The sequence below is a fragment of the Streptomyces sp. NPDC008001 genome, assembly GCF_042958085.1.
Lineage (GTDB): Bacteria > Actinomycetota > Actinomycetes > Streptomycetales > Streptomycetaceae > Streptomyces.
Genome location: NZ_JBIBIZ010000007.1, coordinates 310407 through 367455 on the forward strand (window position 1 = coordinate 310407; position 57049 = coordinate 367455).

Consider the following 57049-nt stretch of genomic DNA (forward strand, 5'->3'; position numbering starts at 1 on the left):
AGGCATGCGAGTGGGGCGCATACGGCGCCGGTGCAAGCAGCTCATCCAGGAGCTCGCGCTGCCCGCGTCGACCGACCTGCAGGGCCTGTGCGACATCGTCGCGCGCCGTGTCGGCCGGCCGATCCGCCTGGTCCCCATGAGCCTCGACGGCGTCGTCTCCGGCATGACCGCCACCACCGACGACGCCTACTGGGTCATCTACGAGCAGAAGACGTCCCCCTGGCACCAGGTCCACATCGTGCTCCACGAGATCGGCCACCTGCTGCTCGGCCACGACCAGGACCCGGCCGTCACCGAGGACGCCCTCAAGGTGTGGACCCCCTCGGTCGACGTGGCCACCGCCATGCGCCGCATGGGCCTCACCATGGGTCTCGCCCGTCACCACTGCTACGACAACCTCACCGAGCGCGAGACCGAGATCCTCGGCACCCTCCTCATGGAGAAGGTCGTGCCCCCGCCGCCCGGCCAGGACGCCCGCCTGGAGGGTGCGGCCGCCGAGCTGGCCGCCTCCCTCGGGCCCGCCCTGCAGCACGTCCGCCGCCGGATCAGGGAGCACGGCGAGGGCACTGAAAGCAGCCTGAACGGCGAGAGCGGCGATATCGGCGGAGGCGACGTTGTTTGACGCCCTCTACCTCACCTTCAGCGCGATCACCTGGGCCATCGTCGGATACAAGGCCCGCGCGTGGTTCCGCGACCGCGGCAACGTCGACCTGGGTCTCACCGCGCTGATGACCTCCGGCGTGCCCGTCGTCTTCCTGTTCTCGGCGCCCAGCGTCTACCGCGCCTTCGACCGGCTGACCGGCGTCGCCAACCTGGCCATGGTCTTCCTCTACTCGGCCGTGGTCCTGTTCGCCACCGGCGCCACGATCCTGCTGCTGCGCTGGACCAGCCACGGCGACGCGGCGGCCCGCGCCCGGGCCGCCGTGCGCTCCCGCCTCGCCGTCGCCGTCGTGACCGCCGCCTGGGCCGCGGCCGTCGTCTGCTTCGCCGTCGGCCGGCCCGACGCCGTCGAGCACCCCCGCGACTTCAGCACCGCCTACGCCGACGCCCCCGGCGTCGTCGCCTTCCTGGTGCTGTATCTGGCCATCTTCGGCACGAGCCTCGCCGGGCTCGGCGCCCTCTGCCCGCGCTACGCCGCCCAGCTCGGCCCGTCCTGGCTCGCCAAGGGCCTGCGGACCCTGGCCGCGGGCTGCTGGCTCGGCCTGTTCTACTGCGTGTGCAAGCTCGCCGGCTTCGCCCTGACCTGGGCCGGCCACGACGTCTACTGGCTGTCCAACGGCGTCGCCCCGCTGAGCGCCTCGGTGGCCGCCCTGCTGGTCCTGCTCGGCTTCTCGCTGCCCGCCGCGGGACCCCGCGTCGCCGCGTGGCGCAGGCTCCGCCGGCTCCAGCCGCTCTGGCAGGCCGTCACCGAGCACGCCCCCGAGGTCACCCTCACCGGGCACGGTCTGACGGGCCGCTGGCCCTTCGCCGACCTGGAGTGGCGGGCCAACCGGCAGATGGCGGAGATCCGTGACATCCAGCGCGGCATCCGCCGCCACGTCGAGCCCGCCGCCCTGGACATCGCCCGCAGCAAGGCGGCCGGCGCCTCGTTCGACGAGCGCCGCCTCGCCGCGGTCGTGGAGGCCGCGGCCCTCCGCCGCGGCCTGCAGAACCAGATCACCGGGCACGTGCCCGTCCCGCACGCCGACAGCGTCGTCATCACCGTCAGCGCCGATCCGGCGGAAGAACACGAGCACCTGGCGCTCGTCGCGGACGTCTACCACGACCCGGTGGTGGAGGCCGTCCTCGGCGAACTACGGGAAATCAGCGCGGCACGCCGTCCCTGACGGCGTGCGGCCCATGGACGAGGCGGCCCTGGACGGGGGTCAAGGCCGCCTGCGCCACAGGCCGGCGCCGGGTCCGTCACCACGACGGACCCGGCGCGGCCCGTGTCGTCCCGGCGGCCGGCGCAACATCCCGGAAGACCCGAGACCCGAGACCCGAGACCCGAGACCCGAGACCCGAGAGCCAACGGACAGGCCTAGAGTCGGATCCCATGCAGAACACCGCCCCGCCCGGCGCCCTCGCGCCCGCCGACGTCACCGCGCTCACCACCGACCCGTACGGCACCTACGCCCGGTTGCGCGAGGCCGGCCCGGTCCACCGCTTCACCGGCCCCGACGGGCGGCCGGCCTGGCTGGTGACCCGTTACGAGGACGTGCGCCGGGCCCTCGCCGATCCGCGGCTCTCGCTGGACAAGCGCAATGCCGCTCCGGGCAACTACGCCGGCTTCTCGCTGCCTCCGGCCCTCGACAAGAACCTGCTCAACATGGATCCCCCGGACCACACCCGGATCCGCCGGCTCGTCGTCAAGGCCTTCACCCCCGGCCGCGTGGACAAGCTCCGCGCGCCCGTCCGCCGGATCGCCGGCGAACTCCTCGACGCGGTCGAGGCCGAGGGCCGTACGGACCTGCTCGCGTCCTACGCGGGGCCGCTGCCCATCATCGTCATCTGCGACCTGCTCGGTGTGCCGCAGGACCAGCGGACGGACTTCCGGGCCTGGACGGACGCGCTCATCACCCCGGACCCGTCCCGGCCGCACCTGATGAAGGAAGCCATCGGCAACATGATGCGCTTCCTCACCGGCCTCGTCGCGAGCAAGCGCGCCGCCCCCGGCGACGACCTGCTCTCCGACCTGATCGCCGTCCGCGACAGCGGCGACGGCGACGGCGCCGACCGGCTCTCCGAGGACGAGCTCACCTCGCTCGCCTTCCTCATCCTCTTCGCGGGCTACGAGAACACCGTCCACCTGATCGCCAACGCCGTCCTGGCGCTGCTGGACCACCCCGCCTTGACGGACTTCTTGCGCACGAATCCGGCCGGACTCGGAGCGGCCGTGGAGGAGTTCATGCGCTGGGACGGGCCCGCGCCGCTCGCGATCCGGAGGTTTCCGCTGGAGAACGTGGAGATCGGCGGCGTGACCGTACCGGCCGGGGAAACCGTCCTGCTGTCCCTCGCCGCGGCCAATCGTGACCCTCATCACTTTTCCGAGCCGGACCGGCTGGATCCGCACCGTGATCGTTCCGGCCATCTTGCGCTGGGTCACGGGATCCATCACTGCCTCGGCGCGCCGCTGGCCAGGATGGAGACGGAAACGGCGCTGGCAGCGCTGCTGGAGCGGTTCCCGGGGCTCGCGCTCGACGTGGCGCGGGAGGAACTGGCGTGGCGCCCTTCGGTGCGAGCACGTGGCCTGATTTCGCTCCCTGTTCGCTGGTAGTCAGCAAAGCCGAACAGGTTTTTGGTGCATAACCCATCCTTGATGAGGTAGAACTGTCCTCGAGCCCGCCCGGTGTGCATCCCCCGTCGCACCGGGCGGGCCTTCGACTCCCCGAGGGCCGGGCCCGGGCGCATCAGCCCGCGGCGGCAGGGAACTTCAGCAGGGCCACCGCGGCCAGCATCTGTATGCTCACCGCCGCCACGGCCTTGTGCGTGGGCAGGTGGTGCTGACCGCGGATCAGCAGGGTGGCGAAGGCGTAGCCGAAGGCCGAGGTGATCCAGGCCGCCGCCCGTACGGGGAAGGAGTCCCCGGGCAGGCACGCGTCGAGCGCGAGCCGCGGCAGGTCCGTCGCCCAGAACAGCACGACGAACAGCGTGACCGTCGGGCCGAACTTGCCGTTGCCGCCGAGCCGGCGCGCGATCGCCTGGGTGACGATGCCCAGCAGCAGGCTGGCGAGGAGGAGCACCACGTCGGCTATCGCCATGGCCTCCAGGGCCAGCGCGGGGCCCACCCGCCACCCCTCCCAGAAGGAGTCCCGGCCCATCGTCCCCAGTGCCCCGCAGAGCACGCAGAGGAACGCCGCCGCCCCCCACACGCTCCGGTCCCGCGCCTCGTCCAGGATCTCGACCGGGCGGAACCACAACCCGAAGAAGAGGCGGTGCCAGTACAGCCTGCGCCGGCGGGCGGCAGGGGTGCGCGGGGCGGGAGGTGAGTGCGGGGAGGCAGAAACAGGCATGAATGCAAGTATCACCGCTCGGCGGGGACTCCTGTGCCGGGGTCCGCGTCGGGGTCCGCGTCCGGGTTCCCGCCGCCACCGGTGCGCCCCTCGGCGTCGGGGCGGGGATCGGGCACGGAGCGCACCACCGCCTCCGGATCCGCCTCCGGTTCCGGATCCACGGCCGGATCCGTGTCCGGGTCCGCGCCGTGCAGGTACTCCTCGCTGATCTCCCGCGGTCCGAACGGCCACACCTTTTCGTAGCGCGCCCAGAGCACGAAGGCCACGCAGCCCGCCCCGACCCAGGCCAGGGACCATTCGATGGGGTGCCGGCCGGGTGAATTGCGGTCCGCGTAGCCGTAGATGACGAGCCAGCCCACCAGCGCCACCAGGCTCGGCAGCGGGTAGAGCCACATCCGGTACGGGCGCCGCAGCGCGGGCTGGCGCCGCCGCAGCACCGTGACGGCCGCGATCTGCCCCAGTGCCTGGACGAGCACCACGACCGTCAGCAGCAGCTGGATCAGCGTCGCCAGATCCGTGTGACGCCCTATCAGGAAGCCCACGCAGCCGATCCCGCCCATGGACAGCAGGCCCAGCACGGGGAAGCGGTGGCGTGCGTGCAGGATGCCGAAGGGCCGGAAGAAGACCTTCTCCCGGGCCGCGTTGTACGGGATCCGGGAGGCTCCGAGCAGACCCGTGAAGACCGAGGCGACGGCCGTGACGAGGATGAGCACGGTCACGGCGTCCGCCGCCCCCTTGCCCCAGGTCGTCTCCATCACGGCCGAGGCGATGGAGGAGGACGCGGGGTTGTCCGGGTCGAGCATGTCCTTCCAGTCGACCACGCCCAGGGTGCCGATCTGCAGCAGCAGATAGATGGCCATGATGCCGAGGATGGAGTAGATGATGGAACGGGGGATGTTGCGCCCGGGGTTCTTGATCTCGGCGCCCATGTACGCGGTGGTGTTGTAGCCGCCGTAGTCGTAGATGCCGATGGTCAGGCCCGCGGCGAACCCGATCCAGAAGTGACTCGAAGTCAGCTCGAAGGCGTCCGACGGGTAGGTGAAGGCCAGATCCGCGCTGAAGTGGGTGTAGGCGGCGACGATGACGAGGACGACGGAGAGGATCATCACGCACCAGAGCACGGTGGTGATCCGGGCCATGTTCTCCACCCGGCCCCACAGCAGCACGACGACGAGGGCGATCAGCACCAGGCCGGTGAGGTCGCCCTGGGTCTGCGTCATGCCCGGCCAGAGGTACGTCAGGTACTGCACGAAGCCGATGACGCCCGTCGACAGGGCCAGCGGGAAGTAGAGCATCATCGTCCAGACGAACAGGAACGGCATCAGCTTCCCGGTCCGGTACTGGAAGGCCTGGCGCAGGTACACGTAGCTGCCGCCCGCCCCCGGCAGCGAGGCGCCGAGCTCCGCCCAGATCAGCCCGTCGGCCAGGGCCAGCACGGCGCCCGCGACGAAGCCGATGACGGCGTGCGGGCCGCCGAAGGCCGCGACCATCAGGGGGATGGTGACGAAGGGGCCTATGCCGCACATCTGGCTCATGTTGATGGCGGTGGCCTGGAACAGCCCGATACGGCGTACGAAGCCGACCCGGTCGTCCGGCTGTCTTCCGGTGTCTGCCCTGCCTGCCGTGTCTGCCATGGCGGTCAGCCCCTTCTCGTGCCGGATGGGGTCCGGCTGACCTGATTATGCGTTCAGTGCACTGGTAGCACCGGCGTGTCGGCTCCGTCCACCGTTCCGACACGCCGGTGACGGGGGCCGGACCGGCGGAGTAGGTTCCGCCCGTGACGGAAGTGGCACGAGGTGCCAGAAGCAAGGGGAGGGGCTGGGGATGCAGGCAGGACGAGTGGCGGTCGTGGGCGGGTCCATCGCGGGGTGCGCGGCTGCGCTCGCCGCGGCGCGCGCGGGCGCCCGCGAGGTGGTGGTGTACGAGCGGGCGGCCGCGGGGCTGGAGGACCGGGGCGTCGGCCTGGCCGTCCACGAACGGCGGCACGCCGAGCTGGTGGCGGCCGGGCACCTCGACCCGGCCGTCCCCTGGGTGCGGCTGGCCTCGCGCCCCTGGATCGTCCGGGAGGGCGCGGACAGGGCCGGACGGAGGATCGGGACGCTGCCGTTCGGGTTCCGTTCGTACAACTGGGGGTCGCTCTGGCAGGGGTTGCGGGCGCGGATACCCTCCTCCGTCGCCTACGAGCGCGGGACGGCGGTCGAAGAGGTGCTGCCCGGGCCGGACGGGGCCGTGCTGCGCTTCGCCGGCGGCCGCGAGGAGCGGTTCGACCTCGTGGTCGGCGCCGACGGGTACCGCTCCGTCGTCCGGGCCGCAACCCGGGACGCGACGGTGCCCGGTTACGCCGGATACCTGGCGTGGCGCGGCGTGCTCCCGGAGGAGGAACTGCCCGGCCCGCCCGGCGCGTGGGCGCGCGACGAGGCGGCCACCGTCGCCTTCCCCGGCGGCCACATGATCGTCTACCGCATCCCGGGGCCGGGCGGCACCGGCACCGGCGCCAACTGGGTCTTCTACGCCGTGCCCGCCGACCCGGCCCACGGCCTGTCCCTGAAGGACGCGGCCGGCCTGCCGCCGGGCGAGGTGCCCGACGCGCTGACGGACCAGCACCGGGCCGTCGTCGACGCGCACTTCCCGCCGTACTGGCAGGAGGTCGTCCGGCGCACGCCCAAGGACGCCACCTACGTCCAGCCCGTCTACGACCTGTGCGTGCCGCACTACGGGGAAGGCCGGCTCGTGCTCGTCGGCGACGCGGCCGCCGTCGCCCGGCCGCACTCCGGGAGCGGGGCGGTCAAGGCGCTGCAGGACGCCGCGGTGCTGGAGCGCTGCCTGGCCTCCGCCGGGAGCTGGGCGGAGGCCGTGGCGGCCTACGACGCCGCGCGGTCGCCCGCCGGCCGCGCGGTGGTGGACCTCGGCCGCCGGCTCGGCCGGGCGCAGGTGCGGGCCACGCCCGTGTGGGCGGGCATGGACCAGGCCGCCCTGGAGGCCTGGTGGCAGGAGGCGTCCGAGGGCGAGGGCAGCTTCGGCGGCCGCGCGCTGGACGGCCCGCGGGAGGCCTGACCCCGGCCCGGCCGGGACGGCGCACCGTTCCCCAGGTCGTGCTCCCCCACCCCGCCCCCGGCAGCTGCAAACTCCTCGCAGCTGCGGAACCTTCGCGTCAAGGCCCCCCGAGCGTTACAGTGACCCGGCCGTGGTGTTCGGGAAGACCGGTGAAGGACCGTCGAGGTCCCAGTCCGGAGCGGCCCTCGCCACTGTGATCGGGGAGTGACCGTCCCGTTCCGCGCGCCGCCCCACGGCGCGCGGAGCCACTGGCCGCAGCCGGCTGCCGGGAAGGCGGGGACGGGCGCGAACGGACCCGTAAGCCAGGAGACCGGCCACGGCATCTCGCAAATGGTCCACGAGGTGCTGGAGCGTTCAACCCAAGATGTCCCGACCCACCGATTCTCCCGGCGGCCCCGCGGCCGCCTTCCACTGGCGCCGCCAGGACACCGTGCGGACCGCCGGCCTGCTGGCCGTCGTCGCCGCCCTGCACGTCGTCGCGTTCGGCGTGCTCTACCTGCTCGTCGCCCCCGGCCACTACACCGTCGGCTCCCAGGTCTACGGCGCCGGCCTCGGCGTCACCGCCTACACCCTCGGCATGCGGCACGCCTTCGACGCCGACCACATCGCCGCCATCGACAACACCACCCGCAAGCTGATGGCCGACGGCAAGCGCCCGGTGTCGGTCGGCTTCTGGTTCGCGCTCGGCCACTCCGGCGTCGTGGTCCTCCTGACGCTGCTGGTGGCGGGCGGCACCCGGCTCGCCGGGAAGCTGATGGACGAGGGGTCCACCACCCACCGGACGCTCGGCCTGGTCGGCACCACGGTCTCCGGCGGCTTCCTCTACCTCATCGCCGCGCTCAACCTCGTCGCCCTCGCCGGCATCATGCGCGTCTTCCGCGCGATGCGCGAGGGCCGCTACGACGAGGCCGAGCTGGAGCAGCACCTGGACTCGCGGGGCTTCATGAACCGCATCCTCGGCCGCTTCACCCGCTCCATCACCCGCCCCGGGCAGATGTTCCCGCTCGGCTTCCTCTTCGGCCTCGGCTTCGACACGGCCACCGAGGTCACGCTGATGGTGATGGCGGGGAGCGGCGCCGCCGCCGGCCTGCCCTGGTACGCGATCATGTGCCTGCCGCTGCTGTTCGCCGCCGGGATGAGCCTCTTCGACACCCTGGACGGCACGTTCATGAACTTCGCCTACCAGTGGGCGTTCTCCAACCCCGTCCGCAAGGTCTACTACAACCTCACCATCACGGGCCTGTCCATCGCCGTCGCCTTCTTCATCGGCACCGTCGAACTCGTCGGCGTCCTGCACGAGAAGCTCGGCATGGAGGACGCGGTGACCGGCTGGATCTCCGGCCTGAACCTCGACAACGCCGGCTTCGTCATCGTCGGCCTGTTCGTGGTGGTGTGGGCGGCGGCCCTCGGCTACTGGCGCTTCGGGAAGGTGGAGCAGCGCTGGGCCGCCCGCACGGCGGCCACGGCCGAGAGCTGACCCCGGGTCAGGCTGCGTGCGCGGCGGCCTCCTCCGCCGCCTCCCGCGCCGCCGGCACGAGCTGCGCCTGCCCGGCGAGGATCACCAGGGTGCCGGCGGCGAGTCCCGCGACGCCGCACGACGCGGCCCACGCGGGCCCCGCCTCCTCCAGCACCGTGCCGGTGACGGCCGACCCCAGCGCCACGCCCGCGGTCATGAGCGTCACCAGCCAGGCGAACGCCTCGGTGACCGTGCCGGCCGGGGCGAGGTCGCCCACCAGCACGAACACGACGGTGAGGACGGGCGCGAGGAACAGCCCGGTGAAGAGCATCAGACCGGCCATGTACGGCGGGGCGGGCAGCAGGCACAACAGCCCGTACCCGGCCGTCAGACCGAGCATCATCAGCAGCGTCCGGCGCGGCGGCGCCACCCGCCAGTGCCGCACGGCCCCGTAGCCCAGTCCTCCGGCGAGCGCGCCGAGGGCGTTGAGCGCGAGCAGCGCCGGGGCGCCGCCGGGCATCCGGTGCTCCTCCGCGTAGGAGACGACGAGGACGTTGAGCGTGCCGATGGCGACGCCCGCGCCCGTGAGCCCCGTGAGCAGCACGACCAGGCCGCGGCTGCGCAGCGGCCCGAGCCGGCCGGCGGCACGGGCGGGCGCCTGCCAGACCCGCGCGGGCGGGGCGGTGGCGACCACGAGCACCCCGGCGACGCCCAGGAGCGCGCCGGCCCACAGCGCCGCCGAGGGCGAGGCGACCGCCACGCCGCCCGCGACCACCAGCGGCCCGCCGACGAAGACCAGCTCCTGGGAGGCGGAGTCCAGGGCGTACGCCGACTCCAGCTTCCCCGGCGCGACGAGGTCCGGCCACAGGGCCCGCAGGCACGGCTCCAGCGGGGGCGTCGCCGCACCCGCGAGGACGACGCCCGTCAGGACGGCCGCGGTGCTGCCGGGCGCGACGGCGACGACGGCGAAGCCCACGGCCGCCACGAGCGCCGTCGGCAGCAGGACACGCGGCTGTCCCACCCGGTCCACGAGCCGGCCCAGCAGCGGCCCGCCGGCGGCGGAGGCGATGGCGAACGCCCCGACGGCCACGCCGACGAAGCCGTACGACGCGCCCGCCTGACGGAGCGCCAGCGGGACCGCCACGGACGCCATCGCGCTCGGCAGCCGCCCGACGAGCGTGCCCAGGAGGAGCCGGACCACGTGGGGGCCGCGCAGCAGGTCCGCGTAGCTCATGACGCGGCCCCGCCGTCCGCCGCTTCCCCCGGCCGCGAGGCCCTGTCCGGTGAGGCCGGTGCATCCGGTGTGCCCGGTGATGACGTGCTCGTGGGTGAGATCACAAGACGCATGGTTATACGTAACACTGACGCCGTCAAGGGATTTCCGGCAGGCCCGGAGCGAGGCTCCCCGGGCCGGAGCCGAGCCCCCCGGTTACGGGAAGGGGCGGGCGGGGGAAATAGAATCGCCCTCTTCAGTCGCACCCGTTCCGACCCCCATCGCCGCACGCACCCCGACGCCCCGGAGCCCCCATGCACGACCCCTACGTCCGGGTGCGCGGTGCCCGCGAGCACAACCTCCGGGCCGTCGACGTCGACATCCCCCGCGACGCCCTCGTCGTCTTCGCCGGCGTCTCCGGCTCCGGCAAGAGCAGCCTCGCCTTCGGCACCGTCTACGCCGAGGCCCAGCGCCGCTACTTCGAATCCGTCGCCCCGTACGCGCGCCGGCTGATCCACCAGGTCGGCGCGCCCAAGGTCGAGGAGATCACCGGGCTGCCCCCGGCCGTCGCCCTGGAGCAGCGCCGCTCCGCCCCCACCTCGCGCTCCTCCGTCGGCACGGTCACCACGCTGTCGAACTCCCTGCGCATGCTGTTCTCCCGCGCCGGCGACTACCCCGAAGGAGCCGGACGCCTCGATTCCGACGCGTTCTCGCCCAACACCGCCGCCGGCGCCTGCCCGGAGTGCCACGGCCTCGGCCGCGTGCACCGGGTCACCGAGGAGTCCCTCGTCCCCGACCCCTCCCTGTCGATCCGCGAGGGCGCGATCGCCGCCTGGCCCGGCGCCTGGCAGGGCAAGAACCTGCGGGACATCCTCGGCGCCCTCGGCCACGACGTCGACCGGCCCTGGCGCGAGCTCCCGCAGGAGGACCGCGACTGGATCCTCTTCACCGACGAGCAGCCGGTCGTCACCGTCCACCCCGTCCGCGACGCCGACCGCATCCAACGCCCCTACCAGGGCACCTACATGAGCGCCCGCCGCTACGTCCTGCACACCGCCGCCGACTCCAAGAGCGCCGCGCTGCGCGCCCGCGCCGAGCAGCACCTGGTCAGCGCCGCCTGCCCGGCCTGCCACGGCCGGCGGCTGCGCCCCGAGGCGCTCGCCGTGACCTTCGCCGGGCAGGACATCGCCGCCCTGGCCGCCCTGCCGCTGTCCGCGCTCGCGGACACGCTCCGGCCCGCCTGCGCGGGCGACGGCGCCGCGGCGACCCTCGCCCGTGACCTCGTCGCCCGCATCGAGGTCCTCACCGAACTGGGCCTCGGATACCTCGCCACCGACCGGCCCGTCCCGACCCTGTCCGCGGGCGAGCTCCAGCGGCTGCGGCTCGCGACGCAGCTGCGCTCGGGCCTCTTCGGCGTCGTCTACGTCCTCGACGAGCCCTCCGCGGGCCTGCACCCCGCCGACAGTGCCGCGCTCCTGACCGTCCTCGACCGGCTCAAGGCCGCGGGCAACTCCCTCTTCCTGGTCGAGCACCACATGGACGTGGTGCGCCGCGCCGACTGGATCGTCGAGGTCGGCCCGGGAGCCGGGGAGCACGGCGGGCAGGTCCTCTACAGCGGGCCGGTCGCGGGCCTCGCGGACGTCGGGGAATCCGCGACCCGCCGCTTCGTCTTCGCCGAGGAGGCCCCGGCGCCCCGCACGCCCCGCGAGCCCACCGGTGCCGTGCGCCTGCGCGGCGTCACCCGGCACAACCTGCGCGGCCTCGACGCCGAGTTCCCGCTCGGCGTGTTCACCGCCGTCACCGGCGTCTCCGGCTCCGGCAAGTCCACGCTCGTCGGCCAGGCCCTCGCCGGCACCGTCGCGGCCCGCCTGGAGGGACGCGACGGGGACTTCGCGGCCGAGGGCCTGGCCGCCGTCGACCGGCTGGTGCGCGTCGACCAGAAGCCGATCGGCCGCACGCCGCGCTCCAACCTCGCCACGTACACCGGCCTCTTCGACGCCGTGCGCAAGGTCTTCGCCGCGACGGACGGCGCCCGCGAACGCGGATACAGCGCCGGCCGGTTCTCCTTCAACGTCCCCGCCGGCCGCTGCGAGGCCTGCCAGGGCGAGGGCTTCGTGGCCGTCGAACTGCTCTTCCTGCCCGGCTCGTACGCCCCGTGCGAGGCGTGCGGAGGCGCGCGCTACAACCCCGAGACCCTGGAGATCACCTACCGGGGCGCGAACATCGCCGAAGTCCTCGGCATGACCGTCGACGCCGCCGCGGACTTCCTCGCCGACGTGCCCGCCGCGCGCCGCGGCCTGCGCACCCTGCAGGACGTCGGCCTCGGCTACCTGCGCCTGGGCCAGCCCGCCACGGAGCTCTCCGGCGGCGAGGCGCAGCGCATCAAGCTCGCCACCGAGCTCCAGCGCACCCACCGCGGCCACACCCTCTACGTCCTGGACGAGCCCACCACCGGGCTGCACCCGGCCGACACCGAACTGCTCATGCGCCAGCTGCACGGCCTGGTCGACGCCGGCAACACGGTCGTCGTCGTGGAGCACGACATGGCGGTCGCCGCGGGCGCGGACCACGTGCTGGACCTCGGGCCCGGCGGCGGCGACGCGGGAGGCCGCGTGGTGGCGGCGGGGACACCGGAGGAAGTGGCGCGCGCGGCAGGGAGTGTGACGGCACGCTACCTCGCGGAGGCGCTGGCCGGGGGTGGGGCCGGGGTCGGGGGCTGAGCTCGGCGCCGCGTGCGGGTCCCGGCCGCGGCGAACGCCTCCGGCCGCACGGCGCCGCCGGCGGAGGCCCGGTCCCGGCGCCGCCGCCGGTGCGTCGACGCACCCTGGACGCACCGCCCCCTTCCCCCGTTACGCTCGTCGCATGACCCACGCCCTGGTCATCGGCGGCGGCATCGCCGGTCCCGTCACCGCGATGGCGCTGCGGCACGCCGGCCTCGACGCGACCGTCCACGAGGCGCATCCGACCGGTGCGGACCATCTCGGGGCGTTCCTCGTCCTGTTCGCCAACGGCCTGGCGGCGCTGCGCGCCGTCGGCGCCGACGAGCCCGTCCTCGCGTGCTCCTTCCCCGCGGACACCGTGGAGTTCCTCGGCCCCGGCGGCGCCCGGCTCGGCGCCCGCCCCCTCACCGGCGCGGGCGACAACGGCCTGAGTCCCCGTACGCTGCAGCGGTCCGCCCTCTACCGGGCGCTGCGCGACGAGGCCGTCCGGCGGGGCGTCCGCGTCGTCTACGGCAAGCGCCTCGTGGACGCCACGACCGGCCCGGACGGCGTCGTGGCGCACTTCGCGGACGGCACCCGCGCCGAGGGGGACGTCCTGATCGGCGCCGACGGCATCCACTCCCGCACCCGCACCCTCCTCGACCCCGCCGCACCCCCGCCCCGCCACACCGGCCAGCTCACGGTCTGCGGCCGCACCAGCGGCGCCGGTCACGCCGTCCCGGAGCGCACGTACCGGATGGTCTACGGGCAGCGCGCCTTCTTCGGCTGCACGGCGGCCCCCGACGGCACCGCGTACTGGTTCGCCAACATCCCCGCGCCCGAGCAGCCCCGCCCGGCGCTCGCCGCGATCAGCCCCGCCGGCTGGCGCGAGCGCGTCCTCGCGGCCTTCGCCGGCGACCGCACGCCCGTGACCGGCCTCGTGGCCGCGACCGGCGACGCGGTCGTCGGCGTGAACGCCTACGACATTCCCACCCTTCCCGTCTGGCACAGCGACCGCACGGTCCTCGTGGGCGACGCCGTCCACGCCACCGCGCCCAACGCCGCCCAGGGGGCCTCGATGGCCATCGAGGACGGCGTCGTCCTCGCCCGCTGCCTGCGCGACCTGCCCCGGCCGGAGGATGCCTTCGCCGCGTACGAACGCCTGCGGCGCGAGCGCGTGGAGCGGGTGGTGGAGCTCAGCGCCGCGATGGCGGGGCGCATCGCCACCCCACCCGAGCAGTCCCGGACGGCCGCGAGCTCCGGCGGGGCGGACGACTGGCTGACGTCCTACCGCGTCGACTGGGACGCACCCGCCGGCTGACCGGGCCGGTCGAGGCGGGTCCGGCACCGCCGGATTGCGCCGTCAAGGCTGATCACTGCTGCGGCGGAAGAATTGCACTGCGCGCGGGCCACGTCCATCCCACCGGCTGACCGCGCCCCGGTACGCCGTCGCCGGGCGGCCGAGGCGAGCCCGGCACCGCCGGATTGCGCCGTCAAGGCTGATCGCCGCCGCGGCGGGAGAGTGGTGCCCTCCCCGGCCCGCCGGGGCCGGGGAGGGCGCTTCTGCCGTGCCGGCCCTGCCCTCCGGCTCGCTGCGGCGGTCCGGCCGCTCGTGGCGCGGCACCCCCTCGTGCCACGCGTCCCGCTTGCCGTGCTCCCGCACTGCGGCAGACTGGAGCCATGCCCGAGCTGCCGGAGGTCGAGGCCCTCGCCGGGTTCCTCGACGAGCACCTCACCGGCCGTACGGTCGAGCGCGTGCTGCCCGTGGCCGTGAGCGTCCTCAAGACCTACGACCCGCCGCTCACCGCCCTGGAGGGCCGGGAGGTCACCGGCGTGCGCCGGTACGGCAAGTTCCTCGCCCTCGCCACCGGCGACGGCCCGCAGCTCGTCTTCCACCTGGCCCGCGCCGGCTGGCTGCGCTGGCAGGAGACCCTGCCCGGCGCGCCGCCCCGCCCCGGCAAGGGCCCGCTCGCGCTGCGCGTCCGGCTCGCCGGGGGCGGCGGCTTCGACCTCACCGAGGCGGGCACGCAGAAGCGGCTCGCCGCCTACTGCGTGCGCGACGTCTCCGAGGTGCCCGGCATCGCCCGGCTCGGCCCCGACCCCCTCGCCCCGGACTTCACCCTCGGCGCCTTCGCCGCCCTGCTGCGCGACGAGCGGCGGCAGCTCAAGGGCGTCCTGCGCGACCAGAGCGTCGTCGCCGGCATCGGCAACGCCTACTCGGACGAGATCCTGCACGCGGCGCGCATGTCCCCCTTCAAGCTCGCCGCGAGCCTGACGGACGCCGAGACCGCCGCCCTCTACGAGGCCCTGGGCACGACCCTGCGCGAGGCCGTCGAGCGGGCCCGCGGCCACGCCGCGGCCGAGCTGAAGACGGAGAAGAAGAGCGGCCTGCGGGTGCACGGCCGCACGGGGCAGCCGTGTCCCGTCTGCGGCGACACCGTCCGCGAGGTCTCCTTCAGCGACTCCTCGCTGCAGTACTGCCCCACCTGCCAGACGGGCGGCAAGCCCCTCGCCGACCGCCGCCTCTCCCGGCTGCTGAAGTAACCGGAATGCCGGCGGTCAGTCCCGCGGGATCCCCCGCGCATCCGCGTGCCGCAGCTCCGAGTGCTTGTACGAGTAGGCGAAGTAGACCACCAGCCCCACCACGAACCACACCGCGAACCGCACCCACGTCTGCCACGCCAGATACGTGATCAGCCAGATCGACGCCGCCACCCCGATCCCCGGCACCACCGGCACCCACGGGCAGCGGAACGAGCGCGGCAGGTCCGGCCGCCGGTAACGCAGCACGATCACCGCCGTGCACACGACCGCGAAGGCCAGCAGGATGCCGATGTTGGTCAGCTCCGCCGCCTCACCGATCGGCACCAGGCCCGCGATGGCCGCCGACGCCGCCCCCACGATCCACGTCACGCGCGTCGGCACGTGCCGGGTCGGGTGCGTCTTGGCGAACCACTTCGGCAGCAGGCCGTCCCGGCTCATCGCGAACCACACCCGGGTCACCCCGAGCATGAAGGTGAACATGACGGTGAGGATGCCGATGATGGCGCCCACCGCGATGACGTCCGCGATCCCGCCGAGCCCCACCGACTTGAAGGCGGTGGAGAAGCCGCTGGCCTTGTTGATGTCCTTGTAGTTCTGCATGCCGGTCAGCACGAGGCAGGCCAGCACGTACAGCACCATCGAGATCCCCAGCGAGTACAGGATCGCCCTCGGCATGTGCCGCTGCGCGTCCTTGGACTCCTCGGCCGCCGTGGACATCGCGTCGTAGCCGAAGACCGCGAAGAACACGGTGGCCGCGCCCGTGAACGCGCCGCTGATCCCGAACGGGAAGAACGGCGTGTAGTTGTCCGAGTTGATGTGGAAGAAGCCCACGGCGATCACCAGCAGCACCACGATGACCTTCAGGCCCACGACGATCGTCTCGAAGCGGGCCGCGCTCTTGATGCCCATGTTGAGCAGCCAGGCGATCAGCAGGCACAGCACCGCCGCGAAGATGTCCACCCGGTGCCCCGCGCCGGTGCCCGGCGCGCCGAGCATCCAGGCCGGCAGGTGGGCGTTCATCTCCCCGAGCAGGAAGTTGATGTATCCCGAGATGCCGATGGCCACCACCGCGACGATCGCCGTGTACTCCAGCAGCAGGTCCCAGCCGATGAACCAGCCGCCGATCTCGCCGAGCACCGCGTAGCCGTACGTGTAGGCCGAGCCGGCCCGCGGGATCAGACCCGCGAACTCCGCGTACGAGAACGCCGCCGCCGCGCTCGCCACGCCCGCGATGAGGAAGGAGACGAGCACGGCGGGGCCCGCGACACCGTTGGCGATGGTGCCCGCGAGGCTGAAGATGCCCGCGCCGATGATGCCGCCGACCCCGATCGCCGTGAGCTGCCACAGGCCCAGGACCCGGGTCAGGTGCTCGCCGTGCGCCTCGGTCTCCTCCGCCTCCTCGATCGTCTCGATCGGTTTGCGGCGCAGGATGCCCTGTCCCGTCCGGAGCCCGGCCATGTCATGTCCTCTCGTCGGCGCTGACGGCGGATCATCGCGGACATCATGGCCCGCCCGGGGCGGCTACGGAAGCCGCCGCCCCGGGCCGGCGGGCCGGGTTCAGCCGATGGCCGGTGCCACGGCGGCGGCCCTGGTGCCCCACTCCGAGGGGCGCTCGCCGACCGTGAAGTCCAGCCGGCCGCCCCCGGTGATCTGCCGCGACGTCAGGTACGTCCGCTCGAAGCGCTCCCCGTCCAGCCGCACCGACTGCACGTAGCGGTCCCGGTCCGAGGTCCCCGGGGCGGTCACGGCGAACCGGCCGCCGGCGAGCCGCACGTCCACCCGGTCGAACACCGGGGTGCTCAGCCCCCACACGTCCGCACCCGGCTGCACGGGGAACACGCCGATGGCGGAGAGCACCATCCACGCGGACATCGTGCCCAGGTCGTCGTTGCCGGTCATCCCGGTGGGCGCGTCGGTGAAGAGGGTGAGGGCGGCGTGCACCACGTCCGTCGTCTTCCAGGGCTGCCCGGTCGACAGGTACGTGTACGGGGCGATGAGGTCGGGCTCGTTCTGCGGGTTGTACTTGTCGGCGTTGTAGTAGTCGTACGGGCCGTGGACCCACACCTCGCGGGCCGTGCGCCCGGGGTCCCGCACCAGCCGGTCGTAGGCGAAGAAGGAGTCCAGGCGGGCGTTCGCCTTCGCCTTGCCGCCGATCAGGTCCACCAGTCCCGGCAGATCCTGCGGCACGAGCCACTGGTACTGCCACGCGGTGCCCTCGTGGAAGCAGACGCTCTTCGCCGGGTCGGCCGGGCCGGTGAACGCGCCGTCGGCGCCCCGGGCCCGGAAGAAGCCCGTCTCCCGGTCGAAGACGTTGCGGTAGTTGCGGGAACGGGCCGCGTAGCGGTCGGCGTCCGCACGGTGGCCCAGGGAGCGGGCCATCTTCGCGAGCATGCCGTCGGCCAGCGCGTACTCCAGCGTCGCCGATCCGCCCTGGTGGAGGTCGGAGTCGCCCGGCTTGTCCTTGGGCCGGGAGGGCGTGCAGGGCACGTAACCGTCCTTGATGTAGCGGTCGTTGCCGTCCCGGCCCACGTACGGGGAGTCCTTGGGCGGCACGCCGTCCGCGTTCCGCTTCAGCACCCGGTACGCCTCCTCCTCGTGGCCCTTCAGCAGCCCGTGCTGGTAGGCGTTGGTGAGGAAGGGGGTGACCGGGTCGCCCGTCATGATGTTCGTCTCGACCGTGCCGTAGCCCCACTTGGGCAGCCAGCCGCCGTCCGCCTCCACCCGCAGCACCGACAGCGCCATGTCCCGCGACTCCTCCGGCGCCAGCAGCGCCAGCAGCTGCGCCTGGGTGCGGTAGGTGTCCCACAGCGACCAGTTCTGGTAGTAGGTGAAGCCGCGGGCGCGGTGGACGCGCTGGTCCCAGCCGGTGTAGCGGCCGTCGGCGTCGCTGCCCACGTTGGGCGCCAGGAACGCGCGGTACAGCGCGGAGTAGAAGGTGCGGCGCAGCGCCGCCGGGCCGCCCTGGACCCGGACGTCGCCCAGCCGGCGCTCCCACGCGTCGCGCGCGGCCCGGGCCGTGCGGTCGAAGCCGCCGTCCTCCGCGCGGAGGTTGCCGGCGGCGCCCGCCGCGTCCACGTAGCTGATGGCCGTGGTGGCCTCCACGGTGCGGTCGCGGGTGGTGTCGAAGCGCACCCAGGCGCCGTTGCGGCCGGTGGACGTGGAGCTCCGGGTGCCCTCGTTGACCTTGTCGCCGTTCCAGGTGCCGAAGGCGGTGAACGGCCGGTCGAAGCGGGTGATCGTGTACACCGTGTACGGGCGGGTGTCCTGGCAGAAGCCGCGGCCGGTGATGGCGGAGCGGACCGTGCGGTCGCCGAGGACCTCGACCGTCGTGGAGACGGTGCGGTGCAGCGACTGCCCGGTGTTGAGCAGGACGTTGGCCTTGCCGGTGGCCGGGAAGGTGTAGCGCTGGTGGCCGGTGCGCGGGCCCGCCGTCAGCTCGGCCGTGATCCCGCCGTAGGAGGAGAGGCCGACCCGGTAGTAGCCCGGGCGGGCGGTCTCGTCGCGGTGGCTGAACGCGGCGGCGTAGCGGGCGTTGTCGGTCCGGGTCACGTCGCCCGTGGTGGGCAGCACGGGAAGGTCGCCGCCGATGCGGCAGCCCACGCCGGACAGGTGCACGGTGCTGAAGCCGCGGATGTGGTCGTGCTTGTAGTCGTAGCCCGTGCTGTGGCCGGTGTCGGGGGAGAGCTGCACCATGCCGAAGGGCACGGCGGCCCCGGGGAAGGTGTTCCCCTCGTTCTGCGTGCCGATGAAGGGGTTCACCAGCCCGGTGAGCCCGTCGGCCGCCGCGGCCGGCGGGGGCGGGACGAGCGAGATGCCGCCCAGCACGGCGGCGAGTGCGAGTGCGGCCGCGGCGGTGCGCGATCGCAGGTGTCCGGTCCATCTCATCGTCCACGCCCCTCGGGTGACGCCACGCAGGATGCCGACATCGTTGTCAGCGCCGAGGGTACCGAGTGGTTGACGCTCTGTCATGATGCCCCGCGCGCCAGGTGTGGCGACGGGCGCCGCAGGGGTCGCGGGATACACGCCCCGCACTCTTGGCAGGGGAGCCTCACTGGTGGGGGAAGGGGCGCCGCACGACCCGCCCGCGTGTCCCGGCCGGCGAATGGGATCATCATGTCCATGCGCCTGACCGAACTCGCATCCGTGGGGCCGTTCTTCGCCGTGCGGGCCGGAGAGGGGCCTGCCGGGGCCGCGGAGCGCGCGGGATACCTGCTCCTCGGCGAGGAGGCCGTGCGGGCCCGGGTCGGTGTCGTCGCGGAGCGGCTGGGGACGGAGGACCGGCGGGTGGCCGCGTCCGTCGCCTATCAGGGCATCGCGGGCCGGCTGCTGTCGGTCGCCCTGGGCTCGGCCGTCCTCAGCGGCGAGGTCCCCGACGCGGCAGGCGGCCGGCTGCGCTGGGACCCGGCCCGCACCGCGCCGGACGACCTGTGGCTGCCGGAGCCGGTGGCCCTGCCGCCCGCCGGGGACGGCCTCGCGGGGCTGATCCGCGAGCGCGTCCTCCGCGGTCCGCTGGCGGAGCTCCACGCCGCCACGCGGAGGGTCGTCGCGATCTCGGGCCGCCTCCTCTGGGGCAACGCCGCGTCGTCACTCGCCGGCTCCCTGCGCGTGCTGCACGCCTGGTGCTGCGCTCAGGGCCGCCCGGAGGACGCGGCCCGCGCGACCGCCCTCGCCCGCGCCGTCCTCGGCGACCCGCTCCTGCGCGGCACCGGCACCCTCGCCCCGGACGCCGCCCCCGGCACCGCGCCGGGCGCGGCCCCGCCCTTCGTCCGCAGCACCTGCTGCCTCTACTACCGGGCGTTGCCCGGCGGCATGTGCGGCGACTGCGTGCTGCGGCACGCCCCGCCCCGCGTGCGCTGAGGGAACGGCGCGGGCGGCCACTCCCGCGTCGAGAGCACCCCGAGGACGTACGCCTTCGCCACCAGCGCCGTGCGGTTGGGCACGCGCCAGCGCCGGGTGAGCCGGGTCAGGTGGTAGTTGACCCCGTCCACGGTCAGCCCGACCGCCTTGCCGATGGCGGCCGTCGTCGCCCCCGCGGCGGCCAGTGCCAGGATGTGCCCCTCCACCACGCTGACCTCGGCCACCGGTTCCGCCGGGCGGGGGATCGTCTCCGCGGCCCGCACCCGCAGCACCGCGAGCAGCATCGGGCTCGGCGGGAAGCCGTCGCCCACCGGGTCCACGAGCAGTTCGCCCTCCCGTTCGACGCCGCCCGCGCCCGCGAGCCACCGCACCTCGATCGGGTGACGCGGCCGGCGGCCGAGCCGCAGCGCCTCGATGTGCCGGTCGAGCCGGCCCGGCAGCCGTGGCCGGAACAGCTCGTGCAGGTTCCGGCCGCGCAGCCGGCCCGGCGACGTCCCCCACTCGGCGGCCATGGCCGGGTTCGCGACCGTGACCTCGCCGTCCGCCCGGCAGACGGCGATCGGGGTCGGGATGCGGTCGAGGAGCAGCAGGAAATGATTGCGCCAACTGATGTATTCGTCGCTCACCACGGTATGCCCGGCCCCTCGCTCGTCCCGTGCCCGTCCAAGGGCCTGTCCAGTGCTTGCCCGTCGGGCCCCGCCCGGGAGCGTCACGCCACGAACCACTGCACAATCGTGCAGTTCTGTATACGACCGGAATAGGCGACTTGCATACCCACCCGCCGGCTCCTCCCCGCACCCCCGGTCCCGGCCACCGGCCCCGCCCCCCGGTTTGGGGCTCCCGGAGTCCGGATACCCGGAGGGGCATTGCTCCCAGCCCCCGACCCCAGCCTCCGACCTCAGGAGCCGTCAGTGAGCAGCCGAGCCAGGATCGTCATCGTCGGAGCCGGATTCGCCGGCTTCCAGGCCGCCCGCGAGCTGTCCCGCACCGCGCGCGGCGCGGCCGAGATCGTGCTCGTGAACCCGCACGACTACTTCCTCTACCTGCCCCTCCTCCCCGAGGTCGCGGCCGGCGTCCTCGAACCGCGCAGGGTCTCCGTCTCGCTCACCGCGGCCCTGCCGCGCGTACGGCTGGTCCTCGGCCAGGTGGACGAGGTCGACCTCGGCGGGCGGCGCATCGGGTACACCGACCCCGAGGGCAACCGCGGCTCCCTCGGCTACGACCGGCTCCTGCTGACCGTGGGCAGCGTCAACAAGCTGCTGCCCGTGCCCGGCGTGGCCGAGCGCGCCCACGGCTTCCGGGGCCTGCCCGAGGCCCTCTACCTGCGCGACCACGTCGTACGCCAGACCGAACTGGCCGGCGCCGCCGCCTCCGCGGACGAGTGCGCCGCCCGGATGACCTTCGTGGTCGTCGGCGCGGGCTACACCGGCACCGAAGTGGCCGCGCACGGCGTCCTGTTCACGGACTCCCTCGTGCGCCGCAACAGCGCCCTGCGCGCGGCGGGCGTCCGCCCCCGCTGGCTGCTCCTCGACCTGGCCCCGCGCGTCCTCCCCGAGCTGGACGAGCGCCTCTCGCGCACCGCGGACCGCGTGCTGCGCCGCCGCGGCGTGGAGATCCGCACGGGCACCTCCGTCAAGGAGGCCACGAGCGAGGGCGTGCACCTGGACGACGGCGAGTTCGTCCCGTCCCGCTCCCTCGTGTGGTGCGTGGGGGTCCGCCCGGACCCGCTGGTCGAGGGGCTCGGCCTGCCCACCGCGCGCGGGCGGCTGTGCGTGGACGAGTACCTGACCGTCCCCGGGCACCCGGAGGTCTTCGCCTGCGGCGACGCCGCCGCCGTGCCCGACCTCACCCGGCCCGGCGAGTACACCCCGATGACCGCCCAGCACGCACAGCGCCAGGGCCGGACCGCAGGCCGCAACATCGCCGCCTCCTACGGGCGCGGCGAGCGCAAGCCGTACCGCCACCGGGACCTCGGCTTCACCGTCGACCTCGGCGGCGTCCAGGCCGCGGCCGACCCCCTGCACATCCCGCTGTCCGGCCCCCTGGCGAGCGCCGTCACCCGCGGCTACCACCTGGCGGCCATGCCGGGCAACCGCGTCCGCGTCGCCGCCGACTGGCTCCTGGACGCGCTCCTGCCCCGCCAGGGCGTCCAGCTGGGCCTCGTCCGCGCCGGCTCCGTCCCCCTGGACACGGAGACCCCGGAGGTGGCGCGGACGCCGGGATGGGAGGCGTAGCCCGGGCCGCCGCGGCGGCCCCTCAGTCGCCGTCGTCCAGCCGGAAGCCGACCTTCAGGCCCACCTGGTAGTGGCCGATCGCGCCGTCCACCAGGTGGCCCCTGATCTGGGTGACCTCGAACCAGTCGAGGTTGCGCAGCGTCTGCGAGGCGCGGCTGAGGCCGTTGCGGACGGCCTGGTCGACGCCGTCCGGGGACGAGCCGACGATCTCGGTCACGCGGTACGTGTGGTGCGTCATGGGCGCTGCTCCAGTGGTGGGGGAAGCGGTGCGGTCACCACCACCGTGGCGCACGCCGCGCCCGCGCGCGAGGCGAGCGCGTGCGCCCGGCGCACGGCCGGGGTATCCGGCGCTGCAGATCGCGCCGGACACCCCGGCCGTCGTCAGCCGGCCTCCACCGGCACCGACAGCGACAGCGCGAACCGCCCCTCCTCGTCCGTCCACCAGTGCGTCATCCCCAGCCCGGCGGCCGCCAGCTCGGCCCGTACCCGCGGCTCGCGGAACTTGGCCGAGATCTCCGTGCGCAGTTCCTCTCCCGGGGTGAAGTGGACGGCGAGGTCGAGCGCCGGGATCTTCGTGACGAGCGCGCCGCGGGCGCGCAGCCGCATCTCGATCCACTCCTCCTCCGCGTCCCACACGGCGACGTGGTCGAAGGCGTCCGGGTCGAAGTCGGCGCCGAGCTCGCGGTTGATGACGGTGAGGACGTTCTTGTTGAAGGCGGCGGTCACGCCCGCCGCGTCGTCGTAGGCGCGCACCAGCGTCCGCTCGTCCTTCACCAGGTCCGTGCCCAGGAGCAGGGCGTCGCCGGGGGCGAGCCCGGCGCGGACGGCGGTGAAGAAGGCGGATCGTTCCCGCGGGCGCAGGTTGCCGATCGTGCCGCCGAGGAAGGCGACCAGGCGGGGCCCGGGCGTGGCGGGCAGCCGCAGCCCGTACTGGAAGTCGGCGACGAGGGCGTGCACCGTCAGCCGCGGATGGTCCGCGAGCAGGCCCTCCGCGGCGCCGGTCAGGGCGCTCTCGCTGACGTCGACGGGCACGTAGTGGTCGAGCGAGTTGCGGGAGGTCAGGGCGCCGAGGAGGTGGCGGGTCTTCTCGGAGGAGCCGGAGCCGAGCTCAACGAGCGTCCGGGCGCGCGTGGCCGTGGCGATCTCGTCCGCGCGGGCGATGAGGATCTCGCGCTCGGCGCGCGTCGGGTAGTACTCGGGCAGCCGGGTGATCTCGTCGAACAGCTCGCTGCCGCGCGCGTCGTAGAACCACTTCGGCGGGAGCTCCTTGGGCGTGCGTGTCAGGCCCGTGGCGACGTCGGCGCGCAGGGCGGCGGTGGTCGCGTCGGCGGGGAGGGTGCGGGTCAGGGCGAACGGGCTCACGGGCGGGGCTCCTTGAGCGGTGTCAGGGTGACTGCGGTGCGGGTCGCGGTGAGCAGGGTGCGGTCGGGGACCTCGGTCCAGCGCGGGTCGTCGTCGTAGGGCTCGGAGGCGACGGCGGTCCGGCCGGCCGGGTCCGCCAGGTACCAGAGCGTGTCGCCCCAGGCGGTGGCGGCGATGTTGGTGCCGTCCGTGAGCAGGAGGTTGAGCCGGGAGCCGGGGGCGGCCTCGGCGAGCTCCGTGACGGTGTCGGCCAGGGCGCCGCCGGGCGGGTCGCCGCCGCGCAGCCGGTGCTCGGCGAGGGCCCAGACGAGGGCGGAGTCGCAGCGGGCCGCGAGCCGCAGCAGCGCCCCGGCGGGCAGCAGGGCGGCGAGCGGCGCGGCGCTGTCCGGCCAGCCGGTGATCGCGCCGTTGTGGCTGAACAGCCAGGGCCCGGAGGCGAAGGGCGCGGCGGCGGCCTCGCCGTCCGCGTCCGCTCCGGTGGCGTCCCGGACGGCCGCGAGGAGGGCGCGGGTGCGGACGACCCGGGCGAGGTCGGCGAAGGACAGGTCGGCCCAGACGGGCCCGGCGCGCCGGTAGCGCGCGGGCACCGGGTCGCCGTCCGCGTACCAGCCGATGCCGAAGCCGTCCGCGTTGACCGTGCCGTGGCGCTGCCGGCGCGGCGCCCAGGACTGGCGCACGAGCGAGTGCGGCGGGTCCGCGACGCTCGCGCCGAGGGGCTCCGGCGGTCCCAGGACCGCGATGTGCCGGCACATCAGGCGGGCTCGGCATCGCGTGCGGTGCGGAACCCGGCGAAGACCTGCCGGCGGACCGGCAGGTCCCAGTTGCGGAAGGTGCCCCGGCAGGCGACCGGCCCGACGGCGAAGGACCCGCCGCGCAGCACCTTGTGGGCGCTGCCGAAGAAGACCTCCGAGTACTCCCGGTAGGGGAAGGCCCGGAAGCCCGGGTAGGGCAGGAAGTCGCTGGACGTCCACTCCCACACGTCGCCGATCAGCTGCCGGACGCCCAGCGGCGAGGCGCCCTCCGGATACGCCCCCACCGGCGCCGGCCGCAGGTGGCGCTGGCCGAGGTTGGCGTGCCCGGGCGTGGGGTCGGCGTCGCCCCACGGGTAGCGCCGGGAGCGGCCCGAGGCGGGATCGTGCCGGGCGGCCTTCTCCCACTCGGCCTCGGTGGGCAGCCGCCGCCCCGCCCACGCCGCGTACGCCGCGGCCTCGTACCAGCTGACGTGCAGCACCGGTTCGTCCGGCGGTACGGGCTCGACGGTGCCGAAGCGCCGCCGCAGCCAGCCGGAGCCCGAGCGCCGCCAGAACAGCGGGGCCGTCAGCTCGTGCGTGCGGACCTGCCGCCAGCCTTCCGGGTGCCACCAGCGGGCGTCGCCGTAGCCCCCGTCCTCGATGAAGCGCAGGTAGGCGCCGTTGCTCACGGGCAGCGTGTCGATGAAGAACGACGGGACGAAGCGGTGGTGGGCGGGCCGCTCGTTGTCCAGCGCCCACGGCTCGGACGAGGTGCCCATCGTGAACGGGCCGCCCTCCACCAGCACTTCGGACGGCAGCCGCGCGGTGTCCGGCGCGGCCGGCGGCGGCTCGGGAGCGCCGAGAGCGGCCGCCCCCCGCCGCAGCTGATGGGTGATCAGCATGGTCTCGTCGTGCTGCTGCTCGTGCTGGGCGATCATGCCGAACGCGAAGCCGGCCTCGACCAGCGGCCGGCCCTCGAACGGGATGCCCTCCAAAACCTCCAGCACCCGGCCGCGGACGTCCGCCACGTAACTGCGGGCCTCGGCGGGCGGCAGCAGCGGCAGCCCGGGCCGCGCCGCTCTCGGGTGCCGGAACGCGTCGTACAGCGGGTCCAGCTCGGGGCGCAGCGCCTCGTGCCCGCCCACGGCGCGCAGGAGCCACTGCTCCTCCTGGTTGCCGATGTGCGCCAGGTCCCACACCAGCGGCGACATCAGGGGCGAGTGCTGGGCGGTCAGGTCGTGGTCGTCGACACAGCCGGTGAGGAGCCGGGTGCGCTCACGGGCGCCCAGCAGGGCGTCCGTGGCGCGCCGGCGAAGGACGTCGGGGTCCGGGCCGGGGGCGGTCATGCGGTGCTCTCCTTGCTCCCCCGGACCGGCTCGCCGCGGAGGCGGTCCAGGAGGTCGTCAGCGGGACATCGGCCGCGGTCGACGTACCGCCCGGTGAAGGCGTCGACGGCCTCCAGCACCCGGGGCGCGGCGCCGAGCCGGGGGAGGGCCTCGCGGGCGGCGGCGAAGCAGACGGCGGCGGCCGCGCGCAGCTCGGGGTCGGCCAGCCCGTGCCGGGAGGCGGCGCGCCACAGCGCGTTGCGCGGAGCGGGCTCCTGGCCCGCCGTGTCGGCCAGGGCCTTCACGGTGCGGTAGGCCGTCTCGGCGGCCACCGGGTCGTCGAAGAGGGCGGCCGTGACCGCCAGCGGCACCACCCAGCCGTCCTCGCCCGGCTGGGCGTCGATCATGCGCAGCTCCAGGTGGCCGCGGGGCCGCACCGGGGGGAACAGCGTGGAGAGGTGGTAGGTCACGTCGTCGTCGGTGGCCGGGCGGGGCCGCCCCGTGCGGATCCAGCTCCGCAGGTCCAGCCCCCAGGGCGGCTCCCACCGCCCTCCCGGCGACCGCAGGCACATGATCCGGGCGTCCAGCGCGTACGCCGCCCACGCGGCCCGCGGGTCCGGGTCCTCGGCCGGGGCCAGCGTGCGCCCGGGGTCCATCCGCTCGTAGCAGGCCTGCCGGGTGGAGCGCCAGCCGGTGGGGCGGCCGCCGTCGAGCGGGGAGTTGGCGAACGCGGCGACGAGGACCGCGCCCAGCAGGTGGGCCAGGCGCCAGCGCCGCCCGAAGCCGAGCGGCCCGGGCTCCTCGTGCCCGGCGTCCACGCACACCTGCACCGAGGCGGTCTTCGTCATCATGGTGCGCCCGGCGCCGTTCCAGTGGGCGTAGAAGTCCTCCATCGCCCGGTAGCGGGGCGTGGTGAGGACGCGGCGCGGAGGGTGCCAGGGGTCCTTGCCGTAGCCGGCGAGGGAGAGTCCGAGGGAGCGGAGCGCGGGGCGGGCCGCGGCCAGATCGGCGGAGACCTCCTCCACACAGGCGGTGAGGGACTCCGCGGGCCGGGAGCTGAACTCCAGCTGCCCGCCGGGCTCGATGGTGATCAGGGAGCGCAGCGCCAGGGTCCGCAGCCGGTCGGCGGCGGCTGCCAGGCGGCGGGGGGAGACGGGCCGGCGGGGATCCTGCAGGTCGTGGACGAGCCATTCCAGTTCGACACCGAGGAAGCGCGGCGGGCCCGTCTTGAAACAGATCCCATGGATCAGCGCCTCCGCCTCCGCTTCGTCGACCACGCGGGGCGGGCCCGCCCTGCCGGACCTGATGTCGGTCACTGTCCGTACCTCCGTTCGTGCCGGATGGTCACCCCAAACATTGTGGCGAGCACTTGACCCGGCCGCCAGAGGACGGTCTACGGTCCCCGCGTGACCGTAGAACAGGTGACCGCCGACGTCTTCCTCCCCGCCACCTACGCACGCGGCGTGCCGTACGCGCGCTTCCGGGAGTTGCGCGAGCACAGCCCGGTGTGCAGGATCGGCGAACCCGCCGTCGGCCCCTGGCCGCCGGGGCCCGGCTTCTGGGCGGTCTTCCGGCACGCCGACGTCAAGCACGTCCTGCGCAGCCCGCAGCTCTTCTCCTCGTACCTGGGCGCCACCCAGCTGCGCGACCCGGACACCGAGGCCGACCTGCGGTTCGTCCGGGCCACGATGCTCAACCAGGACCCGCCCGCCCACAGCCGGCTGCGCCGGATCGTCGCGGCCTCGCTCACGCCGCGCGCCGTGCGCGAACTGGAGGACGTGATCGAGGCGCGGGCCCGGGCGCTGGCCGACGGCCTCGCGGAGCGCGGCGAGGCGGATTTCGTGGAGCTCTCCGCGGACCTGCCCGTCCGGACCCTGGCCCACGTCCTGGGCGTACCCCAGGAGGACCGGGCCCTGATCTACGACTGGGCGAACCGGATCGTCGGATACCAGGACACCGACTACGCCCTGTCGGACACCGCCGCCCGGGCCGGGCTCACCCCCATGGGGCGCGCGGCCCTGGCCCGCCGCCCGGCCCCGGGCACCCGGCCCGACGGCTACCGTGCCAGCCCGCGCTCGCGCGAGGCCCTCGCCGACATGTTCCACTACGCCCACGCCCTGGCCGCCAGGCCCGCGCCCGGCAGCGTGATGGCGCTGATGCGCGAAGCGGGCCTCACCCGCGAGGAGTTCGAGATGATGTTCTTCCTCGTCGCGGTCGCCGGGAGCGAAGCACCGCGGAACGCCATCCCCGGAGGCCTGCTGGCGCTGCTCGACCACCCCGGCCAGCTCGCGCTCCTGCGCGCCCGGCCGGACCTGATCCCGCCGGCCGTGGAGGAGATGCTGCGCTACTGGACGCCGGTCGTGCACTTCCGGCGCACCGCCGCCCGCGACACCGAGCTCGGCGGGCAGCTCATCCGGCGCGGCGAGAAGGTCGCCGTCTTCCACCCGTCGGCCAACCGCGACGAGCGGGTCTTCCCGGACCCGGACCGCTTCGACATCACCCGCACGCCCAACGACCACGTCAGCTTCGGCGACGGCCCGCACTTCTGCCTGGGCGCCCACCTCGCCCGCGCCCAGATGCGCGCCCTGCTGCGGGCGCTCCTGGACCGGCTGCCCGTCCTGGAGCGGGCGGGCGAGGCGGTGCGGCTCACGTCGAACTTCCAGAACGGTCTCAAGCACCTGCCCGTACGGACTGCATGAACGGCTGGGCAGTGTGCACGGGTCAGGCGGCGTGAATGGTCAGATGGCGAAGAGGTCGGTGAACGGTGACGTGGCGTCGGCCACCGTATGGCCGAACGGCGAGTTGAAGTCCCAGATGAGGAAGAGCAGGAAGGCGATCAGGGCGCTGTAGAGGCCGGCCAGCAGCAACTCGCGCGGCGAGCGCCTGATCTGCAGCGTGAAGATCAGGCCCACGGCCACCAGCGCGCCCGCGACCAGCCCGAACCACACCACGCCCGGCATGGTGTCGCCCGCGTTCTGCCCCCGGGTGTTGCGCGCGGCGTCCGCCGCTCCGGCCTGGTCCAGCAGCGGCTGGTAGGACTGGCCCTCGTGGTCGTTGCGCGGCTCGTACGAGGTGAGGTCCTCGCGCACCTTGTCCAGCAGCATCGCGCCGCGGTCGGTCAGCTCGCCCTGCTTGAGCATGACGGGCCACTCCTTGTGGACCACGTACGTCACGTACGAGTTGACGTCCTCGCGGACGCGGTCCCGCGCCGCGGGGGCGTAGACCTGCACCCGCTCGGTGATTTCGTGCAGCGCCTGGGCCTCGGCGCGGACGCCGTCCTGGGCGCCGTTGCGGGCCTCCCAGACGCCGGCGATGGCCAGACCCAGCACGATGGCGTAGACGACGCCCACCATCATCGTCATGTACTCGATGACGTCGGGCGTCTCGCTCGGGTCGTCGTGCTCGCCGAGCCTGCGCTCCCTGAGCACGGTGATGGTCAGTACGACCGCGCATGCCGCGCTCATGGCGATGACCAGGACCAGCCACTCGGACAAGGAAAACCTCCGGAGAACGAGAGCGTGAGGACGGGCGGAAGGGCGTGGAGGCCGGGGGGCCGCCGGCGTCAGGCGCGGCTGCGCCCGCCGCCGCCTCCCCGCGGCCGCAGCGCCGCCGCGGCCAGCACGGCGGGGGCGGTCAGCAGCAGGGTGGTGGTGACCAGCGACGCGCCGCTCTTGGGCGGTGGCGCGGCGGACTGGTGATAGGCGCGCGGGATGACGTGCGGGGGTGTCGGCGGCGGGGGCTCGGGGGCGGCAGGCGCTGCACTGAGCGGTGCCGCCGCAACGAGCTGCGGCGGTGGCGGGGCGGGGTGCGCGAGGGGCACGGGGAGGGGCGGGGCCGGAGGCGGTGGAGGCGGCGGCAGGTGCCGGGGAGGCGGCGGTACGGGGCGGGGCGCGGGCGGGAGCGGGAGGGGTGCGGACGGGGTGACCGGGCGCGGGGCGCGGCCGCACCCGATGACGATCGTCGCGAAGGCCGCACCGTCACCGGCGCTGAGGATCAGGCAGCCGGGCTCGCTCCGGATCGCTGCGGCGGCCGTGCCGTCGCCCCTGTCACCGGCCGCCACGCGCAGGCGGCCGGATCCGGGAGTGCGGTCGCGGCCGGGGATGCCGTCGCGGCCCGGGCCGGACTCGATGACGGCGGATCCGGCGCGGAGGCGGTGGAGGGGCGGGGGACTGCCGGTCAGGCGCTGGTCATCCGCCCGGTGCTGCTCCTCGGCCCGGTGTTTCCCCGAGGCCCGGCCCTTCACCCCGGCCCGGTCGTGCTCCCCGGCCCCATCGTTCTCACCGTCGTTCTCACCGGCCCGGAGGGAACGGTTCGCCGGTCCCCGGCCGGAGCCGGGATCGTCGCCCGGGGCGGACGCCGCCCCCGCCGCCGCCCCTGTGGTCGCCAGCACGGCCGCGAAGGCCACGATCCCCGCACGCCCAGCGCGCACCCATCCGCTCACGGGGAGAGATCCTGCCGGTTGGCCGGCCCCCAACTGCCCCGTGGCGGGGGCAATCCCATCGAAGGGATGAAGAACTGTGTGTTTTGTGTGGGGGATTCACCCCCGGAACTCCCCGTGCCGCCCCGCGCCCGCCGCGAAGCGCGCCGCCCCTGCGGCGGCTCCGGGCAGCGACGCCACCCCGTGGCCGAACTCCGCGGCCATCGCCCGTTCCTCGCCGAGGCCCTCCTGGTCCAGCACGGAGGCGCGGTCGCCGCGCAGGCAGTCCTGGGGGAAGCGGGCGATCTCCGCGGCGAGTTGCTCCGCGGCCGCGCGGGCCGTGCCCGTGGGGACGACGCGGTTGGCGAGCCCCATCGCGTACGCCTCGGGTGCCGGGACCGGGCGGCCCGTCAGCACCATGTCCAGGGCGCGGCTCGTCCCGATGAGCCGGGGCAGGCGGACGGTGCCGCCGTCGATGAGCGGCACGCCCCAGCGGCGGCAGAAGACGCCGAAGACGGCGTTCTCCTCGGCCACGCGCAGGTCGCACCAGAGGGCCAGTTCCAGGCCCCCGGCGACGGCGTGTCCGCTGACCGCCGCGACGACGGGCTTGGACAGGCGCAGCCGCGTGGGCCCCATCGGGCCGTCGCCGTCCGGCGCCACGCGGTTGCCCCGCTCGCCGCCGAACGCCTTCAGGTCGGCCCCGGCGCAGAACGTGCCGCCCTCGCCCCACAGCACGGCGACGTGAGCGCTCTCGTCCGCCTCGAACGCGCGGAACGCACCGGCCAGTCCGGCGGCGGTCCGCCCGTCCACGGCGTTGCGCACCTCCGGGCGGGAGAGGATGACGGTGGTGACGGGACCGTTGCGTTCGGTACGGACGGTCACTGCTCCTCCTCGGCCCGGGCGCGTTCCAGGACCGGCTTGAGGTCCGTGCCCGGGGGGAGCGTGCCGTAGGCGCCGCCCCAGTCGCCGTCCAGCCGGGAGGCGCAGAAGGCGTCCGCGACGGCGGGCGTGCTGTGCCGCACGAGCAGACTGCCCTGCAGGACGAGCGTCAGCTGTTCGGCGACGCGCCGGGCCAGGAGCTGGGCGCGGCCGGGGTCGGAGAGCGACCCGAGCAGGTCCCGCAGGCGGTTGGCTGCCGCGTCGAGCCGGGCGTCCGCGCCCGCCGCCGCGCCGACTTCGGCGAAGTAGGCGTCCAGGGCGGCGGGTTCCCTGGTGAGCGCGCGCAGCACGTCCAGGGCGGCGACGTTGCCCGAGCCCTCCCAGATGGACAGCAGCGGTGCCTCCCGGTAGAGCCGTGGCATGCCGGACTCCTCGACGTAGCCGTTGCCGCCCAGGCACTCCAGTGCTTCCGCGGCGTGCGAGCTGCCGCGCTTGCAGACCCAGTACTTGCCGGCGGCGAGCGCGAGCCTGCGGAGCGCGGCCTCGGCGGCGTCGCCCGCCTCGGAGCGGTCGAGCGCCGCCGCCAGCCGCATGGCCAGCACCGTCGCGGCCTCCGACTCCACGGCGAGGTCGGCCAGGACGTTGCGCATCAGCGGCTGGTCGATCAGCCCGGCCCCGAACGCCTTGCGGTGCGCCGCGTGGTGCAGGGCCTGCCGCAGGCCCGCGCGCATGCCGGCCGCGGAGCCGATGACGCAGTCGAGCCGGGTCATGTTCACCATCTCGACGATCGTGCGCACTCCGCGGCCGGGCTCGCCGACCGGCCAGGCAACGGCCCGCTCGTACTCGATCTCCGCGGAGGCGTTGGAGCGGTTGCCGAGCTTGTCCTTCAGCCGCTGCAGGCGCATGGCGTTGCGGGTGCCGTCGGGCAGCACGCGCGGCATCAGGAAGCAGGTCAGCCCCTCCGCGGCCTGTGCGAGGACGAGGAAGACGTCGCTCATCGGCGCCGACGTGAACCACTTGTGGCCCGTGACGACGTACGAGCCGTCGCCCGCGGGCACGGCCGTGGTGGTGTTGGCGCGGACGTCCGAGCCGCCCTGCTTCTCCGTCATCGACATGCCCGCGATCAGGCCCTGCTTGCCGAGCGGGGGGCGCAGTCCGTAGTCGTAGGTGCGCGAGGCCAGCAGCGGTTCGTAGACCGCGGCCAGTCCGGGCTGGGCGCGGAGCGCGGGGACGGCGGCGTACGTCATCGAGACGGGGCAGCCGTGGCCGGGTTCGGCCTGGGCCCACACGTAGAACTTCGCGGCGCGCACCAGGTGGGCGCCAGGCCGGGCCTCGGCCCAGGGGGCGGCGTGCTGGCCGCTCTCCACGGCGGCGTTCATGAGGCGGTGCCAGGCGGGGTGGAACTCGACCTCGTCGATGCGGTGGCCGTAGCGGTCGTGCGTGTGCAGCACCGGCGGGTGCGCCTCGGCCATGCGGGCCCAGTCCTGCACCTCCTCCGACCCGGCGCGCGCGCCCAGCTCGCGGACTCCGGCCTCGCCCCACGCGCCGCCGTCGCGGCGCAGCGCCTCCAGCAGCGCGGGGTCGTCGGCGGTGGTGAAGCCGGTCAGGGGCGGGGCCTGGTTGAACACTTCGTGGGTGGCGCTCACGGCGACCTCCTGGGCGGTGGCATTACACTTTCATGATGCGTGATGCGAGACCGTAATGGATAGGGTGTGGCCGGTCATGGACGAATCCCTTTCGCTGCGCCCCCTGACCGCCCGCTCGGTCGTGCTCTCCACGCTCCTGGGGCACCACCCGCCCGCGCTGCCCGCCCGTGCCCTCGTCCGCGTCGGGGAGCTCTTCGGCACGGCGGAAGGGACCGTCCGGACGGCCCTGACCCGGATGGTCGCCGCGGGCGACCTGGAACAGCACGACGGCACCTACCGCCTCACCGACCGGCTCATCGCCCGCCAGGCCCGCCAGGACGACAGCCGCGCGCCCCGCACTCGCCCCTGGAACGGCGGCTGGGAGATCGCCGTCGTCACCGCAGACCGCCGTTCCGCGGCCGACCGCGCCGCCTTCCGCCAGGCCATGGCCGCCCTCCGCCTCGGCGAGCTCCGCGAGGGCTGCTGGATGCGCCCCGCCAACCTCCTGCGCGACCGGCCGCCGGTCGTCACCGCCCAGTGCACCCTGCTCACCGGCGCCCCGGAGGGCGATCCGGCGCGCCTCGCGGCCGCCCTGTGGGACCTCGACGGCTGGGCCTCCCGCGCCCGCCTCCTCGAATGCGCCCTCCGCGAGGACCGCACGGCGGAGCTCGCCGAGCGCTTCACGGTCTCCGCCGCCGTCCTCCGCCACCTCCTGGCGGACCCCGTCCTGCCGGAGGCGCTGCTCCCGGCGGACTGGCCCGGCGAGGGGCTGCGGCAGCGCTACGAGGCCTTCGACCGCGACTTCCGCGCCCTGCTGCGGCGGCACATCGGCATATGAGCACGGCATCTCGGCACAGAGGCGAGGGCATATGCCGCATGAATATGAGCACTCTGTGACAGTTCTGCCGCCCGGAGGGCCGCGCGGCGCACGAGCACACGGAAGGGAACGATACTGTCCGCATGTCACGGGTGCTGCTGATCGAGGACGACCGCGCGGTGCGGGAAGGCGTCTCCCTCACCCTGCGCCGCCGCGGCCACGAAGTGGAGGGCGCGGCGACCGGTGAGGCCGGGCTCGCCGCCATGGAGACCTTCCGGCCCGACCTCGTCCTGCTCGACCTCATGCTGCCCGACAAGAGCGGCTTCGAGGTGTGCCGCCGCATCAGGGCCACCCAGCAGATCCCGATCATCATGCTCACCGCGCGCGGCGACGACATAGACGTCGTCCTCGGCCTCGAAGCCGGCGCCGACGACTACATCGTCAAGCCCGCCCGCGGCGAGGTCCTCGAAGCCCGCATCCGGGCCGTGCTCCGCCGGGCCGCCCCCGGCGACGGCGGCCCCGACCCGGCCGCCCTGCAGCCCGTGGAGACGCACGGCGACCTGACCATCGACCGCAAGGGCCTCCTCGTCGCCAAGCACGGCCAGGACCTGCCGCTCGCGCCCTCCGAGATGAAGCTGCTGCTCTACCTGTCCGCGACCCCGGGCCGCGTCTTCAGCCGCCAGCAGCTCCTGGAGCACGTGTGGGAGCACAGCTACCACGGGGACGCCCGCCTCGTGGACGCCTGCGTGATGCGGCTGCGCACCAAGGTCGAGGACTCCACCCGGTCGCCGAAGTACATCCAGACCGTCCGCGGCTTCGGCTACCGCTTCGGGCCCCTGTGAGACGGCCCGCCTTCCCGCGCGTGCCGGAGCTCCGCCGCCCCGCCCTCCGCCGCCCGTCCCTGCGCGCCGTCGCCGCCGGCCTCCGCGCCCGGCTCGTCCTCGCCTTCCTGCTGGTCGCCGCGCTCAGCGCGCTCACCACGGCGGCCCTGACCTTCCGCGAGGCCCGCACGGCCATCCTCAAGCGCACCCAGGACACGGCCATCGTGGCGCTGCGCTCCCAGGTGAACTCGCAGGTGCCGGACTACAGCTTTCCGCTCACCCAGCAGTCCCTGCAGGACCTCCAGCACCGGCTGAACGCGGCCGGCAGCGCCCAGCGCTGGACCATCCACCTGCGCTACCGCGGCAGCGGGCTCGTGCCCGGCGGCGACCCCGGCCGCATCCCCCGCGGGGTCCAGGCGAAGGTCCGCGCCGGCGTCCCGGCCTTCCAGCGCCTGGACAGCGGCGGCGATCCGTGGCTCGCCATCGGCCTGCCCGTCACGTACCGCGGCACCAGCGAGGACTCCGGCCTGGAGGTCTACGCGGAGATGCCGCTGCGCGAGGACGAGGCGAACGTCCACGCCCTGGTCAAGGCCGCCCGGCGCGGCGCCCTGCCCGCCGTCGCCCTCGCCGCCGTCCCCGCCCTGATCGCCGCGCGCGGCGTGCTGCGGCCGGTGCGCGAACTGCGCCGCGCCTCCCGCAAGCTCGCCGCCGGCGAACTCGACACCCGGCTCAAGGTCACCGGCCGCGACGAACTCGCCGACCTCTCCCGCACCTTCAACGACATGGCCGCGGCCCTGGAGGAGAACGTCGCCGAGCTGCGCCGCATGGAGGCCAACTCGCGGCGCTTCGCCGCCGACGTCTCCCACGAGCTGCGCACCCCGCTGGCCGCCATGACCGCCGTCGTCGACGTCCTCGACGACGACGCCGGCTCCCTCGACCCCGACACCGCCTACGCCGTCCGCCTCATCAGCGAGGAGACCGGGAAGCTCGCGCGGATGGTCGAGGACCTGATGGAGATCTCCCGCTTCGACGCCGGCGCCGCCGCCCTCCACCTGGACGAGGTCGACGTCTCCGAGACCGTCCGCAAGACCCTGCAGGCCCGCGGCTGGCAGGACAAGGTCGCCGCCGACCTGCCCGAGGGCGTGCGCGCCCGGCTGGACCCGCGCCGCATCGACGTCGTCGTCGCCAACCTCGTGGGCAACGCCCTCAAGCACGGCGGCGAACCGGTGGCCGTCGCAGTGCGGGTGGCCCACGGCGAGGAGGGGCGCCGCCTGCTGATCGAGATCGCGGACCGCGGCAGGGGCATCGACCCCGACGTGCTGCCGCACGTCTTCGAGCGGTTCTTCAAGGCGGACTCCGCCCGCGCCCGCTCCGAGGGCAGCGGCCTCGGCCTCGCGATCGCCCTGGAGAACGTACGCCTGCACGAGGGCACCGTGCGGGCCGCCAACCGGCCGGAAGGAGGAGCGGTGTTCACGGTGGAGCTGCCGCTGCGGCAGGGCGGGGGTGAGGCGGCGTGACGGCACGGCGAGCACGGCGGGCCGCCCCGGCCGCCCTGGTGACCCTGACGGCGCTGCTGATGACCGCCCTCGGCGGCTGCGGCGTCACCACCACCGACGTCATCGACGTGGGACTGCCCGCGACGGGGGCGAAGAAGCAGGGCGAGGTCGCGGCCGAGGCGAAGCTCTACTTCATGTCGCCCACCGGCGTGACGCAGGTGAGCCGCCCGGCCAAGACCAAGCTCGGCGCCGAGGACGCCATCGTGCTGCTGCTGGAGGGCCCCGACGAGGACCAGCGGATCCGCGGCCTGACCACCGACGTGCCCAAGATGAAGGGCGAGGTGCACGTCACCACCGGCACCCTGCGCGTGAGCATCCAGATGCCGTACAACGTCCTGCGGCTGTCACCGGTCGCCCGGAGCCAGTTCGTGTGCACCGCGGCCGCCAACGAGGTGCCCCGCGGCCGGCAGATCCACGACGTGAAGGTCGAGCTCAGCGGGGGCGGCCTCGTGATCTCCGACCTGGTCTGCGACAGCAACAACGCCTTCCCCGCCGCCAAGGTGCCCACACCCGCGCCCTCCCGCTGAGACCCGGCCGGGCAGGCGACGGGCGGCCTCCGGGCCGGCCCGACCCCAGGGTTTCCCAAAGGGCTTACTGCAGCCGTTACTTTCCGGTATTCCTGAGGGTGAACTCATCGGTAACTCACGGGCCGCCGCCGTGCGGTGTGCCCCGGCACGGTTCAGCGCCACCCCCCTCCGAGCTCCGAGGCGATCAGCAATGAGCCATCTCGACCACGCGCGCGCCACCCGTGCGGCGCGCGCCGAAAACCGGGCCCGCATCGAGGCGGCGGCGGCCCGGCTGTTCGGTGAGCGCGGCTACGCGGCGACCACCATCGACGACATCGCGGCCGCGGCCGGGCTGAGCAAGCCGATGCTCTACCGCCACTTCGACTCCAAGAAGGAGCTCCACCTGGAGCTGCTGGAGCGCCAGCGCGACGTGCTGACCGCGGCCCCGCCCGGGAAGCCGCTGAGCGGCGACGGCGACCCGGACAGCCGGCTGCGGGCGGTGCTGGAGGCCTGGTTCGAGCAGATCGAGTCCAGCCCGTACACCTGGCGGCTGCTGTCCGCCGGCACCACCGGCGACCCCGAGGTGCGGCAGCTCCACCGCGACATCCAGGCCCGTCAGCGGGAGGCCGCCACGGCCCTGCTCCGGCAGTACGCGCCCCGGCTGCCCGACGCCGAGCTGGAGCCGCTCGGCGAGGCCCTCCGCAGTGCCCTCCACGGGCTCGCCCTGTGGTGGCCGGAGCACAGGGACACCCCGCGGAGCGTGCTCGTCTCCGCGATGCTCCGGATCGTGCGCGGCCTGGTCGCACCGGCGGGCGGGCGCCCCGCCACGGACCGCGACCGTGACGGGGCACCCGCCCGCTGACGACACTGCCCGGACCTCAGGCGGCCGGCCGGAACCCCCGCAGCCGCAGGCTGTTGCCGACGACGAAGACCGAGGAGAAGGCCATCGCCGCTCCGGCGATCATCGGGTTCAGCAGCCCCGCGGCCGCCAGCGGCAGGGCCGCCACGTTGTAGGCGAAGGCCCAGAACAGGTTGGCCTTGATGGTGCCGAGCGTGCGGCGGGCGAGGCGGATCGCGTCGGCCGCCGTACGGAGGTCGCCGCGGACGAGGGTGAGGTCGCCGGCCTCGATGGCGGCGTCGGTGCCCGTGCCCATGGCCAGGCCCAGGTCGGCCTGGGCGAGGGCGGCCGCGTCGTTGACGCCGTCGCCGACCATGGCGACCGAACGGCCCTCGGCCTGCAGGCGCTTGACGACGTCCACCTTGTCCTGCGGCATGACCCCGGCGATCACCTCGTCGATGCCGACCTCCGCGGCGACGGCCTCGGCGACGGCCCGGTGGTCACCGGTGAGCAGGATCGGCGTGAGGCCGAGCCCGCGCAGCCGGCGGACGGCCTCGGCGCTGGTGTCCTTGACCGCGTCGGCCACCTCCAGCACCGCGCGGGCCTCGCCGTCCCAGGCGACGAGGACGGCCGTGCGGCCCGCGGCCTCGGCGGCGTCCTTGGCCTCCCGCAGCCCGTCCGGCAGCGTCATGGCCCACTCGGCCAGCAGCTTCTCGCGGCCCACGAGGACGGCGTGCCCCTCGACCACGCCCTGGACGCCCAGCCCCGGCAGGTCGGCGAAGTCCCCGGGCACGGGCAGCTGCCCGTGCCGCTCGGCGGCGCCGGCGGCGATCGCGCGGGCAATGGGGTGCTCGGAGGCGTGCTCCAGCGCGCCGGCCAGCCGCAGCGCCTCGGCCTCGCTCACGCCGCCGGCGGTGCGGACGGCGAGCAGGGTCATCCGGCCGGTGGTCACGGTGCCGGTCTTGTCGAGGACGATCGTGTCGGCCTTGCGGGTGGTCTCCAGGACCTCGGGGCCCTTGATGAGGATGCCGAGCTGGGCGCCGCGCCCGGTGCCGACCATCAGGGCGGTGGGCGTGGCGAGGCCCAGGGCGCACGGGCAGGCGATGATCAGCACGGCCACGGCCGCGGTGAACGCGGCGGTCAGCCCGGCGCCGGAGAGGAGCCAGAACCCGAGCGTGCCGAGCGCGAGGGCGATGACGACGGGCACGAAGACGGCGGAGATGCGGTCGGCGAGCCGCTGGGCCGCCGCCTTGCCGTTCTGGGCGTCCTCCACGAGCTTCGCCATCCGGGCCAGCTGGGTGTCCGCGCCCACGCGGCCGGCCTCCACGACGAGGCGGCCGCCCGCGTTGAGCGTCGCGCCGGTCACGGCGTCGCCCACGCCGACCTCGACGGGGACCGACTCGCCGGTGAGCATCGAGGCGTCCACGGCGGAGCTGCCCTCGACGACGGTGCCGTCGGTGGCGATCTTCTCGCCCGGCCGGACGACGAAGCGGTCGCCGACGGCCAGGCCGGCGACGGGGATGCGCTCCTCGCGCCCGCCCCGCAGGACCGTCACCTCCTTGGCGCCCAGCTCCATCAGCGCCCGCAGCGCCGCCCCCGCCTTGCGCTTGGAGCGCGCCTCGAAGTAGCGGCCCGCCAGGATGAAGGCGGTGACGCCCGCGGCCGCTTCGAGGTAGATGTTCTCCGCGCCGTCGCTGCGCGCGACGGTCAGCTCGAAGGAGTGCGTCATGCCGGGCATGCCGGCGTCGCCGAAGAACAGCGCCCACAGCGACCAGACGAAGGCCGCCGAGGTGCCGACCGAGATCAGGGTGTCCATGGTCGCCGCGCCGTGCCGGGCGTTGGTGACCGCGGCGCGGTGGAAGGGCCAGGCGGCGTACGTGACGACCGGCGCCGTCAGGGTCAGCGACAGCCACTGCCAGTAGGTGAACTGCAGGGCCGGCACCATCGCCATCAGGACGACCGGGACGGCCAGCGCCACGGCGGTGACCAGCCGCTGCCGCAGGGTCCGCAGCTCGTCGCCCTCCCCGGCGGCCGGCTGCTGCTGCGCGCCCGCGGGCGCGGCCTCGGCGGGGGGCGCGGGCGGCTCCGCCGTGTACCCCGTGGCCACCACCGTGGCGATCAGGTCGTCCACGGCGACGTCGCCGCCGTAGACGACCCGGGCCTTCTCGGTGGCGTAGTTGACGGTGGCCTCGACGCCCTCCATGCGGTTGAGCTTCTTCTCCACGCGGGCGGCGCAGGAAGCGCAGGTCATGCCGCCGATCGTGAGTTCGACCTCGGCCGTCCCGGTGATACTGCCCGTGGTGCTCATCCCTGCTCCTCGCCGCCGTTCCCCTCATACCCCTAGGGGGTATCCCTTGGCTCTATGTATACCCCCGGGGTGTATTTCACGCAAGGGGCGGCGAACGAGTCCGGCCCGTACCCCTGGGGGGTACGGGCCGGAAAGGGCGGGGTTGCGGGGCGGGGTTTACGGCTGGAGGCCGCCGAGCCTTCCCTCCAGGAGGACGAGCAGGTCGGCGAGCGTTTCCGCCAGATCCGTCCGGCGTTCGTCGCCGAGCCCCTCCAGCAGGGCGCTCTCGTAGCCCAGCTGATGAGGGATCAGGCGGTCGATGAGCTCCTGCCCTTCCTCCGTCAGGGACAGGTGCGCCACCCGCCGGTCCCGTTCGTCGGGGCGGCGCGCGACCAGCCCGCGCGCTTCGAGCACCCGCAGCCGTTTGGTGACCGCGGCCCCCGAGGCGAAGGTCTCCCGGGCGATCTGGCCGGGAGTCAGCTCCCGTCCCGTGCGCCGCAGGGTGCCGAGGATGTCGAACTCCGCGCGCGTCAGTCCCTCGCGCACCAGCGGCGCGTCCGTGGCCTGCTGGAGCAGCGCCGCGCAGCGGTTGAGCCTGCCGATCACGGCCATCGGCGCGGTGTCGAGTCCGGGGTGGACCTGCTGCCACTGCCGCAGCACGCGCGCGACGATGTCCTCGGTCACGGTGGTGATCCTTTCCAGTCGGTGCTCCGGGTAGATTCTGCCGTCCCGCCGGTGCCCGCCCGGAGGGAGGCTCAGGCCGGCGCCGGGCCGCCGGCGGGAGCGTGCTCCCGTACGAGTGAGGCCAGCGCCCGGTGGCCGTCGCGCTCGGCACGCGCCACCCGCTCCCCGGGCAGGCCCCGCTGCCGCCACTCGCCGGCCGCGGTGTCGGCCGCCTCCCGCAGGTCGACGAGGGCGGCCGCGAGCCGGTCGCGGGCCGTTTCGCGAGCGGGGTGCGCACCGGCCGGCACCGCGAGGGCGGCGGCGAGCGCCCCGTCCACCCGGACCACGGCGGCCTCGACCCGGTCCGCCGCCCGCCGGTCGGTGACCAGCGCGCAGACGAGCAGGCCGGTGGCCGCGCCGACGAGCGTATCGGTCCACCGGTCGCCGACGAGCTCCCCGGCGGGGCGGCTGCCGCCGAATTCGGTCAGCAGCAGGGCCATCGGGGTGACGCAGACCGTGCCGAGCCAGTAGTTGCGGGAGATGAGGGCCTCGGCGCCCGCCTGCAGGGCGAGCGCGGCCAGCACCATGGCCACGGCGCCCGTACGGATCACGGGCACGAGCGCGGCGAAGAGCAGGACGCCGAGGAGGTTGCCGGACACCCGCTGCAGCGCGCGGTGCCAGGACAGCGCGGTGCTGGCCTGGACGACCGAGGCGGCGGTGACCACCGCCCAGTACGGGTGCCCGACGCCGCAGGCGAGCGCCGCCCACCCGGCGAGCGCGGAGCCCACCAGGACCCGGGCGCCCGCGGGCAGCAGCCGGGGCAGCGGCGGACGACCGGAAAGTGCTGCTCCGGTTCCGCCGGGCAGGGCGCGGCGGCCCGCGCGGAGGTCCCGCGCCCAGGCCTCCCAGTGCCCCGCGTCCGGCTCCGCGTGCGCCAGCCCGCGGTGCACGTGGGCGCGTATCCCGGCGGGCGCCCGCAGCAGCGCCTGCCAGGCGGCGTGCCGGGCGCGGGGCGCGTCCGGCCCGTCCGCGCGGACCGCGCGCGCCGCGGCCTCCAGGGCGCGGGCGGCGGCGCGGCGCTCGGGGCCGTGCGGCCGGACGAGGCCGGGGGCCATGCAGACCAGCCACGCCCAGAGCCCGCAGGCCAGGGTCAGCGAGAGGTGGAACGGCAGGTCCGCGGCCCGCTGCGGCACGAAGCACGCCGACGACGTGACGAAGGTGAGGATGATGCTGCCGGGCGGCCCCGTGCGGGACGCGTCGCAGACCGTCTTCTGCGCCGCCGCGAGCACCGCGGCGACCAGGACGAGCACGGCGGGGGAGCGGGTCAGGGACGCGGCGCCCAGGGCCGCGCCCACGCCCGCCGTCATGCCGAGCACCACGAGGGCGAGCGTCCGGGCGCGCGCGGCGTACCCGCGGTCGTGGCCGTACAGCGCGCACAGGGCCCCGGCGGAGGTGTACAGCGCGAGGTCCAGCCGCCCGGCCGCGAGGAGGGCGGCGTCCGGTACCCCCATGGCCACGACGGCGCTGAGGGCCGACACGTACCAGGTGTCCGCCGGGCGGCCGATCCGGAAGGCGGCGTGCAGGGTTCCGGGCAGGGCGGGTCGTCTCACCATGCCTAAGATATTAGCAAGTGTTTTACTCGGAAAATATATCGAGGGTGCGAGCCCGGCAGTCCGCCGGCGACCCCCACGCGGACCGCAGCGCCCTCGCCTTGCCCAGCCACAGCGACAGGTCGTACTCCGCGGTGTAGCCGATCGCGCCGTGCAGCTGCAGCGCGGTCCGCGCCGCGGCGTAGGCCGCATCGGACGCGGCCGCCTTCGCCGCCGCGACCTCCGCCCCGGCGCCCGGCGCCCCCGCCGCCAGGGCCACGGCCGCCCCGTGCACGAGCGGCCCGGCGAACTCCAGCCCGGCGCGCGTGTCCGCCAGCCGGTGCTTCACCGCCTGGAACCCGCCGACCGCCACCCCGAACTGCCTGCGCTGCCCCACGTACGCCACCGTCCGCTCCAGCAGCGCCAGCCCCACGCCGAGCACCTGCGCGGCCGCCGCGAACGCCGCCCACTCCGCCGCGTGCCGCGCCGCCTCGCGCACCGCCCGCCCCGCCTCCACCGGCTCGGCACCGCAGTGCGGCAGGGCGAGCCGCCGCGCCGGGTCCAGGGAGGGCTGGACGGGACCGTGACCGGCGGCGACGAAGAGGTCGTCCGCCCCGTCCGGCACGGCGAACACCCCGTCGCACACGTCCGTGTCCAGCGCGTACGGACTCCCGCCCGGCACCGTCGGCAGCGCCGCCGTCACCCGCGCCGCACCCTCGCCCACCCGCGGCAACCAGGCCTCCGCCAGCACGGGCCGGCCCGCCGCGGCCAGCCGGGCCAGCAGCGCCGTCACGGCGACCGCCTCCACGACCGGGCCCGGCACCGCGTACCGGCCCAGCTCCGTGAAGGCCACCGCCACCTCCACCGGCAGCGGGCCCGTCCCGCCGAACGCCTCCGGCACCGCCAGCCCGAACACCCCGGCCTGCGCCAGCTGCTCCCACACGGCCAGCCCCGGCTTGTGATCGCCGCGCGCCCAGGCCCGTACGGCCGACGGCGTGTCCGCCGCGGCCAGCATCCGGCCGAGCGTACGGCCGAACTCCCGCTGCTCGGCGTCCAGTGCGAACCTCATGCTGGCCGCCCCTCCCGCCGCCCCCTCGGCAGCCCCAGCAGCCGCTCCGCCACGATGTCCCGCTGGATTTCGTTCGTGCCCGCGTACACCGGCCCCGCCAGCGCGAAGACGTACCCCTCCGCCCAGGCGCCGTGCGCGGGGGCGTCGCTCGCCGGGCCGGCCAGTTCGCCGTACGGGCCGAGCAGGTCGAGCGCCGTCTCGTGCAGCGCCAGGTCGAGCTCCGACCAGAAGAGCTTCGTGAGGCTCGGCTCCGCGCCCCGGGGGCCGGCCGCCGCCCGCGCGTACCCGTACAGCTGGTACGCGCGCGCCCGGACCACCGCATCGGCCACCCGGTCGCGCAGCGCCGTGTCCCCGGGGTCGGCCGCGGCCCGCCACAGCGCGACGAGCCGGCGCGCGGCCGCCACGTAGCGGCCCGGGCTGCGCAGGGCGAGGCCGCGCTCGTTGCCGGCGGTGCTCATGGCCACCCGCCAGCCGTCGCCGGCCGTGCCCACGACGTCCCGGTCGGGCACGAACACCTCGTCCAGGAAGATCTCCGCGAACGCCGGCTTGCCGTCGAGACGGGCCACCGGACGCACCGTCACCCCCTCGGCGTCCAGCCCGAACATCGCGTAGGTCAGGCCCTCGTGCGGCCTGCCCCCGCTCGCGTGGCTGCGGAACAGCCCGAAGGCCCGGTCGGCGAACGCCGCCCGCGAGGACCACGCCTTCTGCCCGCTCAGCAGCCAGCCGCCGGCCGTGCGCACCGCCACCGACCGCAAGGACGCGAGGTCCGAACCGGCCTCGGGCTCCGACCACGCCTGCGCCCACACCGTCTCCCCGCTCGCCATCGCGGGCAGGATCCGGGCGCGCTGCTCCTCCGTGCCGTGCTCGAAGAGCGCCGGGGCGAGCAGCCCGATGCCGTTCTGCGAGACCCGGGCGGGCGCGCCCGCGGCCCAGTACTCCTCCTCGAAGACCAGCCACTCCGTGAACGAGCGGCCGCGGCCCCCGTACGCGGCCGGCCACGAGACGGCCGACCAGCGGCCCGCGTGCAACTCCCGCTCCCACTCCCGGTGCCGGGCAAAGCCCACCCCGGTCTCCAGCGAGGGGAGCGGCGTACGGGGCACGTGGGCGGCGAGCCAGGCGCGGGCCTCCGCGCGGAACGCCTCCTCCTCCGGGGTGAAGTCCAGGTCCATCAGGAACCGCCCGCTTCCGTCCTCGCTTCCGGCCGGGCCTTCGCCTTCATGCCGCGCACGTCCATGCCGCCGAGCGGATCGCCGCCGGTCTCGGCGTTGTGCGCGTGCGCGAGGTGGTGCAGGGCGAACGCCGCGTCGAGCCCGCCGTGCAGACCTTGGAGGTCCTCGGCCTGGTTGACCGCGCGCTTGGCGAGGGCGAGCCCCATGCGCGGCATCGCGGCGACCCGCTCGGCGAGCTCGCGGGTGCGGGCGGCGAGCTGCTCGCGCGGCACGACGCGGCTGACCATGCCGAGCTCGTGAGCGCGCCGCGCCGTCATCCGGTCGCCCGTGTAGAGGAGTTCCTTCGCGACGCGCGGCGGCAGCACCCACGGGTGCGCGAAGTACTCCACGCCGGGAATGCCCATCCGCACCACCGGATCGGCGAAGAAGGCGTCCTCGCTCGCGACGATCAGGTCGCAGACCCAGGCCAGCATCAGCCCGCCCGCCACACAGGCCCCCTGCACCGACGCGATCACCGGCTTGGGCAGTTCGCGCCAGCGGCGGCACATGCCCAGGTAGACCTCGGACTCGCGCGCGAACCGGCTCTCCGCGCCCGCCTTGTCCGAGTGGTCCCACCACAGCCCGGCCCGGCGCTCGAACGGCAGGTGGGCGTCGCGCGCGGGGGTCCCGATGTCATGGCCGGACGAGAAGTGCCCGCCCGCGCCCGCGAGCACGATCACCCGCACCGCGTCGTCGGCCGCCGCCTCGTACAGCGCCTCGTCCAGGGCGTACGTCATGGCGGAGTTCTGGGCGTTGCGGTACGCGGGCCGGTTCATGGTGACCGTCGCGACGGGGCCGGTGCGCTCGGAGAGCACCACAGGGTCAGTGGCCATCGGGCATCCTTCCCTAACAAGTGTTTGGTAGGTTAACGTCCCCCCATGAGCAGCGTCGAGAGCTCCGGCCCGCCGCCGTACGTCCCCGGCCACGACCTGCTGTCCGGCCGCACCGCCGTCATCACCGCCGCGGCCGGGGCCGGCATCGGGGCCGCCACCGCCCGCCGGTTCCTCGAAGAGGGCGCCCGCGTCGTGCTCGGCGACCGGCACGCCCGCCGCCTGCGCGTCGCCGTGGCCGCCCTCAGCGACGAGTTCGGCGGCCGCCAGGTCGCCGGCCTGCCCTGCGACGTCACCGACGAGGCGCAGGTGGCGGCCCTGTTCGACCTGGCCGAGGAGCGGCACGGCGCCCTCGACGTCGTCGTCAACAACGCCGGCCTCGGCGGCACCGCCGAGCTCGCCGACATGACCGACGACCAGTGGGACGCCGTCGTCGGCACCACCCTCGGCGGCACCTTCCGCTGCACCCGCGCCGCCCTGCGCCGCATGCGCGGCCGCGGCACCGGCGGCGTCGTCGTCAACAACGCCTCGGTCGCCGGCTGGCGCGCCCAGCACGGCCAGGCCCACTACGCCGCCGCCAAGGCCGGCGTCATGGCGCTCACGCGCTGCGCGGCCGTGGAGGCGGCCGCCTACGGCGTGCGGGTCAACGCCGTGTCGCCGAGCCTCGCCCTCCACCCGCACCTGTCCAAGGTCACCACCCCGGAGCTGCTGGACGAGCTGGCGCGGCGCGAGGCGTTCGGGCGGGCCGCCGAGCCCTGGGAGGTCGCCAACGTCATCGTCTTCCTCGCCAGCGGCTACTCGTCGTACATGACCGGCGAGACGGTCTCCGTCAGCAGCCAGCGCGCGTGACCGGGAAGGGAGCCGGCGCGCGTGACCGAGAATGGCACTGTGCCGAACAGCAAGAAGACCACCACCGAGCGGCCCGTGCCCGAGCGGCGCGGGGAGCTCCTCGCGACCGCCGCCGAGGTGTTCGCCGCGCAGGGCTACAACGCCACCACCGTGCGGCGGATCGCCGAGGAGGCCGGGCTGCTGGCGGGCAGCCTCTACTACCACTTCGACTCCAAGGAGTCGATGCTGGACGAGATCCTCTCCGCCTTCCTGGACGAGCTGTGGGCCGGGTACGACACCGTGCTCGCCGCCCGCCTCGGCCCCCGCGAGACCCTCGAAGCGCTGGTCACCGAGTCCTTCCGCGAGATCGACCGGCACCGCCACGCGGTCGCCATCTACCAGAAGGAGTCGCGGCACCTGGCCGGCCTGCCGCGCTTTGGCTACCTCGCCGAGTCGCAGCGCAGGTTCGAGGAGGTCTGGCTCGGCACGATCGAACGCGGCGCGGCGGAGGGCGCCTTCCGCGCCGACCTGGACGCCCGCCTCGCCTACCGGTTCCTGCGCGACACCGTGTGGGTCGCCGCGTCCTGGTACCGGCCGGGCGGGCAGCACCCGGCGGAGGAGATCGCCCGCCAGTACCTGTCGATGGTCCTGGACGGCATCGCCGTGCGGGAGTGACCGGTTGGAGGAGCAGCAGCCATGACCGAGGCATACATCGCCGGAGCGGTCCGCACCCCCGTGGGCCGGCGCGGCGGCGGGCTCTCCGCCGTCCACCCCGCCGACCTCGGCGCGCACGTCCTGCGCGCCCTGATGGAGCGCACGGGCGTGGACCCGGCCGCCGTCGAGGACGTCGTCCTCGGCTGCCTGGACGCGGTCGGGCCGCAGGCCGGGGACATCGCCCGCACGAGCTGGCTGGCCGCCGGGCTGCCCGAGGAGGTCCCCGGCGTCACCGTCGACCGGCAGTGCGGATCCGGCCAGCAGGCCGTCCACTTCGCCGCCCAGGCCGTCCTCTCGGGCACCCAGGACCTCGTCGTCGCGGGCGGCGTCCAGAACATGTCGCAGATCCCCATCGCCTACGCCGTCCACCAGGCGGCCGTCCCGCTCGGCCTCACCCGCGGCCCGTTCGCCGGCTCGGAGGGCTGGCGGGCGCGCTACGGCGACCGGCCCGTCAGCCAGTTCCACGGCGCCGAACTCATCGCCCGGCAGTGGGACATCGGCCGGGCGGCCATGGAGGAGTACGCGCTGCTCTCGCACCGGCGGGCCGTGCGCGCCGCCGACGAGGGCCGCTTCGACCGCGAACTCGCCCCGTACGGCGGGCTGTCCGCCGACGAAGGACCCCGCCGCGACACCTCCCCGGAGAAGATGGCCGCCCTGAAGCCGGTGGTCGAGGGAGGCCGGCTGACGGCCGCCCTCTCCTCGCAGATCTCCGACGGCGCGGCGGCCCTGCTCATCGCGAGCGAGCGCGCGGTGCGCGACCACGGGCTGACGCCGCGCGCCCGCATCCACCACCTGTCCGTACGCGGCGAGGACCCCATCCGCATGCTGACCGCGCCCATCCCGGCCACCGCCCACGCGCTGAAGAAGGCCGGGCTGACGATCGCGGACATCGACCTCACCGAGATCAACGAGGCGTTCGCCTCCGTCGTCCTGGCCTGGCTCCGCGAGACCGGTGCCGACCCGGAGAAGGTCAACGTCAACGGCGGCGCCATCGCCCTGGGCCACCCCCTGGGCGCGACCGGCGCGAAGCTGCTGACCACCCTGCTCCACGAACTGGAGCGCACGGGAGGCCGCTACGGCCTGCAGACGATGTGCGAGGGCGGCGGACAGGCGAACGTGACGATCATCGAACGGCTGTAAGGGGCCGCAGACTGCCTTTCACCGGTCCTACGGGGCGCTTCCCGGGACCCCGAGCCGCTCCAGGACCCCCTCCGCCTCCGCCATCACCCGCTCCACCAGCTCCGCGCACGTCGGCAGGTCGTCGATGACGCCGGCGACCTGCCCCGACGCCATCACCCCCACGTCCGTGCGGCCGTCCACCATCGCCGCCCTCAGCAGCACGGGCGTGTTCGCCGCCAGCAGCACCTGACTCCACGTCAGCTCCCGGCCGTGCCGCATCGCCAGCCCGTCCCGCACCATCTGCGGCCAGCTCATCCCCGACAGCGCCCGGAACGAGACGGCGTGCCGCAGCGCGCGGGCGAGCCCGCCGAGCCGCCCCGAGCGTTCGAGGCCGGCGACGAAGGGCGTGCGCAGCATCCGGTGGGGGAGGCCGTCGACCTTCGTCGTCACCACGACGTCCCGCACCGACGCCGCCAGGTACGCCGCCTTCACCGCGTCCGGCACCGTGCTGTCGGCGGTCAGCAGGAAGCGCGTGCCCATGGCGACGCCCGCCGCGCCGAGCGCCAGGGCCGCCACCAGACCGCGCCCGTCGCGGAAGCCGCCCGCCGCGATCACCGGAATGTCCACGGCGTCCACCACCTGCGGCAGCAGAACCGTCGTCGCGACCTCGCCCGTGTGACCGCCGCCCTCACCGCCCTGCACCACCACCGCGTCCGCGCCCCACGCCGCGACCTTCTCGGCGTGGCGCCGGGCGCCCACGGACGGCACGACGACCACCCCCGCGTCCTTGAGCCGGGCGATCAGCTCCCGGGACGGGGCCAGCGCGAACGACGCGACCGGCACCCGCTCCTCGATCAGGATGTCCACGCGCTCCCGGGCGTCGCCCGCGTCCGCCCGCAGGTTCACCCCGAAGGGCCGCCCGGTGCGGGAGCGCACCTTCCTGATCGCGGCCCTGAGCGCCTCCGGCGTCATCGTCGCCGAGCCCAGGATGCCGAGCGCGCCCGCCTCCGCCACGGCCGACACCAGCCGGGGGCCGGCGACCCAGCCCATGCCGGTCTGGACGAGCGGGTGCCGGACGCCCACCAGGCCGGTCAGGGCCGTCCTCACCCCCGTACCTCCCCGGCCCGCAGCCCGTCCGGATCGATGACCTCCCGGATCAGCCGCAGCTCCTCCGCCGTCGGCCGCCGGGTGCGCGGCACGCCGGCAGGAACCTCCAGAGGGAAACCGGTGGCCGCCCTGAGCTCCTCCGCGGTGACGCCCGGATGCAGCGAGCGGACCCGCATCGTGCGGCCGGGCGTCTCGAAGTCCAGCACGGCCAGGTCGGTGACCACGCGCCGGATGCGGTGGAAGCGCGTCGCCGACGGCCCCGCCGCGGCCGCCCGGTCGTAGCCGACGCCGCTGACCATGTCGGCCTTCTCCACGAACACGCGCGGCGAATGCCGGGGGACCCAGTAACTGACCGGGTTGTTCAGCGTGTTGGCCGGTGCCCCGCGGACGCCCAGGAGCTGCCGGTCGGGCCGCCGCCAGTCGCCGATGCAGGAGATGTTCTGGTTGCCGTGCCGGTCGAGCTGGGCCGCGCCCATCATCACGTGCCGCCGGCCGCCCGCCACCAGCGCCAGGTGCCGGCGGTACGGCAGCCAGCCCTCCACCGTCCGGGCCTTCGCGCCCAGCGCGGGCACGTCCGCGACCAGCAGCGCCTCCCCGTCCGTGAGCAGCAGGTCCGGGGCGAAGGTGAGCCGGGCGAGCCGCGCCCCGATCACCGGGACCACCCCCATCGGGGCGGCCAGGATCTCCCCGTCCCCGCGCCACGCCTCCGCGCACGCCACGACGCACACCTCGGCCCGCCCGGCGCTCACGCCGCACCCCGTGCGAAGTCGGCGACCGCGGCGCGGTAGGCGTCCTCGTCCCCGGACAGGAAGCGGGCGGTGAACTCCCGCCAGGCCGCCGGGTCGGCCGCGGCCGCCGCGTACGCGGCCTGGAACGCCTCGTCGCGGTCGTAGTCCGGCACGCAGGAGGTGAAGTGCGCCCCGCCCGGCGCCTCGACGACGCCGTTGACGCAGTGCCGCTGGACCAGGAGCGTCTGCGGCGAGGCGTTCCTGGTGAACTCGGCGCTGCCGATCACGCGCTCGCAGGAGACGTACGCCTCGCGCGCCGCCTCGCAGAACAGGTCGTCGAAGTACGGGTCCGGGCCGAGGTACTGGGCGTTGCCGCGCGCGTCCGCCCGGTTGAGGTGCACGAGGGCCGCGTCCAGGGTGAGCGCCGGCACGGCGACGAGCTCCTCGCCGTCCCCGTAGGGGGACGTCACGGTGCGCAGGAACGGGTTGACGGTCATGACGTCCGAGCCGAGGCCGGCGCGTACGGGCAGGAACGGCAGCCGGTGCGCGGCGGCCGTCAGCCCCCACATGAACATCGCCTCGTCCAGCTCGACCAGTTCGATGTCGCCGCGCTGCCGGGCGGCCCGGAAGTGCGGTTCGAGCGGGATCGAGTCGAGCGTCGCGAAGGCGGCGACGAGCTTGCGGACCCGGCCCGCGGCCACCAGCAGGCCGACGTCCGGGCCGCCGTAGGAGACCACGGTGAGGTCGCGGACGTCCGAGCGCAGCAGGGCGCGGACGAGGGCCATGGGCTTGCGCCGGGAGCCCCAGCCGCCGATGCCGAGGGTCATGCCGCTCTCCAGGCGCGCCACGGCCTCGTCCGCGGTCATCGTCTTGTCCGCGGTCCGGTTCGTGTTGTCCGCGGTCCGGTTCGTGGTCCGGTTCTCGGTCCGGTTCGTGGTCCTGCCCGTGGTCCTGTCCGCGGGTGCCGTCCTGTCCTCGCCGCCGGTCACGGGGCCTCCCTCTCCCTGTCCTGTTGCCCGAAGGCCGCACGGAGGCGGTCACCGACGCCGCACAGGCCCGCCTCGAAGGTGAAGCCCTGTTCGTAGCGGTAGCTGCGGCGCACGTCGACCGGGTCGATGCCGTTGAGTGCGGCCTTCGCCAGGCGCAGCAGCGAGCCGTCCTTGGCGGCGATCTCCCGGGCCAGCTCCAGGGCCGCCGCCCGGAGCCCGGCGCGCGGCACGACGCGCCACACGGACCCGTGCCGGTGCAGCTCCTGCGCGGTGACCGTGCGCGAGGTGAAGTAGAGGGTGCGCATGAGGTGCTGCGGGACGAGGCGGGCCAGGTGCGTCGCGGCGCCGAGCGCACCGCGGTCCAGTTCGGGCAGGCCGAACGTGGCGTCGTCCGAGGCGACGACGGCGTCCGCGTTGCCCGCCAGGCCGACCCCGCCGCCCAGGCAGAAGCCGTGCACGGCGGCGATCACCGGCACCTGGCAGTCGTAGACCGCCGAGAACGCCGCCGCACAGCCGTGGTTGGCGCCGATCAGGGCCTCGTGGCCGGGGGAGCGCCGGATCTCCTTGAGGTCCACACCGGCGTTGAAGCCGCGCCCGGCGGCGGCCAGCACGACACAGCGGACCGCGGGGTCGGCGCCGGCCGCGGCGACCGCCTCCGCCAGGTCGTACCAGCCGCGCACGGGCAGGGCGTTGACGGGCGGGAAGTCCACGGTGACGACGGCGACGGCCGGTTCGGGGCGTGAGGTGGAGACACTCATCGGAGGATCCGCTACCTTTCCACCAAACGTTTGTTAGGTGCTCTCGCTGTTCGAAGGTAGCAGCGGACGACCCGCCGTGGGAGGTGGCGCCGTGCCGGCAGGCAAGGAGTCGCGCACCGTCGTCGTCACCGGAGGCACGCGCGGCGTGGGCGCCGGGATCGCGCGCGCCTTCCTGCGCACCGGCGCACGCGTCGTCGTCTGCGCCCGCCGGCCGCCGGACCGGCCCGTCACCGCCGCCGGCCGCACCGCCCGCTACGTACCGGTGGATCTGCGCGAACAAGCCGCCGTCAGCGAGCTCTTCGCGCGGGTGGCCGAGGAGTACGGGCGGCTCGACGTCCTCGTGAACAACGCGGGCGGCACGCCCTTCCGGCCGCTCGGCGCGGCGGACGCGGACCGGCACGCCCGGGTCATCGCCCTGAACCTCCTCGCCCCGCTGACGGCGTCCCTCGCCGCGTACCCCCTGATGCGCGAGCAGCCCGGCGGCGGCTGCATCCTGATGACCGGCAGCGTGAGCGGCACCCGGCCCTCGCCCGGCACCGCCGCCTACGGGGCGGCCAAGGCCGGGCTGCACAGCCTCGCGCGCACCATGGCCGTCGAATGGGCGCCCGCCGTCCGCGTCAACACCCTCGTCCCCGGCATGGTGCGCACCGAGTCCGCGCACCTCCACTACGGGGACGCCGTCGGGCTCACCGCCGTCGCCCGCACCGTGCCCGCCGGACGGCTCGCCGAGCCCGACGAGATCGGCGCCGCGGCCGTCTTCCTCGCCTCCGCCGACGCCGCCCACATCACCGGGGCCGAACTGCTCGTCCACGGCGGCGGCGAGCGCCCGGCCTACCTCGCCGCCGCCACCGCCAACCACGAGGAGCCGCCCGCATGACCGGAATCTGCACCGGGCGCGTCGCCGCCGTCACCGGAGCCGGACGCGGCCTCGGCCGGGCCCACGCCCTCGCCTTCGCGGCGGAGGGCGCGCGTGTCGTCGTGAACGAACTGGAAGGGGAATCGGCCGGCGAAGCGCGGCGCGTCGCCGCCGAGATCCGTGCCCGGGGCGGCGAAGCCGTCGTGCACGGCGGCGATGTCTCCACGGACGCGGGCGCCGCCTCCCTCCTCGCCACGGCCCTCGACGCCTACGGGCGGCTCGACACGCTCGTCAACAACGCCGGCATCCTGCGCGACCGGATGCTCGTCAACCTCGGCGAGGACGACTGGGACGCCGTCGTCGGCGTCCACCTCAAGGGCCACTTCCTGCCGCTCCGGCACGCCGCCGCGCACTGGCGGGCCGAGCACAAGGCCGGGCGGACGCCGCAGGCGCGCGTCGTCAACACCACGTCGGGGGCCGGGCTGCTCGGCAGCGTCGGCCAGGCCAACTACGCCGCCGCGAAGGCGGGCGTCGTCGCCCTCACCCTCGTCGCCGCCGCCGAACTCGCCCGCTACGGCGTCCAGGTCAATGCCGTCGCGCCCGCCGCGCGCACGCGGATGACCGAGCGGACGTTCGCCGACGCGATGGCCGCCCCCGCCACCGGTTTCGACGCCATGGCCCCCGCCAACGTCTCCCCGCTCGTCGTCTGGCTCGGCTCGGCCCGCTCGTCCGGCGTCACGGGACGGGTCTTCGCGGCGGAAGCGGGCCGCATCACCCTCATGGAGGGCTGGCACCCCGGCCCGGTCACCGACAAGGGCGACCGCTGGACCCCGGCGGAAGCAGGAGAAGCGGCCCGGGCCCTCCTGGCGAGCGCACGGCAGCCGGGACGGGTGTACGGGGCGGGGTGACGGGGGCCTTGGCCGGGGCAGCCGGGCACCGCCGGGCATGACCCGCGCCCCCACGGAAAACCCGGCCCGGTGCGAACCGGCCGCCCGTCAGGACACCACGTCCTTGCCCCGGAAGTGCCGGAACGCCAGGGCGAACAACACCATCGCGTACGCCACCGACACCGCCGTCCCCTTCACCATCCCGCCCCACTCCATCCGCGGCTGCAACGCGTCCGCCCACGCGAACTGCCAGTGCGCCGGCAGGAAGTCCCGCCAGTGGCCCAGCGCCGTCACCGCGTCCAGGACGTTCCCCACGATCGTCAGGCCGACCGCGCCGCCCACCGCCCCCAGCGGCGCGTCCGTGACCGTCGACAGCCAGAACGCCAGCCCCGCCGTCACCAGCTGCCCCACGAAGACGAAGGCGACGACGATCGCGAGCCGGCCCACGGCGGTGGTGCCCGGCAGGGAGCCGCCCGCCGGGAGGCGGAGCGGCCCCCAGCCGTACGCGGCCGTGCCCGCGGCGAGGGCGACCACCGGCAGCAGCACCATCGCCGCCGCGCTGAACGCGAGCGCCACCGTCAGCTTGCTGAGGAGGAGCCGCGTCCGCGGCACCGGCGCCGCCAGCAGGTAGCGCAGGGAGGACCAGCCGGCCTCGGACGCCACCGTGTCGCCGCAGAACAGCGCGACCGGAATGACCAGCAGGAAGCCCGCCGAGACGAACACGCACGTCGCCGTGAAGTTCACCCCGGACGCCGTGGCGGTGTCGATGAGCGTGACCCGCCCGTCGCGCCCGCTCGGCTGCCCTCCGATCGCGAACGCCGCGATCAGGACGAACGGCAGCACGGCGAGCACCGCCCCGACCACCATCGTCCGGCGCCGCCGCAGCTGCCGCATCGCCTCGACGCGCAGGGGCAGGGTGTGCCGCGCCCGGTAGCCGGGAGCGGACTCGCCGGTGTTCACCACTGCGCTCACGACGGGCCTCCGATCAGGGTCAGGAACGCGTCCTCCAGACGGCGGTGCGGACCCACCCGCGCCACCGGGATCTCCAGCCGGACCAGCTCGGCCAGCAGCTGCGGCGCAGTCGCACCGTCCAGCCGCACCAGCAGGCCCTCCTCGGCCCGTACGGCCGAGGCCACCCCCGGCAGCGCGGCCACCTTCTCCGCCGTCACCTCCGTGACCTCGCCCTCGACGCCCACGAGCAGCGTGTCGCCCGAGCCGACGATGTCTCCGACGCGGCCGGCGGTCACCAGGCGCCCGCGGTCCATGACGACGAGGTGGGTGCAGGACTGCTCGACCTCGGACAGGAGGTGGCTGGAGACGATGACCGTGCGCCCGGCGGCCGCGTAACGGATCATCACCTCGCGCATCTCGCGGATCTGCGGCGGGTCGAGCCCGTTCGTCGGCTCGTCCAGGATCAGCAGGTCCGGCAGCCCCAGCATGGCCTGGGCGATCGCGAGCCGCTGCCGCATGCCCTGCGAATACGTCCGCACGGCGCGCTCCAGGGCCGGGCCGAGCCCGGCGATCTCCAGGGCCTCGTCGAGGTGCGCGTCCTCGGCCGGCCGGCCCGTGGCCCGCCAGTACAGGTCGAGGTTGGCGCGCCCGGACAGGTGCGGCAGGAAGCCCGCGCCCTCCACGAACGCCCCCACCCGCGACAGCACCGGCGCACCCGGCCGCACCGCCTGCCCGAAGACCCGGATCTCACCGGCGTCCGGGCGGATGAGCCCCATGAGCATGCGCAGGGTGGTGGTCTTGCCGGCGCCGTTCGGCCCCAGCAGCCCCAGGACCTGCCCGCGCTCGACCCGGAACGACAGGTCGCGCACGGCGTACCGGTCGGCCGACTTGGCGTACCGCTTGCTCAGGCCGGTGATCTGCAGCGGCACTCCGGCGAGCTCCGGATCCGGGGCCGGGGCGGTCACCCGGCGGCGCCCGGTCAGCAGCACGGCGGCCGCGACGACCGCACCGCCCAGCGGGAGCCCCCACGTCCACCACGGCAGGGCGGACGAAGCCGTCCGCACGTCCGGCGCGGTGGGCACGCTCAGCCCGCCCTCCAGGGAAACGCCGTACGTGGCGGGCGCGGCCGGCGAGGCGTAGGCCAGGTCGGTCGCGGCGAGGACGAACCGCATCCGGTGCCCCGCCTCGAAGGTGTGGTCGACGGCCGGAAGCCGCAGCTCCACCGTCCGGCCGTCCTTGGCGTCCGTCACGCGCACCGGCGCGACGAGCTGTGCGGGCAGCACCTGCTGCCCGTTCGGGCCGACGTCGTAGACCTTGGCGAACAGCACGGCGTCACCCGTCGCGGAGTCCGCCTTGACGTTCACCTTCACCGTCGGCGTCCCCGTCACCCGGATCCCCTCGCTCAGGGGCGCCGACTCGAACCGGGCGTGCTGCCCGGGGAAGTCGAGGGAGAACCCCAGGCCGAGGCCGGACAGCTGCGACGCCGCGCCCCCGATCCCGGGCACGGCGGAGATCGCCGGCGGTGCCGCCCCCGGCGGGTTGGCGAAGGACTGCCGGCGCCCGGACAGCCCGATCGTCCGCACGTCGTTCCGCAGGCCCGGATAGCTGTCGCTGCTCGCGCCGCGCAACTGCGCCTTGCCGTCGGTGGTGTCGATGCCGCCCGTCCGGCTGATGCGGAAGGCGGGACCGGTGTCCGCGCTCTCGTCGCCCTTGAGGTAGCGGTCGAACCACGCGCGCGTGCGCAGCGCCGTCCGGTCGGTCTCCCCGAAGCCGGAATCGTGGCCTCCCGCCATCCAGTCGACGGCGACGGGCGCGCCGTTGCGGCCGATCGCCCCGGCCGCCGCGTCCGCGTGGTCCAGGGGGAAGAGCGAGTCGGTCTGGCCCTGGAAGAACAGGGTCGGCACCTTGATGCGGCCGGCGACCGCGGAGGGGCTGCGGCGCTCCAGCAGCTCCCGGGCCTCCGCGTCCGGCTTGCCGGCCACGGCCACCCGCTCGTACATCTCGCACAGCTGCTTCTCGAACTGCCCGCAGCCGGGGGCCGGGGAGGGGGCGTCCGGCGCGCTGCGCGGGCCCGTACCGGCCTTGCCGTCCGCACCGGTTTTGCTCCCCGCAGCGGGTGGCGGGGGCCCCGCCGAACCGGAGGTGAAGAAGATCCCCGACCAGAGTTTCTTGAACACCCCTCCGGGGAAGAGCGCGTCGGCGAGGTTCCAGTAGGTGACCTGCGGGGCGATCGCGTCGACGCGCTTGTCGTGACCGGCCGCGAGCAGGGCGATCGCGCCGCCGTAGGAGCCGCCCGCAATGCCGACCCTGGGGTCCTTGTCGCCGTCCAGCTCCACTTCGGGACGCGCGGCGAGCCAGTCCAGCATGCGGCTCACGTCGGCGACCTCGTGGTCGGGGTCGTTGAGCCCGATCCGGCCGGTGGAGCGCCCGAAGCCGCGCGCGGACCACGTGAGCACCGCGTAGCCGGAGCGCGCCAGGTCCTCGGCGTGCTCGCGCAGCTCGTCCTTGCTGCCGCCGAAGCCGTGCGCGAGCAGCACGGCCGGCCTGCGGCCCGCACCGCCCGCGGTGAAGAACGACGTGTCGATGCGTACGGAGCCGCTGCTGCCGGGCCCCTCGGGCAGCGTCATGAAGCGGTCCTCGCGGTGCACGGGCGGATCGCCGCCCGTGCCGGAGGCCACGGCCCAGGTGCCGCCGCCCACGAGCACGACGGCCGCCACGACGGTGGCGGCGAGCCGTCGCCCGCGCAGGCGGGAGACACCCGGGCGGGAGGCATCCGGGCGGGAAACGCCCGGGCGGGACGCACGCAGCCGGGGAACACGCGGCCCGGAGGCGCGCGGCCGGGGAAAGCGCAGCTTCATGTCCGCATGCTAAGCGGAGACGTCGTCCGGCTGAGGGCCGGGCCGGTGCGGGCGTCGCAGCGAGGCCCGGAGAGGGTTCCGGGCCGGGCTCATTCCCCGGCCGCCTCCGTCTCGCTCGCCATGGCGGCCAGCTTGGTGACCGTGTTCCAGTTGCGCCCGGTGCCCGCCGTGCCCAGACGGCGCTCCGTCAGCACCTTCGTGAGCTTCGCGTCGCGGACGCCGTCCGCGTAGTACACGTAGAGCTCGCGCCCGGCCAGGACGAACTCCTCCGGCGCGTACGCCGCCGGATCCAGGCCGGCCACGGCGGCCGGATCGGCGGGCCCGGCCAGGAACGTCACGATGTACCGCGAGCGATGGACATCCCGTCCGGCGAACGGATCGGCGTCGACGACACGGCGCATGTCACCCGCATCGCGCACCATGCACGTCACCGCGAAGCCCAGCTCGCGCTCGATCGCCCGTTCCAGCTCCCGGGCCAGTTCGTCCGGGTCCGCCGCCGGATGGGTGAACACGGCGTTGCCGCTGTTGAGATGCGTACGGACCGAGCCGCACCCCATGCCGGAGAGCAGCTCCCGCAGGGTCTGCATCGGAACCCGCTTCTTACCGCCCACATTGATACCGCGCAGCAGCGCCACATACGTTGTCACACCCTCACCGTAATCTGATGGACATCACCGGCGGT

Annotated in this window: 49 protein-coding genes and 1 riboswitch (1 of these 50 running past the window's edge); of the genes, 21 read left to right on the plus strand and 28 right to left on the minus strand. The window is 74.8% G+C overall.

Translation table 11 applies throughout. The annotated features are described in order from the left end of the window. The 3 genes from ACFZCD_RS20440 to ACFZCD_RS20450 all read left to right on the plus strand — a co-directional run. On the plus strand, positions 1-622 hold the 3' portion of the coding sequence (locus ACFZCD_RS20440) for a hypothetical protein (RefSeq protein WP_391832750.1). It extends 65 nt beyond the left edge of the window; only the last 622 of its 687 coding nucleotides appear in the window; its start codon lies beyond the left edge, outside the window; the stop codon is at positions 620-622. Next, positions 615-1826, plus strand: coding sequence for an MAB_1171c family putative transporter (locus ACFZCD_RS20445; protein ID WP_391832752.1), 1212 nt, complete (start codon positions 615-617; stop codon positions 1824-1826). The genes ACFZCD_RS20440 and ACFZCD_RS20445 overlap by 8 nt, the downstream gene beginning before the upstream one ends. 209 nt (positions 1827-2035) lie before the next feature. Continuing rightward, positions 2036-3256 (plus strand): cytochrome P450, encoded by a 1221-nt coding sequence (locus ACFZCD_RS20450; RefSeq protein ID WP_391832754.1) that lies wholly within the window; start codon positions 2036-2038, stop codon positions 3254-3256. 133 nt (positions 3257-3389) lie between these two features. Here ACFZCD_RS20450 and ACFZCD_RS20455 read toward each other — a convergent pair whose 3' ends face one another. Then, on the minus strand, positions 3390-3992 hold the full coding sequence (locus ACFZCD_RS20455) for a YIP1 family protein (protein WP_391832756.1): 603 nt from the start codon (positions 3990-3992) through the stop codon (positions 3390-3392). Between the two features lie 11 nt (positions 3993-4003). Then, the gene (locus ACFZCD_RS20460; protein WP_391832758.1) at positions 4004-5626 is read right to left on the minus strand and encodes an amino acid permease; all 1623 of its coding nucleotides are present in this window, start codon (positions 5624-5626) and stop codon (positions 4004-4006) included. 190 nt (positions 5627-5816) lie between these two features. Here ACFZCD_RS20460 and ACFZCD_RS20465 point away from each other — a divergent pair, with 190 nt between their 5' ends. Together ACFZCD_RS20465 and ACFZCD_RS20470 are read left to right on the plus strand one after the other, a co-directional pair. Continuing rightward, a complete protein-coding gene (locus ACFZCD_RS20465) occupies positions 5817-7046 on the plus strand; it encodes an FAD-dependent monooxygenase (RefSeq protein ID WP_391832760.1) in 1230 nt (409 codons plus the stop codon). 114 nt (positions 7047-7160) lie between these two features. Beyond that, positions 7161-7380: riboswitch (cobalamin riboswitch) on the plus strand. 30 nt (positions 7381-7410) lie between these two features. Then, positions 7411-8523 (plus strand): HoxN/HupN/NixA family nickel/cobalt transporter, encoded by a 1113-nt coding sequence (locus tag ACFZCD_RS20470; protein ID WP_391832762.1) that lies wholly within the window; start codon positions 7411-7413, stop codon positions 8521-8523. A 7-nt stretch (positions 8524-8530) separates the two neighbouring features. On the opposite strand, the gene ACFZCD_RS20475 is transcribed toward ACFZCD_RS20470, so the two are convergent. After that, positions 8531-9736, minus strand: a complete 1206-nt coding sequence (locus ACFZCD_RS20475) for an MFS transporter (RefSeq protein ID WP_391832763.1) — start codon at positions 9734-9736, stop codon at positions 8531-8533. A gap of 293 nt (positions 9737-10029) precedes the next feature. Between ACFZCD_RS20475 and ACFZCD_RS20480 the strand changes: the two genes are divergently transcribed. The 3 genes from ACFZCD_RS20480 to ACFZCD_RS20490 all read left to right on the plus strand — a co-directional run bounded on the left by ACFZCD_RS20480 (position 10030) and on the right by ACFZCD_RS20490 (position 14958). Further along, complete coding sequence (locus ACFZCD_RS20480; RefSeq protein WP_391832764.1) at positions 10030-12435, plus strand: ABC transporter; 2406 nt, start codon at positions 10030-10032, stop codon at positions 12433-12435. A gap of 142 nt (positions 12436-12577) precedes the next feature. Beyond that, positions 12578-13735: an FAD-dependent monooxygenase gene (locus ACFZCD_RS20485; RefSeq protein WP_391832766.1), complete on the plus strand. Its 1158-nt coding sequence runs from the start codon at positions 12578-12580 to the stop codon at positions 13733-13735. 359 nt (positions 13736-14094) lie between these two features. Further along, complete coding sequence (locus ACFZCD_RS20490; RefSeq protein ID WP_391832768.1) at positions 14095-14958, plus strand: Fpg/Nei family DNA glycosylase; 864 nt, start codon at positions 14095-14097, stop codon at positions 14956-14958. 15 nt (positions 14959-14973) lie between these two features. Here the strand turns inward: ACFZCD_RS20490 and ACFZCD_RS20495 are convergent, their stop codons facing one another. After that, positions 14974-16416: an amino acid permease gene (locus ACFZCD_RS20495; protein WP_391832770.1), complete on the minus strand. Its 1443-nt coding sequence runs from the start codon at positions 16414-16416 to the stop codon at positions 14974-14976. Between the two features lie 99 nt (positions 16417-16515). Further along, a complete protein-coding gene (locus ACFZCD_RS20500) occupies positions 16516-18843 on the minus strand; it encodes a GH92 family glycosyl hydrolase (protein ID WP_391832772.1) in 2328 nt (775 codons plus the stop codon). Positions 18844-19077: 234 nt separating this feature from the next. Between ACFZCD_RS20500 and ACFZCD_RS20505 the strand changes: the two genes are divergently transcribed. Beyond that, positions 19078-19815, plus strand: a complete 738-nt coding sequence (locus tag ACFZCD_RS20505; RefSeq protein WP_391832774.1) for a (2Fe-2S)-binding protein — start codon at positions 19078-19080, stop codon at positions 19813-19815. Here the strand turns inward: ACFZCD_RS20505 and ACFZCD_RS20510 are convergent. After that, complete coding sequence (locus ACFZCD_RS20510; RefSeq protein ID WP_391832776.1) at positions 19746-20444, minus strand: PAS domain-containing protein; 699 nt, start codon at positions 20442-20444, stop codon at positions 19746-19748. The genes ACFZCD_RS20505 and ACFZCD_RS20510 overlap by 70 nt on opposite strands. A 282-nt stretch (positions 20445-20726) precedes the next feature. On the opposite strand from ACFZCD_RS20510, the gene ACFZCD_RS20515 reads away from it, so the two are divergent. Next, positions 20727-22049 carry an NAD(P)/FAD-dependent oxidoreductase gene (locus ACFZCD_RS20515; protein WP_391832778.1) on the plus strand — a complete coding sequence of 441 codons (1323 nt, stop codon included), beginning with the start codon at positions 20727-20729 and terminating at the stop codon, positions 22047-22049. A 22-nt stretch (positions 22050-22071) separates the two neighbouring features. Here ACFZCD_RS20515 and ACFZCD_RS20520 read toward each other — a convergent pair whose 3' ends face one another. From ACFZCD_RS20520 to egtA, 5 genes are all read right to left on the minus strand, one after another. Then, entirely contained in the window at positions 22072-22287 is a 216-nt protein-coding gene (locus tag ACFZCD_RS20520; protein ID WP_391832780.1) for a dodecin, read from the minus strand. Between the two features lie 143 nt (positions 22288-22430). Beyond that, the gene (gene egtD, locus ACFZCD_RS20525) at positions 22431-23411 is read right to left on the minus strand and encodes an L-histidine N(alpha)-methyltransferase (protein ID WP_391832782.1); all 981 of its coding nucleotides are present in this window, start codon (positions 23409-23411) and stop codon (positions 22431-22433) included. Next, positions 23408-24163, minus strand: a complete 756-nt coding sequence (gene egtC, locus ACFZCD_RS20530; protein ID WP_391832784.1) for an ergothioneine biosynthesis protein EgtC — start codon at positions 24161-24163, stop codon at positions 23408-23410. The genes egtD and egtC overlap by 4 nt, the downstream gene beginning before the upstream one ends. Then, the gene (egtB, locus tag ACFZCD_RS20535) at positions 24163-25488 is read right to left on the minus strand and encodes an ergothioneine biosynthesis protein EgtB (protein WP_391832786.1); all 1326 of its coding nucleotides are present in this window, start codon (positions 25486-25488) and stop codon (positions 24163-24165) included. Before egtB ends, egtC begins: the two co-directional genes overlap by 1 nt. After that, positions 25485-26783 (minus strand): ergothioneine biosynthesis glutamate--cysteine ligase EgtA, encoded by a 1299-nt coding sequence (gene egtA / locus ACFZCD_RS20540; RefSeq protein WP_391832788.1) that lies wholly within the window; start codon positions 26781-26783, stop codon positions 25485-25487. The genes egtB and egtA overlap by 4 nt, the downstream gene beginning before the upstream one ends. A 90-nt stretch (positions 26784-26873) precedes the next feature. Here egtA and ACFZCD_RS20545 point away from each other — a divergent pair, with 90 nt between their 5' ends. Continuing rightward, positions 26874-28166, plus strand: a complete 1293-nt coding sequence (locus tag ACFZCD_RS20545) for a cytochrome P450 (protein WP_391832790.1) — start codon at positions 26874-26876, stop codon at positions 28164-28166. Between the two features lie 39 nt (positions 28167-28205). Here the strand turns inward: ACFZCD_RS20545 and ACFZCD_RS20550 are convergent, their stop codons facing one another. From ACFZCD_RS20550 to ACFZCD_RS20565, 4 genes are all read right to left on the minus strand, one after another. Continuing rightward, entirely contained in the window at positions 28206-28961 is a 756-nt protein-coding gene (locus ACFZCD_RS20550) for a hypothetical protein (RefSeq protein WP_391832792.1), read from the minus strand. Between the two features lie 68 nt (positions 28962-29029). Continuing rightward, positions 29030-29908, minus strand: a complete 879-nt coding sequence (locus tag ACFZCD_RS20555; RefSeq protein ID WP_391832794.1) for a hypothetical protein — start codon at positions 29906-29908, stop codon at positions 29030-29032. Positions 29909-30004: 96 nt separating this feature from the next. After that, the gene (locus ACFZCD_RS20560; RefSeq protein WP_391832796.1) at positions 30005-30766 is read right to left on the minus strand and encodes a crotonase/enoyl-CoA hydratase family protein; all 762 of its coding nucleotides are present in this window, start codon (positions 30764-30766) and stop codon (positions 30005-30007) included. Continuing rightward, positions 30763-32409, minus strand: a complete 1647-nt coding sequence (locus tag ACFZCD_RS20565; RefSeq protein ID WP_391832798.1) for an acyl-CoA dehydrogenase family protein — start codon at positions 32407-32409, stop codon at positions 30763-30765. The genes ACFZCD_RS20560 and ACFZCD_RS20565 overlap by 4 nt, the downstream gene beginning before the upstream one ends. A gap of 76 nt (positions 32410-32485) precedes the next feature. Between ACFZCD_RS20565 and ACFZCD_RS20570 the strand changes: the two genes are divergently transcribed. The 5 genes from ACFZCD_RS20570 (at position 32486) to ACFZCD_RS20590 (ending at position 36950) form a co-directional block, all read left to right on the plus strand. After that, a complete protein-coding gene (locus tag ACFZCD_RS20570) occupies positions 32486-33226 on the plus strand; it encodes a PaaX family transcriptional regulator C-terminal domain-containing protein (protein ID WP_391832800.1) in 741 nt (246 codons plus the stop codon). 122 nt (positions 33227-33348) lie between these two features. Beyond that, positions 33349-34047, plus strand: a complete 699-nt coding sequence (locus ACFZCD_RS20575; protein ID WP_391832802.1) for a response regulator — start codon at positions 33349-33351, stop codon at positions 34045-34047. Between the two features lie 20 nt (positions 34048-34067). Beyond that, the gene (locus ACFZCD_RS20580) at positions 34068-35543 is read left to right on the plus strand and encodes an ATP-binding protein (protein WP_391832804.1); all 1476 of its coding nucleotides are present in this window, start codon (positions 34068-34070) and stop codon (positions 35541-35543) included. Beyond that, on the plus strand, positions 35540-36109 hold the full coding sequence (locus tag ACFZCD_RS20585) for a hypothetical protein (protein WP_391832806.1): 570 nt from the start codon (positions 35540-35542) through the stop codon (positions 36107-36109). Before ACFZCD_RS20580 ends, ACFZCD_RS20585 begins: the two co-directional genes overlap by 4 nt. A gap of 190 nt (positions 36110-36299) precedes the next feature. Then, positions 36300-36950: a TetR/AcrR family transcriptional regulator gene (locus tag ACFZCD_RS20590; RefSeq protein ID WP_391832807.1), complete on the plus strand. Its 651-nt coding sequence runs from the start codon at positions 36300-36302 to the stop codon at positions 36948-36950. 16 nt (positions 36951-36966) lie between these two features. Here ACFZCD_RS20590 and ACFZCD_RS20595 read toward each other — a convergent pair whose 3' ends face one another. The 6 genes from ACFZCD_RS20595 to ACFZCD_RS20620 all read right to left on the minus strand — a co-directional run bounded on the left by ACFZCD_RS20595 (position 36967) and on the right by ACFZCD_RS20620 (position 44575). Beyond that, complete coding sequence (locus ACFZCD_RS20595) at positions 36967-39234, minus strand: heavy metal translocating P-type ATPase (protein ID WP_391832809.1); 2268 nt, start codon at positions 39232-39234, stop codon at positions 36967-36969. 156 nt (positions 39235-39390) lie between these two features. Next, a complete protein-coding gene (locus ACFZCD_RS20600) occupies positions 39391-39897 on the minus strand; it encodes a MarR family winged helix-turn-helix transcriptional regulator (protein WP_391832811.1) in 507 nt (168 codons plus the stop codon). A gap of 71 nt (positions 39898-39968) precedes the next feature. Then, positions 39969-41489, minus strand: a complete 1521-nt coding sequence (locus ACFZCD_RS20605) for an FUSC family protein (RefSeq protein ID WP_391832812.1) — start codon at positions 41487-41489, stop codon at positions 39969-39971. A gap of 22 nt (positions 41490-41511) precedes the next feature. Then, complete coding sequence (locus ACFZCD_RS20610) at positions 41512-42534, minus strand: acyl-CoA dehydrogenase family protein (protein WP_391832814.1); 1023 nt, start codon at positions 42532-42534, stop codon at positions 41512-41514. Further along, positions 42531-43703, minus strand: coding sequence for an acyl-CoA dehydrogenase family protein (locus ACFZCD_RS20615; RefSeq protein ID WP_391832816.1), 1173 nt, complete (start codon positions 43701-43703; stop codon positions 42531-42533). Before ACFZCD_RS20615 ends, ACFZCD_RS20610 begins: the two co-directional genes overlap by 4 nt. Continuing rightward, on the minus strand, positions 43703-44575 hold the full coding sequence (locus tag ACFZCD_RS20620; protein ID WP_391832818.1) for an enoyl-CoA hydratase: 873 nt from the start codon (positions 44573-44575) through the stop codon (positions 43703-43705). Before ACFZCD_RS20620 ends, ACFZCD_RS20615 begins: the two co-directional genes overlap by 1 nt. Positions 44576-44620: 45 nt before the next feature. On the opposite strand from ACFZCD_RS20620, the gene ACFZCD_RS20625 reads away from it, so the two are divergent. Genes ACFZCD_RS20625 through ACFZCD_RS20635 form a run of 3 tightly spaced genes read left to right on the plus strand, consistent with a single transcriptional unit; the run spans position 44621 to position 47254 of the window. Further along, positions 44621-45421: an SDR family oxidoreductase gene (locus ACFZCD_RS20625; RefSeq protein ID WP_391832820.1), complete on the plus strand. Its 801-nt coding sequence runs from the start codon at positions 44621-44623 to the stop codon at positions 45419-45421. A gap of 21 nt (positions 45422-45442) precedes the next feature. Then, positions 45443-46075, plus strand: a complete 633-nt coding sequence (locus tag ACFZCD_RS20630; protein ID WP_391832822.1) for a TetR/AcrR family transcriptional regulator — start codon at positions 45443-45445, stop codon at positions 46073-46075. Between the two features lie 21 nt (positions 46076-46096). Continuing rightward, positions 46097-47254, plus strand: coding sequence for an acetyl-CoA C-acetyltransferase (locus tag ACFZCD_RS20635; protein ID WP_391832824.1), 1158 nt, complete (start codon positions 46097-46099; stop codon positions 47252-47254). A 27-nt stretch (positions 47255-47281) separates the two neighbouring features. On the opposite strand, the gene ACFZCD_RS20640 is transcribed toward ACFZCD_RS20635, so the two are convergent. From ACFZCD_RS20640 to ACFZCD_RS20655, 4 genes are all read right to left on the minus strand, one after another. Then, positions 47282-48340, minus strand: coding sequence for an NAD(P)H-dependent flavin oxidoreductase (locus ACFZCD_RS20640; RefSeq protein ID WP_391832826.1), 1059 nt, complete (start codon positions 48338-48340; stop codon positions 47282-47284). Beyond that, on the minus strand, positions 48337-49089 hold the full coding sequence (locus tag ACFZCD_RS20645; protein WP_391832828.1) for a CoA-transferase subunit beta: 753 nt from the start codon (positions 49087-49089) through the stop codon (positions 48337-48339). The genes ACFZCD_RS20640 and ACFZCD_RS20645 overlap by 4 nt, the downstream gene beginning before the upstream one ends. Further along, positions 49086-49934 (minus strand): CoA transferase subunit A, encoded by an 849-nt coding sequence (locus ACFZCD_RS20650; protein ID WP_391833122.1) that lies wholly within the window; start codon positions 49932-49934, stop codon positions 49086-49088. The genes ACFZCD_RS20645 and ACFZCD_RS20650 overlap by 4 nt, the downstream gene beginning before the upstream one ends. A 119-nt stretch (positions 49935-50053) precedes the next feature. Next, positions 50054-50815, minus strand: a complete 762-nt coding sequence (locus ACFZCD_RS20655) for an enoyl-CoA hydratase family protein (RefSeq protein ID WP_391832830.1) — start codon at positions 50813-50815, stop codon at positions 50054-50056. Positions 50816-50906: 91 nt separating this feature from the next. Between ACFZCD_RS20655 and ACFZCD_RS20660 the strand changes: the two genes are divergently transcribed. Next, a complete protein-coding gene (locus ACFZCD_RS20660) occupies positions 50907-51692 on the plus strand; it encodes an SDR family oxidoreductase (RefSeq protein ID WP_391832832.1) in 786 nt (261 codons plus the stop codon). Beyond that, positions 51689-52579: an SDR family oxidoreductase gene (locus tag ACFZCD_RS20665; RefSeq protein WP_391832834.1), complete on the plus strand. Its 891-nt coding sequence runs from the start codon at positions 51689-51691 to the stop codon at positions 52577-52579. The genes ACFZCD_RS20660 and ACFZCD_RS20665 overlap by 4 nt, the downstream gene beginning before the upstream one ends. An 87-nt stretch (positions 52580-52666) precedes the next feature. Here ACFZCD_RS20665 and ACFZCD_RS20670 read toward each other — a convergent pair whose 3' ends face one another. The 3 genes from ACFZCD_RS20670 to ACFZCD_RS20680 form a co-directional block, all read right to left on the minus strand. After that, positions 52667-53530 carry an ABC transporter permease gene (locus ACFZCD_RS20670; RefSeq protein WP_391832836.1) on the minus strand — a complete coding sequence of 288 codons (864 nt, stop codon included), beginning with the start codon at positions 53528-53530 and terminating at the stop codon, positions 52667-52669. Beyond that, entirely contained in the window at positions 53527-56367 is a 2841-nt protein-coding gene (locus ACFZCD_RS20675; protein ID WP_391832838.1) for an alpha/beta fold hydrolase, read from the minus strand. Before ACFZCD_RS20675 ends, ACFZCD_RS20670 begins: the two co-directional genes overlap by 4 nt. Before the next feature lie 89 nt (positions 56368-56456). Further along, a complete protein-coding gene (locus ACFZCD_RS20680; RefSeq protein WP_391832840.1) occupies positions 56457-57014 on the minus strand; it encodes a DUF1697 domain-containing protein in 558 nt (185 codons plus the stop codon). Positions 57015-57049: the final 35 nt, after the last annotated feature.

Coding starts and splice junctions, on each gene's coding strand:
- ACFZCD_RS20615 (WP_391832816.1), bottom strand. CDS start 43,703: ATGGACCTGGACTTCACCCCGGAGGAGGAGGCGTTCCGCGCGGAGGCC.
- ACFZCD_RS20505 (WP_391832774.1), top strand. CDS start 19,078: ATGCGCCTGACCGAACTCGCATCCGTGGGGCCGTTCTTCGCCGTGCGG.
- ACFZCD_RS20570 (WP_391832800.1), top strand. CDS start 32,486: ATGGACGAATCCCTTTCGCTGCGCCCCCTGACCGCCCGCTCGGTCGTG.
- ACFZCD_RS20625 (WP_391832820.1), top strand. CDS start 44,621: ATGAGCAGCGTCGAGAGCTCCGGCCCGCCGCCGTACGTCCCCGGCCAC.
- ACFZCD_RS20470 (WP_391832762.1), top strand. CDS start 7,411: ATGTCCCGACCCACCGATTCTCCCGGCGGCCCCGCGGCCGCCTTCCAC.
- ACFZCD_RS20485 (WP_391832766.1), top strand. CDS start 12,578: ATGACCCACGCCCTGGTCATCGGCGGCGGCATCGCCGGTCCCGTCACC.
- ACFZCD_RS20465 (WP_391832760.1), top strand. CDS start 5,817: ATGCAGGCAGGACGAGTGGCGGTCGTGGGCGGGTCCATCGCGGGGTGC.
- ACFZCD_RS20675 (WP_391832838.1), bottom strand. CDS start 56,367: ATGAAGCTGCGCTTTCCCCGGCCGCGCGCCTCCGGGCCGCGTGTTCCC.
- ACFZCD_RS20590 (WP_391832807.1), top strand. CDS start 36,300: ATGAGCCATCTCGACCACGCGCGCGCCACCCGTGCGGCGCGCGCCGAA.
- ACFZCD_RS20495 (WP_391832770.1), bottom strand. CDS start 16,416: ATGGCCGGGCTCCGGACGGGACAGGGCATCCTGCGCCGCAAACCGATC.
- egtC (WP_391832784.1), bottom strand. CDS start 24,163: ATGTGCCGGCACATCGCGGTCCTGGGACCGCCGGAGCCCCTCGGCGCG.
- ACFZCD_RS20480 (WP_391832764.1), top strand. CDS start 10,030: ATGCACGACCCCTACGTCCGGGTGCGCGGTGCCCGCGAGCACAACCTC.
- ACFZCD_RS20635 (WP_391832824.1), top strand. CDS start 46,097: ATGACCGAGGCATACATCGCCGGAGCGGTCCGCACCCCCGTGGGCCGG.
- ACFZCD_RS20650 (WP_391833122.1), bottom strand. CDS start 49,934: ATGACCGCGGACGAGGCCGTGGCGCGCCTGGAGAGCGGCATGACCCTC.
- ACFZCD_RS20455 (WP_391832756.1), bottom strand. CDS start 3,992: ATGCCTGTTTCTGCCTCCCCGCACTCACCTCCCGCCCCGCGCACCCCT.
- ACFZCD_RS20595 (WP_391832809.1), bottom strand. CDS start 39,234: ATGAGCACCACGGGCAGTATCACCGGGACGGCCGAGGTCGAACTCACG.
- ACFZCD_RS20460 (WP_391832758.1), bottom strand. CDS start 5,626: ATGGCAGACACGGCAGGCAGGGCAGACACCGGAAGACAGCCGGACGAC.
- ACFZCD_RS20610 (WP_391832814.1), bottom strand. CDS start 42,534: ATGAGGTTCGCACTGGACGCCGAGCAGCGGGAGTTCGGCCGTACGCTC.
- egtB (WP_391832786.1), bottom strand. CDS start 25,488: ATGACCGCCCCCGGCCCGGACCCCGACGTCCTTCGCCGGCGCGCCACG.
- ACFZCD_RS20620 (WP_391832818.1), bottom strand. CDS start 44,575: ATGGCCACTGACCCTGTGGTGCTCTCCGAGCGCACCGGCCCCGTCGCG.
- ACFZCD_RS20520 (WP_391832780.1), bottom strand. CDS start 22,287: ATGACGCACCACACGTACCGCGTGACCGAGATCGTCGGCTCGTCCCCG.
- ACFZCD_RS20475 (WP_391832763.1), bottom strand. CDS start 9,736: ATGAGCTACGCGGACCTGCTGCGCGGCCCCCACGTGGTCCGGCTCCTC.
- ACFZCD_RS20655 (WP_391832830.1), bottom strand. CDS start 50,815: ATGAGTGTCTCCACCTCACGCCCCGAACCGGCCGTCGCCGTCGTCACC.
- ACFZCD_RS20575 (WP_391832802.1), top strand. CDS start 33,349: ATGTCACGGGTGCTGCTGATCGAGGACGACCGCGCGGTGCGGGAAGGC.
- ACFZCD_RS20665 (WP_391832834.1), top strand. CDS start 51,689: ATGACCGGAATCTGCACCGGGCGCGTCGCCGCCGTCACCGGAGCCGGA.
- ACFZCD_RS20605 (WP_391832812.1), bottom strand. CDS start 41,489: ATGGTGAGACGACCCGCCCTGCCCGGAACCCTGCACGCCGCCTTCCGG.
- ACFZCD_RS20490 (WP_391832768.1), top strand. CDS start 14,095: ATGCCCGAGCTGCCGGAGGTCGAGGCCCTCGCCGGGTTCCTCGACGAG.
- ACFZCD_RS20450 (WP_391832754.1), top strand. CDS start 2,036: ATGCAGAACACCGCCCCGCCCGGCGCCCTCGCGCCCGCCGACGTCACC.
- ACFZCD_RS20500 (WP_391832772.1), bottom strand. CDS start 18,843: ATGAGATGGACCGGACACCTGCGATCGCGCACCGCCGCGGCCGCACTC.